Raw genomic sequence first — 54,939 nt, 5'->3', positions numbered from 1 at the left:
CTGTTCCAGAATTCAGGGCGGGACCTTGGTAATTTGAAAAGATGGCAGTTATGACCATGCCAGAAACATCCGTTTACAAGGATAACAGATTTATATTTAGGGAAGACAATATCCGGTTTTCCTGGAAGATTTTTGACATGTAAACGGTATCGAAATCCTCTTTTGAAAAGAGCGCGCCGGATAATCATCTCGGGCTTGGTATCCTTTCCACGGATACCTGACATCATTTTACTACGCTTATCAGGCGAGACTATATCTGGCATGATCGTTAATAAGCTTTTATTCAGCAGCTTTCTGTTTCAAGTTTTTACTAGTGGCGAGTAAGCTCACGATATGTGGCTTCATGTATCGTGCGATATCTTCAATTACGGGAACGACAACCGAGTTTCCAAATTGTTGATAAGCCCGTGTATCCGAAACCGGAATTTTCATTGGCTCTTGGTTGCATTTATCGTAGCCCATCAATCGTGCGCATTCACGTGGTGTTAGCCTTCGTGGTCTATTTCCCTCCTGTGCAATAAGGATTTCACTTCCGTCTTTATGATATCGAGCTGAGAGGGTTCGAGCTTTTTCATTCGGTGTATTCAGGCTATATCCAAACCCGTTACCTTTAGCTTTGTGTTTAGCTCGATATGCTTTTAAATAGCTCCAAAGCTTTTCAGAAAGAGTGTATTTAGCATTTACGTGTGAATTAGCGTTAGCGCCTGAATGAGCAGGGCTTAACGTATATTGCTCTTCGGGATATTCGGATTCATGGTGAAGAATTGATGAAAGAACAGGTCCCTTGTCAGGGGGGGCGAAATCTAGCTTGTCAAAGTCGAAACTGGTATCTTCCTTGAAGCCGACAATGAAGATACGTTCCCTGTGCTGAGGTACGTAACCTTTGCCATCAATTACCCGGTAACTGATTTTGTAACCAAGTTCGTTTTCGAGCGCACCGATGATGGTTGCAAATGTATCACCCTTATTATGGCTTTTAAGGTTTTTGACATTCTCTAGTAAAAATGCAGCAGGACGATGATGTTTCAGAATTCTAAGAACGTCAAAAAAAAGTGTGCCTTGGGCCTTATCCATGAATCCATGTTCTCTTCCAAGAGAGATTTTTTTGGAAACTCCTGCCAGAGAAAAGGGTTGGCAGGGAAAACCAGCAAGAAGTACGTCATGGCTAGGAATATCTGAAGCTTCTATTTGAGTGATATCACCTACAATGTCATGATCATCTGGAAAGTTTGCTTTGTAGGTTTTCTGGGCATATTCGTTCCATTCACTTGTGAAAATACACTTTCCACCAGCAGATTCAAATCCCTTTCTAATACCGCCTATGCCTGCGAATAAATCAATAAAGGTGAATTCGGGTTTATTAATTTTGTTTGTTTCTATTTTCTGGTCAATCAATGCCTGCAGTACAAATAAGTCTGTGGCTCGAGGTGTTGTTTCACCACTTTCCCAACGGCGAACTGTTTTTGTGCAAACTCTGAAAAAGTTGGCGGCTTCTTCTATAGATAAGCCATTTCTTTCTCTCAGTTCCTTAAAATTAAGATCATCCATGTTTTGTTCTCTGGGAATTATTTTGACATTATGTCTCTTATAATTCCCGGAATCGTAAGTGGCAAATGATTTTTGTTCTCAATTTGTTCTTTTGCTGTTAATTCTTTATGGCAGAATTACAGTATGGATGAGTTATCTGACCATTCTCTATTGTGCCCGTCCCACCTTCCCGAACACGCTCTATATGATCATAAGAAAGTGATCTAGTGCTATCGATATAGCCATTACATATAGGGCAAGAAACAGCGTTATCCAGTGATTGTTTTAGGTATATTGCAGATTTTGATTCTTTAGTAAAAGCCTTGGTTGCATTCTGTAGTTCTGCCGCTACAAGCTTCCCCTCTAATTTCAGAATAGAAAGGAGTTTTTCTACATTAATATCTTCTTTATTCGTAAAAGAAGTAATTAATTCTTTGAACATAATTTTCAATCTATTGACTCTTGATGAGCTACCTATTTGAATAATTGATTGATTTATTACTGCTTTATTTCGAACCAAAAATTCCTCAAGCGTGTGTCGGCAATTAGAAAATTTCTTAAAAAAAAGTGTGTCATTGTTTTGTAAGGCCTCAGAAAATAAAGATACAACAGCTAAAAATAAATAGTCACTATGTTTTCCTCGGTGATTGTAAAAATATACTGCAGGGTGTAATCCCATACTACCAGGCTCGTTCCCGGTTACCCGTTTCATAACTCTCATACACTTCTTTAAAGCATCTACAGTTTTTAACCCATCTTCGTCATCAGTATTTATTGCCCATTGTTCTTTTGGCTTGTCTTTTTCACTTGCGGCTATTTCAATAAAATCCATTAATAAATTCAAGGCACCAATCGGCGATGCTTGCCCTCCAAGTGGAAGATCAAGTGTTTTGATTGGTTCTTTTAACTCAGGTTGAAACAAAAAGTTATTAAGCTCAAGCGCAGCTTTTTCAATTTCTAATTTATTAGAATTTTCAAACCTTGACCAATATTTATGCCCAGTACCTGCTCTTACAATTGATCTTGCGGCGATGGCAATTGGTTTTTGTCGTTCTCTTAGAAGCCTTGCTTCGGTTTTATCCAGAGGAGTACCTTGTGTGTTGATTTTGAAAAATGAGGTTTCTGCTTTTCCTGCATCTCCTTCAACCCATTGTAAAGAAAGTGTACGTGTGGCAGAGTTACGCGCTCGGCGTTTTAATGTTTCGTCAGAATATTGATCTGGTTCTAATATTGCGGATCTAAGGCTTGCAAATGTACCAATTTCTTTCGCAATTCTGGTTCTGACTTTTTGAGCTAACTTTCTTTGTACCTCAGGGATTTTTCCAGTATAAAATTGGCACTTCTCCGCTTTGTTGAGTAGATTTAGGATTTCAAATAGAGCATAGATTGATTATCTGGAATGGATGATTGTCTAATTTTGAGTTTGAAGTATTCGGTATCCTTGATGCCTCTGGCTCGCTTACGGATCATTCCTATACTGACATTACCAGCCTCTATCCTGGCGCTTGTGAGCTTGTGTTTGGCGTAGTTGCAGATGCCCACACAATGTTTCCGTAGGGATTTCGCGAACTTTTTTAGATAGAGCATCTGTGACTGATCTGCTATCAGGCACCAACGTTCCAGTTGCTCCGCCATCGCCTCAAATGAAGCGGCACTCCACAGCAGCTGAAGCTGTTCTTTCAAGACGTAAAGTGCATTCAGGTTGCTATTGCTCTCCAGCAACCTTTGCAGCTTGTCACTTTGTTTTTCACTCAACTTATCCGCATTTTTGAGCAACAGATAATGTGTCCCTTTCATCAACTCTTTACCACTTGGATCGGCCTTTCTGAACTCAAGTCGACGCTGATTATGGATAGCTTTGCTGTAGTTTTTCATGACGTGGAAACGGTCAAATACTATGTCGGCCAACGGCAAGGACTCTCTGACAGCCTTTTGGTAGGCAGGCCCCATATCCATCGCTACGGCCTTTATTTTGCAGGCTGTATCTGGTTGCAGTTGTTTCAAAAACCTTGAAAAAACCTCGGCAGTTCGGCCTGCTTCAACCCAGATCAGATGACCGCCAACCATATCGTAGACCACCGTCATGTAGTCATGACCTTTCGCCCGGGCAACTTCATCTACACCAATATATTCCAAGCCAGTTAGCTCTGCAGGATCAAGCGTAGGGAGAGTTTCAATAAGGTATGCCCTGTCGATATTCTTGACCGTTTCCCATCGTATATCCAAATGTCTGGAAACCGCTTGAATAGACATATGCCGACATAATCCACTGATCAGTCGGCAAAATCGGTGAGTGAAACGGCACCCTTTATCAACAAAATCACACCCCTCAATGCGGCGTTCGCCCTTGTTAATATAAACCTGCGCCAGCTCAATCTCGACCACACAAGGATACCCAAAAAGGGGGATGTCGTTTACTTGTCGGCGGACATGCTGGTTGATGCTTCCCTTCTGGCCTGTAGCAGGGTCTATAGCCCTCCTACGCGCGTCTCGGCTGCAGTGAATGACAATCTTAACACCGCCGTCATCCAGTTTAATTTCATTTACACGTTGCCCTTTGAGGCCTAAAATATGCTGCGAGATGTTGATTGTCATATACCTGCTCTATGTAAAGTTATCAGAAACCATACATATCAACAGGTTACTTGGCGGTCGGCATCTTTTTCTACTCAACAAAGCGGAGAAGAGCCATAAAATTTTTGTGAAATAGGGCCGTCACCGTAATCATCTTCAACCCATGCGCGAAGGGCGCTTATTCTATGTCCTCCATCGATTACAAAAACATATGTTGGTGATTGCCATAATATAGCGGAAGGCACTAGTTCATTGTCTAAATAGCTTTTTAGAAAAACTATTAATTGTTCGTGAGCGTGACGTTAACTACAGGTTCTTTTGCCTGATGAAAGGTGTTACGTTGTTTCTGTCGACGTTCCAGGGTAGCAAAGCTTCGAAGTCTTCGACGGTTTGAGCCTTTGGTAACTCAGTAAAAATATGTCGTAGGTAAGAATATGGCTCGATGCCGTTAGCCTTAGCCGTCTCCACTATGCCGTAGAGATTTGCACTGGCCTTTGCCCCGTTCTGGGAGTTTGAAAACAACCAATTTTTTCTTCCTATAACAAATGGTTTGATTACGCGCTCCATTTCATTGTTATCAATTGGTAGACGGCCATCATCAAGGTAGCGAATGAGCCTCGGCCACTGCTTGTCGATATAGTGCAAAGCCTTACCAAGTAACGATGTCGGCGGGGTCGTCGATATAACTTTGGTGATCCACTCTCTCAAGTCTTCAAGGATTGGTTTGGCCTTTTCCTCACGCAATCTCTGACGTTCGTGATTGCTCATGTCTTTGGCCAGTTTCTCTATACGGTATAAGCTCCTGATCGCTTTCATAGCATGGTCGGCGAGACCAGGTTTTCGCTTTTTGGATTTCTCTAGTGCCTTGATGACATCATTGAACTTGCGTCTAACGTGAGCCATGCAGCCAACCCCAACGATTGTGCTGTCGGATGTCACATTCAGATAGACCTGATACCCGTCACTGACAAGATAACCGGTGTAATCTTCCAGCAATCCCTTTGCCACGTGCTCTCCCCTGGATGGATCGTAGTGGAATAGAATGACCGGCTGATCCGGAGGCCCACCTTTTTGTCCCCACATGTAGGATTTGCTTTGAGGCTTTTTCCCTGGTTCTTTCAGCACCTGAACCCCGGTCTCATCCATAGCAATGATATCGTAGTTTAAAAGGTGATCAGTAAACAGATTGATCAGGGGCTGAACCAGATCGCCACATTTGATCACCCACCGGGAGAGTAATGTCCGGTTAAACTCAATCCCGGAGCGGTTCAGAACAGGTACCATACGGTAGAGGGGCAGGCCATCCACATACTTTCCCGTTACGATGTAAGCCAGCAACCCTGGGGATGCGATGCTTTTTGGTATGGGTTGTGGCGGCAGAGGTGCAATTGTTACGCCTTCTTCGCATGATTTACAGGCGTACTTGAAGCGCACATGCTGTAACACCTGTATTTTAGCGGGAATTATATCAAGCTGCTCGGTGACTTCTTCCCCGATCCTGGACATGAGGCCGCACCCGCAGGCGCAAAGCTTTTGTTCTTCTGGGATATCGTGCTCAATCCGGACACGAGGCAAGTCTTCAGACAAAGAACGGCGCCCACCTTTTTTACGAGTGTGAGCTGGAACTGCAATTTCCCCAATGTCGTCTTCTGTCTCGGTGCCATCCTCAGCCGTTTCCTCAGCTTCATCAAACAAATGGCCCTGTTGTTCAGGGACTGACTTCTCACTGGAGGGGGCAAACTGTTGATGCCGCAACAACCTGTTTTGCTCTTCAAGAATATCAATACGCGCATGAAGCCCACGGTTTAATACCCGCAATTCTTCATTACTTTCCAGGAGGTTGGAGTGCGCTTTTGACATAGCCGGAGTATAGCAAATTTATACTCACCAAAATAGTATAAAGTACTATAAATATTTAATATATTGCCGAGTAATTCACAGATTTATGCTCGTTCACATGGCGAAGATCAACACCATCCAGAAGCCAGTTCAGTTGCCTGCCATTGAGCTCAATCAGGGCTCCTTTGCTCAAATGAACAGGCCATGAAAATAGATCCTTTTCAAGGCTCTTCTGCCACATACAAAATCCGTTCTTTTCCCAATACAACATTTTTATCTTGTTGCTTAGGCGATTGCTGAAAACAAAGAGATGACCTGAAAATGGGTCAAGGCTCAGGATATCATCTACAAGAATGGACAAGCCATTTATCCCTTTGCGAAAATCCACAGGCTTCGCGCAAAGATAAATAACAGGCAAAGCATCCGAAGGTCGGCGCATCAGACACCTTCAAGGGCATTAACAATGGATGTCAGATCTGATGTCCGGCCCGACACAGGCCAGTTAACTTCAAGCCCGTTGCGCAAGATAACCAGGCAATGCAGTCGTACTGGGATATCTTCTGAACCAGATAAAACCCGATGCAAATTTTCATCCACACCTGTAACAGCAAAAAGACCTTTCTTAACCAGTTCACCTTTATGGTGGTAAAAATCCTTCAGATCAAGATCGTGGGCCTCGGCATAAGCTTTCATCCCAAGTCCACTCTGATCACAGATACGCGTATGAGACAGCCACTGAATTTCTGTAGGCGATAATTTTTGATCAACTGAGGACATTAAGCTACTCCATTCATAAGGAAAAAATGAAGCATACTTGCTGCGACTTAACTCAAAAAGATGGGGTTAACGTCACGCTCACAATTGTTCAATACTCCAATGATTGGTCTCACGTTGAAAGTCAGGCTTTCTTAAACGATGTACAAGCATAGAATTTTGAGTTAGTTGCTCTACTGATATCGATTGAATTTTCTCAACAGATGAGTCTTCGTTTGATTGTGCAGCAAAGTCTGCTCGCGGGATCATCGCATCAAGATTAATTTTAGCAGGCATAAAAATCTCTTTGTAAATTAGTTTCAAATATTAATAGCTAATATTGTTGGTCTAAGTTAGTAATTTTGAAATTATTTTCAACTAAAAAGAGTTTTGATGGAGCTTTTCTTTTAAAGGTCCAAATGGAAACAATTTTGGTAAATTTAGCTGGAGTTTAAGTGTTGATCAGCAAGCCAGTTTAACTGCAGAGAAATCATTTTAAAATCACGATCCTAGGGGATGGTGTCATCAGGAATAAATGTAATATTCTTGCCCCTTCGGCTGACGTGAGGGACTGAACCGTTCGGCCATCTCCAGCGCCGATAGAGCTTGGTATAGCTATGGCGAGAAAAGTTGCTGGGCTAGTCTTTTTTGTTCGTATGGTTTTGATAGGTCGACCCGCGATTGAGGCCAAATATCGAGATCAATGATCGCGATGTCAGCTGGTTTTAGGCTGAGTTCCTCAAGAGCCACTTCCTAGTTTGAAGCAATATGAGGGTTTCTTGCAGGTCATAGTACTTATTCAAATTATACTCACAATAAAATACCAAGTAATTTTACCTAGGAAATTTATCTCATAATTTTACCTGATAACCCCTTTCGTTTTGCGAGCTTTTACTTAATGCTTAATGATTACCTTTTAGTAGCTTTTGTGTAGGATTACGGGCAATGCTTTAAACGAAATCAAAAAAAGATGAATTTAGGGGGAACAGGGTGTCAGAACAAAATAAGGTTATGGCGACGTTAGAGGAATATTCGGCGGCCTATTGTGCCAAGGATACCGATCGCCTGATGCGGATTTTTGCCGATGATGACAGTATTTCCCTTATTGGCACCGGGGCGGATGAGCTTTGTGCCGGGCCCGCGGCGATAAGAGAGGTTTTCGATCGCAACTTTGCAGAAGCCACAGCGAACCAGTTTGAATGGCATTGGAAGCAGATCACCATTGTTGGTGACAGCGCGGTTGTTGCCATCACCCTGTCCATTCATCTGATCTTTGACGGCCAGGCCATTACGGTTCCGATCCGCTGGACGGTATCTCTCTCGCGGATAGATGGTGTGTGGAAATGGCTGCACCGTCATGCCTCTGCCGCGGCGACATCGCAAGACGAAGGCACGGCCTATCCGACGGATAAGTAAGGTTTTATTCTTTAGGGGGCAATCAGTGGAAAGTGAGTTCGTGCTTTTTAAGGCGGAATTGTTCTTTGCAAATATCCAGAAATAACCTGGCCAAGTGAGAGAGGCTTTGAGGGCCTTGATGTACGGCGGAGAGGGTTATTTCTGGAAAGGTCCAATGCGGGAGGATCCGCACAACCTTTCCCTCTGCCATGGATTGCTGCGCGAGAATAGAGGGCACCTCAGCAATACCGAGACCAAGGCGCGCAGCCTCTAAAACATCCGCATAGTCGTTGATCTCTAACTTTGGGATGAAGCGATGTTCATATAGTTTATCCTTGTCCTTCAAGCACCAAATCAATTCAGGCTGATTATGAAGACCAAAGCCAATTAAAGAATGGCTGGATAGATCTTTTGGGTGTTTAGGCTCACCGTTTGCCGCAAGGTAACCGGGCGCGGCAATCATTGCGTGGTGGTGTTTCAAGAGGGTAACCGCGACATGCTTGGGGTTTTCCGGTGGGGAAACACGGAAGGATAAATCGAGATCGTCTTCGACAAAATCCAACAAACGTTCAGAAATAGAAACTCTGACATTGGCCCCTTTAAAACGGCTTTGAAAGAGTTTGATCATGGGAAGAAAAAGCGGTTCAGCCATATTGGGGGCAATTGAAATGTGGAGCAGGCCGTGTTCTTCCGTGCGGCTTTGTCGGAGGCTTTGATTGGCAAAGTTAAAGGCATCGACCCCTTGCTGGCAGTTCTGGTAATACACCTTTCCCCGTTCGGTGAGTTTCAGAGAACGGGTTGTTCGATCCAACAGTTTAATTCCCAGATCAGCTTCGAGTTCCGATACCTTTCGGCTGACTGTGGATAGGGGCATGCCAAGCTCTTTCGCGGCCCTCGTGAAGCTCTCGGACCTGACCACATGGGTAAAGATAACCATGGAATTATAGTTCATTATATTCTTCCAAATTTGGAATAGTTGTTTTGATAATAGAGCATTATCTCAAAAATAAAACGCGGTTATTTTAGGAGATGACGAGCAATATCTGGTTTGTTGCTTGTTTGGAAAATAATCGGGGAAAGGTAGCAATGCTATGAACGCAAACAATCAAATCAATTATGTCGAGTTTCTGTTGTGGGATAAGGCAAGGACCAAATCGTTTTATCAAAACTGCTTTGGCTGGGAGTTTGAAGACTGGGGCCCCCGTTATATCAGCTTTAGAGGCGCGGGCCTTGAAGGCGGGTTTAACGGAGAAAGTGACCGCCCCTTAACCCAACCGGGCACGTTAATCGTGTTATACAGTGATGATCTCAAGGCTATTCTTTCCAAAGTGAAGAAAGAAGGCGGTACGATCAAACAGGAACCCTATGACTTCCCCGGTGGAAGACGTTTTCACTTTGAAGATCCTAACGGCAATGAACTCGCGATCTGGTCAGCGGTCTGACAGGCGAGCTATCTGGTTAGCTTTTGATCTCTTCCGGGTTAAAAAACTATAGAGAAATCATTTTAAAATCGCGGTTCCAGGGGAAGGTGTCATCGGGAATAAAGGTGATGTTCTGGCTTCTCCGGCTGTCTTCCGGGACCGAACCATCCGGCCGTCTCCGGCGCCGACACGGGCCAGTATATCCTTCTAGGCGGATAAAGGGCCGCGGGTGGGCGATAATGCGGCTGATTTTTTGGTAGAGCCCCGCGGGGGAGAGTGGTTTGGCGAGAAATTCGTTCATACCATGGTCGCGTGCTTGCGTTACATGTTCTTTTTCTGGAAAGGCCGTTATGACAATTATTTGGGTGAAGGGGGCCGGGCTCGTCTCTTCTGTTCGAAGGGCCTTGAGAAGATCGACCCGGGATTGGGGCGATATATCCAGATCGATGATGACGATGTCAGCAGATTTATGGCTGAGTGCTTCAATAGCCTCTTCCTGGTTTGATGCAACCCGAGGATTTCTTGCGTTAAAAGACCGGAGGATTGTCTTTAAAATTTGCTGCATAACCAGATTGTCATCGACGATCAAAAAATCGATGTCCTGCAAGTCATAATACTTATTCAAATCGCACTCATTTCGAATTAACTGATATTTTTTAATTGTTTAATAAAAATACACAGACATAAAAATATTCAGATTTGTACCCACTATAAATCACCCGCTTCTGCATTCTTTCCCGAGATCAATCGGCTATTAAAAGCTGGAAAAAAAACGTCATCTTTTCTGTTATCCTAGCGTCCAATACCAGAGCCAAACTCGATCTTTAATATACATTGGATGTTATGTAGAATATATTTATTATTTCTTAACGTGAAGGATACTTTCCTAGTAATTTTACTTAGGTTTGTTTCCGAGGTATTTCACTTCTACGCTAAGGTTTTATCAAAGCTTAATCTCTCTAGATTTTCTTGCTTTTCCTCAATGCCGTGAGGGTTGATAGCATGGCGGCCTCGGTGTGGTGTTTGACCTGTTTAACGGCCTGTTTCAGGTCGCCCTTTTGGCAGGCTTCGAGGATGTAATAGTGTTCACGCTGGGATTTATCAAAACGCCTGTCGTGGGCCCAACCAATAATGGTCATATGCTGACTGGCGGTTAGTAGTTTCCCAAGGGTTTCCATAAGGTGTTCGCGGTCACAGGGGCGATAAAGGGTGGCATGGAAATCCCAGTTTTTTTCTGAAGATTCCAGGATGTCATTGCGATAATCCATGCTCATAAGGATATCTTCGGCGGCACCAAGGTCCGTCTTGGTCAGGTTGTCAAAGGCAAGCGTGAGGGCCATCGGCTCCAGCACCATGCGCATATCATAGACATCGCGTACATCTTTTTCAGAATAGCTGCGCACCCAGGCTCCGCGATAGGGCTCTATGCGCACCAGACCTTCGCCTTGAAGAGTCTTAAAAGCTTCGCGCACAGGGATCCGGCTTACGTTTAATTCCTGGGCGATATCTTCCTGGTTGAGCTTTTCTCCGGCGGCCTTTTCACCGAGCAGGATATGGTTCCGTAAAGTTGCGACTACAGATGTTGGGATATCGCTATTTCCGGTATTTTCCATGCCCCAATTGCTGGGGAGGGGAGCCCTGTTGGTTAAACCGGAAACCCTAAATTCTTTATTCATGCGTAAACTTGCTTCTAATAAATAGTATACAATTACGAAAATAGTATGTGATTTATATAGCCTCATCCCGGACACGTCGATAAAAAAATACCAGCATAATGACATGGATAAGAAGTGCTTTTAAATGAAGCCGTTAAAGGCATGGGGAGTTGCTTTGGTGTTAAATAATCTCGCTCTGGATCGCGATCCTCTGGGTGAAGAGCTTTGTATCGGGATGGCTCTCCAGAGCTATTGTATGGCTTGAAAATTTAAGTCGGAGGGGACATCTTTATCTCAGTTGATGTCCTTTAAGGAAATGTAATGCCTATGCGGATTGGAATGTTGGAGTGCGGGATTACTCCCTTGGAAATGCAGCACAAACACGGCCATAATCTTGACGATTTCAAGTCTTTGTTTTCTGCTGTTGATCCCAACCTTTCCTATAGTGATTTCAAAGCTTTCGAAGGAGAACTTCCCTCTCGAGCCAATAGCTGTGATGCCTATGTGATTACGGGATCAGCCGATGCCGTTTATGACCGTCCTGACTGGATGAGAGAGCTGCAGGGGTTCTTGCGCAACGCTGCTGATGAAAAGCAAACGTTACTGGGTATCTGTTTTGGCCACCAGCTGCTCGCCGATACTTTTGGTGGTGAGGTGGAAAAGTCGGGCAAGGGTTGGGGCATTGGTGTGCACAACTATGTGGTAAATCAACCGATGGATTGGATGGACAGAGACGCCGAGAACAAAGTTAAAACAGGCTTTAGTATTTTCGCCACTCACCAGGACCAGGTCATCACTCCACCACCCGGAGCGCAAGTCCTGGCTGGAAATGCGTTTTGCCCCAACGCCATGCTGCAAATCAACTACCACATCCTAAGCCTGCAACCCCACCCGGAAATGAGCCACGACTACGGTCGCGATCTCCTCCAACTTCGCCGCGATAAAATCGGCCCCGCAGCAGTTGATCGCGCGATTGGAACTCTGGGTAAGGAGAACGACCGCCACGAAATAGCGGGCTGGTTGGTTAACTTTATGCGGGGGTAGGGGTTATTCCCCAAGATATTTTTTGAAGATCGCGTCGATGGTACCGTCGGCTTTTAGTTCTTTGATGATAGCACTGTATTTTTTGATAAGTTCAGATGCATCGGGATACGTAGAGGCTTTGGGAAAGACATTGTAGTAGGGCTTTGATTTCAAAGCTTTTGCAGATAAGTGATTCTATCAAGATTACCTTTTTTTTTCTCTTCATAGAGAGTACTGATTGTGTTCATAGGCACAGCGTCAAAACGGTTTAACAGCAACTTTCCGATTTGCAGATCATTGCGTGTGGTCATTTCTAGATTGAGCCCTGCCTGATGAAATTCAGGGGTATAGGAAATATCAACTGTGGCACCGATGGGAATGTTTCGGAGATCCTCAAGTGTTTCAAAATTGATTTTGCCTTTGTCTTCCGAGCGAATAAAAAAATTCCAAGTAATATTCACATAAGATTCTTCTGGATAGATCAGATATTCCGCTCGGGATTTTTTCTTTGAAAACAGAAGCAACATATCCGCGTTGCCTTCTCGAGCCTCTTGCTGGATACGTGCATCAGATTTTATGAAAATAATTTTATAGGGAACACCGAGCCTTTTCATCACAATATCAATGACTTCAACATCAATGCCTTTGTTGGTGTTCTCTTCTCTGAATTTATAAGGCTCTTGAGGGTTGGCAATAATAATGAAATCCCTGCTGTAGGCCTGATGATTAAACAGGGTTAATATGACGTTGATGAAAATCCACAAACTAATTGTTTTCATTGTCTTTCTCGATTTCTTTCTTACCAACGTGTAATCTTTTTCCTACTTGGTTTTTTCTATGTCGTTTTGTCAGGGTACCAAGAACGGAAGCTTTTCCTGATTATTTCGGTTATAATTTCTTGAACTGATTAACGTTTATTTCAGAGGAGGGGCTGGGGGAAAAGTCGCCGTGACTGTTGTTCCTTTTTCAAGCTCACTTTCAATTTCCAGTTTGCCACCGTGTAATTCCATCAGGGACCTGGACAAGGCCAGTCCGAGGCCTGCACCTTCGTGGGCCCGCATGTGACCATCACGGATTTGTCCAAAACGCTCTAACGCCCGGGGCATGTCTTTTTTGTCAATTCCGATCCCGGTATCCCGAACGATCAAGGATACTCCGCCATCATCAGTCCCGGCTCCGGATACCTGAATTTTCCCGCCAGAAGGCGTGAACTTGATGGCATTGGTGAGCAGGTTGACCAGAACCTGTTTTACTCTCAAGGGGTCGGCGTAGAGCTTGGGGAGGTTAAGAGCTATTTCAAAGCTTAAAGACAATCCCTCTCTTTGAACCCGGTCGCCGACCATCATTTTGCAAATACTAAATATTTCTTCCAGATTTAACTGCTCTTTGACAATGTCGAATTCCCCAATCTCGATTTTCGATATGTCGAGAATATCAGATATGATATACAGGAGATGCTGGCCGGAAGTATTAATATCCTTTGCATACTCCTGATATCGACTTTCGATCGCCCCGAAAGCCCCGCTTTTAATGATTTCAGAAAAACCAATGATGGCATTGAGGGGAGTGCGTAATTCGTGGCTCATATTTGACAGAAATTCTGTTTTGGTCTGGTTCGCGGCTTCGGCCTCTTGTTTTGCCTTACGCAAAGCGACCTCAGTGTTTTTACGGGTCGTAATATCCTGAACAACGACTTTATATTGTAAAGGGATGCCGCTCTTGGCAAAGATCGGTTTTTCAATTTTCCGTACATACCGGGTTACCCCATCACGAGCGCATATCCTGTATTCAATATCAAAATCTTCGCCTCGTTTCACCGCTTGTTCTTTTTCTTCACAATAACGGGCTTTATCATCTGGATAGATCCATTTTGCCGCTTGCTCTGATGAGTTGGTAATAGCGGCTCTTCTCCGCTTTGTTGAGTAGAAAAAGATGCCGACCGCCAAGTAACCTGTTGATATGTATGGTTTCTGATAACTTTACATAGAGCAGGTATATGACAATCAACATCTCGCAGCATATTTTAGGCCTCAAAGGGCAACGTGTAAATGAAATTAAACTGGATGACGGCGGTGTTAAGATTGTCATTCACTGCAGCCGAGACGCGCGTAGGAGGGCTATAGACCCTGCTACAGGCCAGAAGGGAAGCATCAACCAGCATGTCCGCCGACAAGTAAACGACATCCCCCTTTTTGGGTATCCTTGTGTGGTCGAGATTGAGCTGGCGCAGGTTTATATTAACAAGGGCGAACGCCGCATTGAGGGGTGTGATTTTGTTGATAAAGGGTGCCGTTTCACTCACCGATTTTGCCGACTGATCAGTGGATTATGTCGGCATATGTCTATTCAAGCGGTTTCCAGACATTTGGATATACGATGGGAAACGGTCAAGAATATCGACAGGGCATACCTTATTGAAACTCTCCCTACGCTTGATCCTGCAGAGCTAACTGGCTTGGAATATATTGGTGTAGATGAAGTTGCCCGGGCGAAAGGTCATGACTACATGACGGTGGTCTACGATATGGTTGGCGGTCATCTGATCTGGGTTGAAGCAGGCCGAACTGCCGAGGTTTTTTCAAGGTTTTTGAAACAACTGCAACCAGATACAGCCTGCAAAATAAAGGCCGTAGCGATGGATATGGGGCCTGCCTACCAAAAGGCTGTCAGAGAGTCCTTGCCGTTGGCCGACATAGTATTTGACCGTTTCCACGTCATGAAAAACTACAGCAAAGCTATCCATAATCAGCGTCGACTTGAGTTCAGAAAGGCCGATCCAAGTGGTAAAGAGTTGATGAAAGGGACACATTATCTGTTGCTCAAAAATGCGGATAAGTTGAGTGAAAAACAAAGTGACAAGCTGCAAAGGTTGCTGGAGAGCAATAGCAACCTGAATGCACTTTACGTCTTGAAAGAACAGCTTCAGCTGCTGTGGAGTGCCGCTTCATTTGAGGCGATGGCGGAGCAACTGGAACGTTGGTGCCTGATAGCAGATCAGTCACAGATGCTCTATCTAAAAAAGTTCGCGAAATCCCTACGGAAACATTGTGTGGGCATCTGCAACTACGCCAAACACAAGCTCACAAGCGCCAGGATAGAGGCTGGTAATGTCAGTATAGGAATGATCCGTAAGCGAGCCAGAGGCATCAAGGATACCGAATACTTCAAACTCAAAATTAGACAATCATCCATTCCAGATAATCAATCTATGCTCTATTTGAAATCCTAAATCTACTCAACAAAGCGGAGAAGTGCCCTTTTGGCTCTTCTCCGCTTTGTTGAGTAGAAAAAGATGCCGACCGCCAAGTAACCTGTTGATATGTATGGTTTCTGATAACTTTACATAGAGCAGGTATATGACAATCAACATCTCGCAGCATATTTTAGGCCTCAAAGGGCAACGTGTAAATGAAATTAAACTGGATGACGGCGGTGTTAAGATTGTCATTCACTGCAGCCGAGACGCGCGTAGGAGGGCTATAGACCCTGCTACAGGCCAGAAGGGAAGCATCAACCAGCATGTCCGCCGACAAGTAAACGACATCCCCCTTTTTGGGTATCCTTGTGTGGTCGAGATTGAGCTGGCGCAGGTTTATATTAACAAGGGCGAACGCCGCATTGAGGGGTGTGATTTTGTTGATAAAGGGTGCCGTTTCACTCACCGATTTTGCCGACTGATCAGTGGATTATGTCGGCATATGTCTATTCAAGCGGTTTCCAGACATTTGGATATACGATGGGAAACGGTCAAGAATATCGACAGGGCATACCTTATTGAAACTCTCCCTACGCTTGATCCTGCAGAGCTAACTGGCTTGGAATATATTGGTGTAGATGAAGTTGCCCGGGCGAAAGGTCATGACTACATGACGGTGGTCTACGATATGGTTGGCGGTCATCTGATCTGGGTTGAAGCAGGCCGAACTGCCGAGGTTTTTTCAAGGTTTTTGAAACAACTGCAACCAGATACAGCCTGCAAAATAAAGGCCGTAGCGATGGATATGGGGCCTGCCTACCAAAAGGCTGTCAGAGAGTCCTTGCCGTTGGCCGACATAGTATTTGACCGTTTCCACGTCATGAAAAACTACAGCAAAGCTATCCATAATCAGCGTCGACTTGAGTTCAGAAAGGCCGATCCAAGTGGTAAAGAGTTGATGAAAGGGACACATTATCTGTTGCTCAAAAATGCGGATAAGTTGAGTGAAAAACAAAGTGACAAGCTGCAAAGGTTGCTGGAGAGCAATAGCAACCTGAATGCACTTTACGTCTTGAAAGAACAGCTTCAGCTGCTGTGGAGTGCCGCTTCATTTGAGGCGATGGCGGAGCAACTGGAACGTTGGTGCCTGATAGCAGATCAGTCACAGATGCTCTATCTAAAAAAGTTCGCGAAATCCCTACGGAAACATTGTGTGGGCATCTGCAACTACGCCAAACACAAGCTCACAAGCGCCAGGATAGAGGCTGGTAATGTCAGTATAGGAATGATCCGTAAGCGAGCCAGAGGCATCAAGGATACCGAATACTTCAAACTCAAAATTAGACAATCATCCATTCCAGATAATCAATCTATGCTCTATTTGAAATCCTAAATCTACTCAACAAAGCGGAGAAGTGCCCCGAATGTTTTGTATTACATCAAGAATGCAGGCAATGGCAAAGTGAAGGCCGTGGGTGAGCAAATGCAAGCCCATCAATATGGCATTGGATTTCCAAAAGGCAGCGACTTGGTTGGCCCGGTGAACAAAGCCTTGGCCGCAATGCGTGCAGATGGTCGTTATGATGCGATCTATGAAAAATGGTTCGGTGCTGCGCCTGCTAACTAAGCACCAGACCATCACTTAACAGGCTGCGTTATGCAGCCTGTCCTTTTTCTCTAACATAGTGGTTTGATATGGAAATCGATTGGTCGATAATTGTGGGATTTATCCCAGAGCTTATCAACGGTGCCAAAGTCACGGTGATCATCACTCTTTCGGGCCTTATCGGTGGGATGATCCTCGGAACGATTGCTGGCTTGATGCGGGCCTATGGTAATAAGTTATTAAATTCAATAGCCTTTGCCTATATTGAAGTCATCAGGGGGACCCCCATCGTCGTACAGGTGATGTTCCTTTATTTTGCCCTGCCGGTGCTGATGGACATACGGATTGATCCCTTTGCCGCGGCGGTTCTGGCAATTGTCCTTAACGCTGGTGCCTATATCGCTGAGATTGTCCGCGGGGCCTTCCTGTCCATTAACAGAGGCTTGAGTGAAGCGGGGCTGGCCCTTGGTCTGCCCTATTGGAAAGTGCTGGTCTATATTGTGGGGCCGGTTGCTTTCCGTCGCCTGATCCCGCCTCTCGGTAATCAGTTCATTGTGAGCTTGAAAGATACCTCCCTCTTTATTGTGATCGGGGTCGGAGAACTGACCCGAACAGGTCAGGAAATAATGGCGGCGAACTTTCGCGCCGTTGAGATCTGGACGGCTGTTGCAGTGTTCTATCTCATCATGACGGGGTTAATGACCTTAAGCCTTCGTATGATTGAAAAGCGTATGAGGATCCTATGAGTATTATTGAATTTCAAGCTGTTACCAAAGAATTTGGATCCCTCACTGTTCTGAAAGAGGTTGATCTTAATATCGAGCAGGGGGAAGTGGTTGTCCTTATCGGGCCATCCGGTTCAGGAAAATCGACCTTGTTAAGGTGCATCAATGGTCTGGAAGAAATTTCTGGTGGGGATTTGCGTGTTGATAACTTGAGCGTTACCGAAGGCAAATCCACTTTGATAAATATCCGCAAAGAAGCGGGTATGGTCTTTCAGCAGTTCAATCTTTTTCCGCAGATGACGGCACTTGAAAACGTGGCTTTTGGACCGCGTCGCTCCCGAGGTGTTTCTAAGGCACAGGCAGAAGAAGAAGCGATGGAGCTGCTTAAGAAGGTTGGCCTGGCCGAAAAGGCATATCATACACCCAGTGAGTTATCCGGTGGTCAGCAACAGCGTGTCGCCATTGCCCGCGCACTCGCCGTAAAGCCAAAGGTGATGCTGTTTGATGAGCCAACGTCTGCGTTGGATCCCGAGTTAAAGCAAGAGGTTCTCAACGTGATGAACCAGCTTGCCGAAGAGGGTATGACCATGGTGGTGGTAACCCACGAAATGGGCTTTGCTCAACAGGTCGGTACGCGCTTGATCTATATGGAGCACGGTAAGATTTCCGTTGACGGACCGCCCCGTGATATTATCGCCAATCCACCAAGTGATCGCCTAAAGGATTTTCTGGTTCATGTTAATTGATGTTGTTGAGCTAGGCTGGCTTAAAGTAACGGGTACGCCTTACGAGATCGGCTATGCGCTAGGCCAAAAGGGAAAAGAGGCTGTGCACAGGCATCTCGTAAAGTGTGATTTGTGGAAAGAGGTTGTCTCTCATGAGCATCAGCTTGCTGTTGAGCGCATGGCAACGACAACGCAAAATCTTTTTCCTGAAATTTATGACGAGATCACAGGCTTGGCAGATGGTTTGGATCTGTCGTTTGATCAGGTCTTTGCCTGGAATTGCCGGGGAGATCTTTTATCTGACACGGCTGATGGCTGCACGACAGTTCAAATTCCCCGATCGTCCGATGAAGGTAAAATCATCGTTGCTCATAATGAAGATGGCCTGCCTTTCTTTGATGGTGCCTGTTTTATTGCCGAGGTCATGGGCGAGGATGTCTTTACGTCCTTTTGTTACCCCGGATCCATCCCTGGGCATACCTTTGCCATAACGGGTAGTGGCATGGCGCTAACCGCCAATAACCTCAGGCTGACAGACGTTAAAGCTGAAATACCACGGATGGTGCTTGGACGGGCCATGCTTGGGTGTCAGAAGATAGATAATGTCCGTCAGTTGTTAAAAGAGGCGCCGATAAGTGGCGGTTTCCACTATACCCTTGCACAAAAAGATGATCGTCGCCTTCTTTCCATTGAGTTTGGCGGTGGCAGTTACTGTGAAATGGAAGTTGAGACCCCAGCCCTCCATGCCAATCATGCGGTGTTGGGGGGAGAAGCTCATCAGAAGCAAATCATTACCGCTTCTTCTCGGGATCGACAAAGTCATGGTAATTACTTGATTGCTAAGGGCAATACAAAACCCTTTGAAATCCTACGGGATCGGGCTGAACACTGCCTGCCAATTTGGCGGCGGGATGAGGATGATCCCGATAATGAAAATACCATCGCCTCCGCCGTTTTTGAAATATCGGCATCAAAAATAAGCTGGACATTCCATGCCGGAGCGTCAATAAAATTGTTGTATGAAAGCTAATGAAAACAATGATGTTCGGATGCCAATGCCGCCACAAACGGCAGAGCAGTTACGTGCCCTTCTGGTTGAAATAAAACAGGGTAAGAGCTCTATTAATCTGGGCTTTAAAGCGGCTGGCGCTCTGGGGCAGATACTCGAGCTTGGGGCTGATCAGTCGGTGTTGAAGATCACAACACTGGCTGAACGCCTGAATATCAACCCTTCGACGCTAACCCGTCTGGCCCGCAATCTGGGCTATGGCGGATTTACCGATTTTCGCAACACTCTTCTCAGCGAAAGTCTGTCGCCGGTTCCGGCATTCTACACCCGGCAAGCACAACAGGCCTTACAGGCAGGTGGTTCGGATATATCTGAGCGGGTAAACCAACTTGCTGTCGAAAACAAAAAGAACATTGAGTATTTCGCCAGTACCTTCGATCAGGCTGAATTTGATCAAACTTTAAAGCTTCTTGCGGATGCGCCACGGGTGAGGATCTATGCCATTCGCCAGTTCCTCTCCATGGCAATGTTTTTGAGTTACGGGCTGGGCATGATCCGCTCTGATGTGAACTTGCTCGATGCGCCAGGTCTTGGTACCGCCGAGGGGCTTGCCGGAATGTCCGAAGACGACGTGCTGGTGGTTTTCAGCTGTAGCCCCTATTCCAAACAGGTCATCGACGTCTGTAAGGCGGCGCATGGATCCGGGATGAACACCATCGTCATCACCGACCGCGCGAGCTCCCCCTTGGTAGAGTTTGCCAGCCACACCATTCTGGTTCCCCACCAAACCAGCTTTCTTTCCAACAGTGTCACCACCTTTGCTTTTTGCGTTGAGAGCCTGATAAACGGCGTTGCAACAAGGCTCGGCGATGCTGCCGAAACCGCCCTTCAACGCCGGGATGAAATGATCAACTCTATGAATATCGAAACGCCTTAATCCAATAAAACTACGGTTTAGCGATGGTGTTTTCCATACTTCAAAACGTGGTAGCTGTTTTAATGGTTTCATCCAACTTTTCCAAGGTTTTGATGGCCATTGCTACCCGTTCTTGGTCTGCGGCGCTTAAAGGCAGGATAGGCAGGTGGGGTGAAGCATTTGAGAGCGATAAGATATTAGCCGCAGCATAAACGACCCTCACACTGCCGAACTCTTTGAAGAGGGCCCAGAGCGGTTGGAAGAAGCTGTCTATACGTTGGGCTTCAGCTACATCGCCAGCTTGCGCAGCTTTTGTCAATTTCATGGTTTGAACGGGGAACAAGCCACCGACAACACTGTACCAAGTGTTTGCTCCGGCGAGAAGGCCTGCGGCGCAACCCCAGTCTCCGCTGTAACCAACGGCAAAGTCATTTGGGGTATTGTTACGCAGTTGTGCAAGATTTGCTTCAAAAGCATCATCTCCGGGTAACGGCATCTTCACTGCGGCAATGTTTTCGACCTGCGAAAGGCGTTCCAGCAGGGCAATAGAGAATGTGAAATGGGTCGTGCCTGGATTGTTGTAGATGCTAAGGGGGAGGGTGGTTGCCCCGGCAACAGCAACAAAATTCTGATAGACTTCTTCTTCCGTTAGAGGCGTGTAGGAAACCGGCGCAAGCAACAATCCATCTGCACCAGCCTCTTGTGCATCCCTGGCCAAATGTTGTGCTTCATCCGTTCTGAGCGCCCCGACGCCAACAATCAAAGGTATCCGCCCGTCCAGGAATTCAACCGCGGTTGTCGTCGCGCGCTTGCGCTCTGATCGTGTCAGGTAGGCATAACCGCCCGTGCTTCCAAGTAATCCGATCGAGTTGACCTCGGCCTTCACGAGACGATCCAACAGCTGACAAAGTGTATCAGTATCTACCCGGCCCTGTGTGTCGGTCGGGGTGATCGGGAAGGCGGAGAGGCCGTTAAAGAGCGTCATGATTGTTTCCTAACAAGTGGGGGTGGAGCGCGGGTGATGCTCTGGGTGATCTATCAACAAGTATCTTTGTCTTACTTGCTTTCTTTTTCCAGGGATAGAGCCATTAATTTTCTTGGAATAGAGCCATTTAGCGAATTACGCCAATACGGCTGAGATTCTGTGATGGCAGAAGTTGTATTTTGGTTTCTGGGCGTAATATTGACATGTAATTTTTTTAAGATGTATATAATTTACATGTTATTAATTTACAATTTAATTCTTGATGCATCGAGACCGAAATTCTGGAACTCAAATAAAGGAAGGGCTTTTAGATGCGTATACGCCATACAATGATAATTGCTCTGGGTTTTCTGTGGGCAGGTTTGTCTTTGGGAGGGAACTTGATCGCTGCACCGGCCAAATTTCAAGCGGCGAGCCTTCCTGTGAGTACTCTGCTCCAGATTGGCCAGGCGCAATTTAACTGGTTGGGGGCGTCGCAATGGGTTTTCGTTATTCTGATCTTATTGCTCGTTGTTATATCGGGGCGGGCTTTGTTTTTGATCCTTGGCATTCCTGTGGTGATCTTCATGGTTCAGGAATGGTTATTGATGCCAGCCCTTGATGAACGGACAATTAATATCATTGCGGGACAAATGATACCTGCAAATCGTCTGCTCCATATTAGTTTTGTCGGAGCCGAGATTATCAAATGCCTGTCACTTATAGCTGGCAGTCTAATTCTTTTTCATACAATGGTCGGGAGGTCCGAAAAGCCATGTTGAACACATTCCCAAATAATCTGGTCAGATACAGTGAAACATCTGTTTTTAATGAAGACACGGTGCCTGAAGGTTTACAGAGAAACCACAAAACCAAGCCGGGTGTCTGGGCAAAGGCTGTCGTAACGAGGGGTTCCATAGACTATATTTTGGAAGACACGCCAGAAGATGTCCTTAGGGTTGATGCGGGAAATTTTGCTTTGATCGAGCCAGAGGTTCCCCACCATGTGCGCGTAACCGGAGAAGTCACCTTTCAGTTAGAGTTTTATCGAGCCCAAAATACTTAAAATAGGATACTCGAAATGAACCCTGATCCACTGGTCATTTTTACGCCTTCTGGTAAGCGTGGGTATTTCAAGATGGGGACATCCTTGCTTGCTGCTGCTCAACAACTTGCGGTCGATCTTGATAGTGTGTGTGGCGGTCGGGGAGTTTGTTCTAAGTGTCAGGTAACCCCATCCTATGGTGAGTTCCCCAAGCACGGTATCTTTGTTGGTGATGATGCGCTGTCTGAATGGAATGTCATAGAGCAGCGTTATAAAGATAAACGCGGTATGCTGGATGGACGTCGCTTGGGTTGCCAATCCCTCGTTTCTGGCGACGTGGTCGTTGATGTTCCGCCTGAAAGTCAAACCCACAAGCAGGTCGTACGCAAACGTGCTGAGGCACGTGATATAGAGATAGATCCTGCGACAAAGCTCTTTTATGTTGTTGTCAGCGAACCTGATATGCATGACCCCTCTGGCGACTTGGAGAGGCTTTCTGAGGCCCTGCGGGATCAGTGGCAAATTGAGAACATTCAGTCGGATCTCTTTTTACTCAGAATTTTACAACCCGCCCTGCGTAAAGGGGAATGGAAAGTGACGTGCGCCATTCGACTGGGCACGCACAATCAGCCGCCAAGGCTGGTTCATGTTTGGCCGGGTCTGTACAACAGAGAATTGTTTGGTATCGCGATAGATCTAGGATCCACGACCATTGCTGCGCACCTTTGTAATCTTACTACCGGAGATATTCTAGATTCCTCAGGTATAATGAACCCGCAGATCAGATTTGGCGAAGACTTGATGAGCCGCGTGAGTTATTCAATGATGAACGAGGGCGGTGACCTCGAGATGAGCGAAGCGGCTAAGGAGGGGGTAAATGCTCTTTTGAGCGAAATCTCTGAACAAGCAAAAATAGATCCGCTCGAGGTGATCGAGGTCGTATTTGTATGTAATCCAGTTATGCACCATCTGTATTTAGGGATTGACCCGTTTGAGCTCGGGCAGGCGCCCTTTGCCTTGGCAACGTCCCGGGCGGTTAATCTGTTGGCTAAAGATTTGGATTTGCCAATTCACCCTCAGGCGGGAGCTTACATCCTACCAAGCATTGCGAGCCATGTCGGGGCAGATGCTGCGGCGGTATTGCTCTCAGAAGCGCCTGAGAAGTCTTCGGAACTTACTTTAGTCGTCGATGTCGGGACCAATGCTGAAATCATATTGGGTAACAAGAATAAGATTTTAGCTTGCTCGGCACCTACTGGGCCAGCCTTTGAGGGGGCTCAGGTCTCTTGTGGACAGCGTGCGGCACCGGGGGCAATAGAACGTGTCCGAATTAACCCGATAACTAAAGAACCTAGATTTAGTGTGGTTGGGTCTGATATTTGGTCGGATGAAGCCGGTTTTCAAGAGGTTATTTCCTCAACGGGCATAACCGGTATTTGTGGGTCTGGTATTATTGAAATGGTTGCCGAGATGCGGTTGGCCGGGATCGTTGATAGCGGAGGATTGATTGGTTCACCAGAGGACGTGGGCACAGAGCGTTGTGTGAAAGAAGGGCGTACTTTTACTTACCATGTGTGGGGTGATCTATCCAAGAAGGACGATCGGCGCATTACCATCACCAATCAAGATATTCGAGAAATTCAAATGGCGAAGGCGGCTCTTTTCTCTAGTATACGCCTGCTTATGGATAAATTTCACATAGATAGTGTTGACCGTATTGTTCTTGCGGGGGCCTTTGGTGCTCATATTTCCCCGCAGCACGCTATGCTCCTTGGTATGATCCCAAATTGTAAATTGGACAACATCGTATCGGCCGGTAACGCTGCGGGCACAAGTGCTCGTATTGCGCTTTTAAATGTGAAGTCCCGCACAGAAATAGAAAGTTCTGTTCACACCATACAAAAGGTTGAAACCGCTATTGAGCCAAGGTTTCAAGAGCACTTCGCCAATGCATCCAGTATCCCAAACGCTGTTGAGCGTTTTCCGGTTCTCAATAGGGATTATTCTTTCCCTGACGTGAATTTTAATCAGAGAGATAGGAGTAAGAGAGCGCAGAGAACCTAAAGCCTAGAAGGGGCGAGCTCACTCAGGAAATTAATATGAGGGGCGCTGAATTATATAGCTTTCTTAAAGAGTGACCCTGTTCAAGGACGGCGATCTGTTCTTTAGATATTCGAGTATTTTATCAAGGCCGTTTGGAAATCTCATTATTAAGATTGGTGCTTCACCGAGATAATCATTCTCCATTTTGATCCATTGTCTTTCAAATGAAATATCTCCATTACTTATGGAATTCAGATAGGTGTGAACATCAATGAGCAAAAGTAATAAGTGATGACTTTTATCCGATAATGTTGAGACGGGGTCACCATTTTTGTGTTGGAATATAATGGCCTCTGACATGCAAAGAATAGTCGCAAGTGTTGTATTGTCGATATCTAGATCTTTGGCAATTTTAATGGCTTTATCAAAGTGATTGGTTGGGTGGGAGTATTCGCGTTTTTTCTCGCCATATACGCTCAATCTTTCCTGGGTTAACATCAATCAACCACTTCATTTATAATTGGATAGTTGATCGCGATACGATTTTTTGCGTTCTCGTGCATCTGCCAATAAGCTTCATTAATCCGGTTTGATAATATACCAACGGAGCCCTCTCCAATTGGCATGTCATCAATTTTGGAAACAGGCATGACGCCCCCAGCGGTAGAAGTGATGAAGACCTCATCTGCTTCTTTAAGTTCTTTGGGGGAGATGTCGCGCTCCACACATTTAATATGCATCGCATCACAAAGATCAAATATGGTTTGGCGGGTAATTCCGCGCAGCACGCCAAACTCAGGAGTAGAGACCACGCCGTCTCTTGTCGCAAAAATATTAAACCCTGGACCTTCGGCGATGTTTCCATTGCTATCCAAAAGAAGGGCGGTTTCAGCCCCTTGGTCATACGCTGTGTAAAGTCCCTTTACCAAATCCAGCCAATGATAGTTCTTGATCGTTGGGTCAACTGATGGAGGAGGGATGCGTACCGTGTCTGTGATTGCGATATGTAAGCCACGCTCTTTCTGTTCCTGGTTTGCGACCGAACCAAAGGGAATGGCAAAGGCGATAAAACGATTAATTGCATTGCGTGGGTCCCGGCTGAAATCAGGGGACGTACCGCGTGTGCAGATGAACTCAACATAGGAGTTCTGTAACCTGGACAAAGCCACGCAATTGTGCAGAATTTCAGTTACTTGTTCCTTGTCATAAGGAATAGACATGTGGAGCAGATCCATCCCCCGGAAGAAGCGATTTAGGTGATCCTCGAGCCTAAAGAATGCGCCTTTCCATACATGAACCACGTCGTAGGTGGCATCAGAGTGCAGAAAGCCGTAGTCCAGAACCGATATGCTTGCCTTGTCCATCGTTAAATACTGCCCGTCCATATAGGCCACGCCGGGTGGGTAGGTGTTTGGGTCTATGTATCGCTCGGATAGTTTGGGCAATTTGTGCATCATTCTGTCCATTTGGTTTGTTTTTCGTCTTCAATGGAACTATATCAGGAAAATATGAGCAAATTGCTCGAAATTAAATGGAAAGGTGTGTAAGCTGCCTTAAATTTCGAGGAATGGAAAAACAAATGCCTACCGTGTTAGATGATGTTAATAAAAAGATTTTGAAAGTTCTTCAGCAAAACAACCGTCTTGCAGCGGATGAGTTGGGGGACATGGTTGGTGTTTCGAGATCTTCCGTACAGCGTCGGATGAAGCGGTTTCGGGATGAAGGCATTATTGAAGCCGATATTTCAGTTCTCTCTCCCAGAAATATCGGGCGCTACATGACCTTTATTGTCGAGGTCGAGCTGGAACGAAAACGCAACGATCACGGCACTTCTCCGCTTTGTTGAGTAGATTTAGGATTTCAAATAGAGCATAGATTGATTATCTGGAATGGATGATTGTCTAATTTTGAGTTTGAAGTATTCGGTATCCTTGATGCCTCTGGCTCGCTTACGGATCATTCCTATACTGACATTACCAGCCTCTATCCTGGCGCTTGTGAGCTTGTGTTTGGCGTAGTTGCAGATGCCCACACAATGTTTCCGTAGGGATTTCGCGAACTTTTTTAGATAGAGCATCTGTGACTGATCTGCTATCAGGCACCAACGTTCCAGTTGCTCCGCCATCGCCTCAAATGAAGCGGCACTCCACAGCAGCTGAAGCTGTTCTTTCAAGACGTAAAGTGCATTCAGGTTGCTATTGCTCTCCAGCAACCTTTGCAGCTTGTCACTTTGTTTTTCACTCAACTTATCCGCATTTTTGAGCAACAGATAATGTGTCCCTTTCATCAACTCTTTACCACTTGGATCGGCCTTTCTGAACTCAAGTCGACGCTGATTATGGATAGCTTTGCTGTAGTTTTTCATGACGTGGAAACGGTCAAATACTATGTCGGCCAACGGCAAGGACTCTCTGACAGCCTTTTGGTAGGCAGGCCCCATATCCATCGCTACGGCCTTTATTTTGCAGGCTGTATCTGGTTGCAGTTGTTTCAAAAACCTTGAAAAAACCTCGGCAGTTCGGCCTGCTTCAACCCAGATCAGATGACCGCCAACCATATCGTAGACCACCGTCATGTAGTCATGACCTTTCGCCCGGGCAACTTCATCTACACCAATATATTCCAAGCCAGTTAGCTCTGCAGGATCAAGCGTAGGGAGAGTTTCAATAAGGTATGCCCTGTCGATATTCTTGACCGTTTCCCATCGTATATCCAAATGTCTGGAAACCGCTTGAATAGACATATGCCGACATAATCCACTGATCAGTCGGCAAAATCGGTGAGTGAAACGGCACCCTTTATCAACAAAATCACACCCCTCAATGCGGCGTTCGCCCTTGTTAATATAAACCTGCGCCAGCTCAATCTCGACCACACAAGGATACCCAAAAAGGGGGATGTCGTTTACTTGTCGGCGGACATGCTGGTTGATGCTTCCCTTCTGGCCTGTAGCAGGGTCTATAGCCCTCCTACGCGCGTCTCGGCTGCAGTGAATGACAATCTTAACACCGCCGTCATCCAGTTTAATTTCATTTACACGTTGCCCTTTGAGGCCTAAAATATGCTGCGAGATGTTGATTGTCATATACCTGCTCTATGTAAAGTTATCAGAAACCATACATATCAACAGGTTACTTGGCGGTCGGCATCTTTTTCTACTCAACAAAGCGGAGAAGAGCCACGATCACCTTGACGAATTTCGACGTTCAATGCAGTCCCTCGAAGATGTTCAACAATGTTACTATGTTGCTGGTCATACCGATTTTATCATCATTGTGACATCCACAGATATGGCAGCCTATGAAGAGTTCAGTCGGCAAGTGTTTACCGACAATCCCAATATACGAAGATTTCATTCCAACGTCGTAGTCAACCGAGTTAAATCAGGACTTCAGGTGCCGATTTCTGAGGTGGACTGATCAAATATTATCAAGCCAATGATGATGGGTTTTACGTAGGCCTTATTTGTTTTTCCAGCGCTTAGTGTTCTGCGTTGTTTATCCATATAGCGTGCTAAACGCCGTTTGGAGACTTCAATGCGGTGGTCTTGGGTGATCCTTGGTGAGATCAATTTGGGCGGTTTTCCCATAGATCAAATCGATCAGTTTCAAGAATGCTTTTGTAGTGATTTAAGAGGAAATTGTGGATTTCTGGGTGTTTCGGTAAAATTTCACGGCTATCCAATTTATGGCCGGTAACCCACGGTGTTCCATCCTTTTTTTGGACGATGAAATATTTTGGAGGTGATTTTTTTAGCCGATCCAACAAATCCTTCGTATACCTTTCGTCATAGAAATCGACAGAAAAAGGCCATGTATAAGGGTATCGATATTCAGGAGATGTATTTTGCAAAAAATATAGGGCTGTTTCATATCCCCAGATAAACATGGTTTCATCAGGTTTTCGTATCTTTGACAGCGTATTGCTAAATTTTAAAGTTTCCGGGTAATTAAAGTCACGATCAACGTCGTATTCCTCTAGACGTACTTGTAAGGGCACATTAAAAATTACCTCTTTAATACCTTTAAAGTTTTTCTCAAAGGCGCTTGTCATTAGAACTAAGCTGACCATGAGAATGAGCCAAGTTGTAAATCCATTAATGGCTATTTGGGTACGGAGTTTGATCGATAACAAAATAGCTTCAGTTGCCAAGCCAAAAAGTATAGCGTAGCCGATTAATATGGGTATAAAATGATAAGCAAAACCTTTTCCCTGAACAAAGCCAGACAACCAACCTGCGGCGATCAACATTATTGTGACAACATGTAGTAATGAGGCGCCTTTTTTAACCATTCCGGCTATTAGCATGCCCGTGCCAAACAAGACTAAAGTGGCGTTGAGTTGGGAATACGATAGAACAATAGCAATTGCGACCAATGCCACCCTCAAATTATTTCTTGAATATTCAACGTATCCTTTTATGAACTCCTGGATTTCAAGAAATGGCATCAGCGTATTTGTCGAGGCAAGAAAGGATACAATAATAGCCAGAAATGTCAGTCCACCTAAAACGAACCACATTAAGTCGCGCCAAAAGAATTTGGTACTTTTATCAGAAGTCAGCATGGGGGCGAAAATCAGTATCCCACCTCCGGCAATAGTGTATTTGTAAGTGAACGCTATCCCCATTACAGCACCTGCATAAAAAATTAACAGGAAGCGTTGGTGGTTATCAGGATGCCGCCAGGCTAGAGAAAGTAATAAAAGGCTAATGATTAAACATATTGCAGCCCATTCATCTGTCTGTGCATGCTCCCAATAAGTTAGTGAATAAAACAAAGATGAAAAACCAGCGGCAGCACCTATTGCCAATGCCTTCGATCCTCCTAACCGAAGGATAGCAATTGATAAACAGGCCATGCCGAACATTACAAATAACATGTCCAGGTATCTGATTGAATATACGGAATGCCCAAATACTTCTAAAGCAAGCCAGTGGGTCGCTGTCGTCATGGGGGGCTTGATATTATACACATCCCGGTAAGTAGACAGTCCATCCTGAAGTGCGCTTGCTATTGTGGCATGTATACCTTGATCTCGTGAAAAAGGCTCGAATAGGGTAAAAGCACCTAAAATCAGAGGAATTATGCTGGCTGCTAAACAGATTTTCCAAGACGAGTGGTCAACTATATCAGTCTTCAGAGTCATACTATTGATTACTGTCATTCACTAGAAAATCCCGTAATTAGTGTGGGTTTGGTTTAGGAATTTCCTCATAAAAACTTGATTAAGTCAATGGGATAGGCTAGCAATTCTCTAGTCATTATTTAAGTCCAATCTGCTTATCAAGGACAGGTCTACATGAATTCTTCACCCGAACTGGCTCAGGCCCATCTTGATAGCTTATCGCTGAAGTCTTCCGATCATGACTTGGTATCCGTTATTGTTCCCTTTTTGAACGAGCAAGATACGTTAATCAAACTGAATGATAGAATCTCTGAAGCTTTTTCATCACTCAACAATCCATATGAAGTAATTTTCGTCGATGACGGCAGTGTTGATGAGGGGGTAAAGATTGCTGAAGGTTTAAGTGAAACGGATAATCATGTGAGGGTTATTCGTTTTACAAGAAACTTCGGTAAAGCTGCTGCGATTTCGGCTGGATTTCGAGAGGCACGGGGAAGTATTGTGGTGACAATGGATGCAGATTTACAGGACGATCCCGCAGAAATACCAAATTTTTTACAAAAGCTTTCGGAAGGAAATGACTATGTAAGTGGATGGAAGCAAAATCGTAACGATCCTTTAGGTAAGACCCTTCCATCGAAAATTTTTAACTGGATGACATCGAAGTTATTTAACATTGAAATTCATGACATTAATTGTGGGTTCAAAGCGTATACACGTAGGGCAACAAATCATCTGAACTTGTATGGTGAAATGCATCGGTTTACTCCTGCTATATTGCATTCAGCCGGATATCAGGGGGCAGAAATTCCAGTCAAACACAGCGCACGAGAATTCGGTGTTTCAAAATATGGAAGCAAACGAATGATTAAGGGTTTGCTGGATATGTTTACCGTTAAGATGATGACAACCTATAACGCTCGACCGTTACATTTTTTTGCAATGATCGGACTTCCTCTTTGCTTATTAGGGACGTTGTTTATCGCCTATCTTTCAGCTTTGTGGGTTCTGGATCTGGGACCAATAGGTAATCGCCCACTTCTTCTTATTGGGATTTTGCTATTCGTTACAGGAACGCAAGTACTTAGCGTGGGTTTTGTCGCAGAACTGTTTCAATCGTCCAGAATTCGTGAAAATCAAAAATATGTCATTGATCAAGTTACTGAAAATGGCCGCCGTATAGAAAAGTAGCAAGTAAATTCACTAATATTGAGAGCAATGCTGATGGATGTGTTTCGAAACACTTATGTGAAATGCGTACATGGAATTAGGGAAGTGCTACGCGGCATTAATTTGTTGGCAGTATTAGAGAAGCCTAAAAACCGCCCATCGAAATGGTTCCGCTCCTTATTCGCTATTTATGATCTAGATGATATGGTTCATCTTGGTCTTCCCTGGTGGACATTTGATGCAGTAGAATTCGTTGAATCATTTTTGGAGGAGCGAAAGGACGCGCGTGTGTTTGAGTGGGGAAGTGGAGCGAGCACCATTTGGCTCTCGAAACACAGCTCGGAGGTTGTCTCGGTTGAGCATGATCCTAAATGGTCAGAAAGAGTTGGATGTCTAATCGAAAATTTCTCCAATACAACCCTGAAAGCTGTACCTCCGAAATTAAGCGGTTGTATTCGATCGAATAGAAAAGGTTATGAAGATCAATTTTTTGATGATTATGTTCAGTCTATTCATGAGGAAGAGGGAAAATTTGATCTCATCGTGATTGATGGTCGAGCTCGAGAATCATGTCTAACCGAAGCCGCTAAAAAACTTGCAGAGGGTGGGTATATTCTTTTTGATGACACAAAGCGAATATGCTACCAAACGGCGATCAAAAAATCAGGATTACGGCAAAGGCGGTTGTCGGGGTTGGCAGTATGTCTTCCTCTGCCTGATGCTACCGATTTGCTTTCTCATCCCATGTCTTGTCAGTAGATAAAACTAATCCTTAGACAGTTGACGTTCTCTAGCCTCTACCTTTATTGCAGATTTAAGATTGTAGAGCATTAAGACCAGTGTTGCTGCCATGACAATAAAGATTGAAATCGAACCTGCTCGTAAACCTTCTAACGCCATTAATAAAGATGCGATAGAACGAAGGACAAAGAAGCGAGCTGAAACCGTTGGTTTCCCTGCTAATCGGGTTTCCCAAGCCTGTAACATCCAAGAACCGAAAAAAATCGCCCCTCCAATTAAACCAACTAACTCATTTTGACTTGTCTCGAGGAACCATTCCAACAACGCCATTCGTTTACTCTCCATATTATATGATAGGCCAATGCTTTTTACTAATTTCAATTGGTCAAACCCAATTGGTTGTGGTTTTACACTGAGTTTTTTGGACCTTTTGCGGGGGCAGTACTCTCACCATGAGGGGAAAATTAGTTGTGATTCAATATATCTATAAACTTCATAGCATAACAATACAGATCTACGGTTTCGTTATTCCACGTAATAAAATTGAGGTTCTGTTATCTCTATATCGCTTAACTTTTCTTTCCACTCTTAGTGTTCTTGCGCTGTTTATCCATGTAACGTTCCAAGCGTCGCTTGGAGACTTCAATACGGTGGTCTTCGCGTTCAAGGTCACGGATGGCCTTTTGCACGTAAGCGAGGTGGTCGCAGGCGGCGTCGTGGGCGTCGTCTGGTTTACCAGCCATGATGGCGTCGTAGATGGCGTGGTGTTGGGCGAGCAGGAGGTCGCGCGAGCCCTGATGGGTGTAGAGCTGTTTGCGGCTTAGGAACACGCCTTGTTTGAGGACTTCAACCATGGAGCGGATTACGTGGAGCAAGACCACATTGTGCGCGGCCTCGGCGATGTTCATGTGGAAGTCTGCGTCGATGCTGGCTTCCAACTCCAGATCTCCTTTTTCATGGGCGGCGTCCATGGCCTCTATACAGGTGGTGAGGATTTTACGGTCGGCATCTGTGGCGCGCTCGGCGGCGAAGTAGGCGGCGTTGCCTTCGGAGATGGAGCGAAACTCCATAAAGTCATCGACGGTATCGGGGTGGTTTTGAAAGATCGCGGTGAGGGGAGTGGTAAGAGAAGGGCCGAGGAAGTTTTTGACCAGTGTGCCACCGCCCTGCTGGGTTTCCAGCAGGCCTTGGGCTTCGAGTTTCTGTAAAGCTTCGCGTAAAGACGGCCTGGAAACATCCAGTTGCTGGGCCAGTTCCCGTTCAGCAGGTAGATATTCACCGGGGGGCAGTACGCCTTCGAGAATGTAGGTTTCAAGCTGTTTGGCGACGGTGTCTGACAGTTTTTCGGACTGGATCTTTTTTAACGCCATCTCATAACTTTCATGTGAAATCAAAAATTGGTAATAAATATTTACCACTTTACATTATTGGTAAAATTATTTATCCAATATGTCAATGTTCTTGAGCGAGTAACGACCAGATAATCAAATAGGAAAACCTGACATGGCACAGATACTTGAAATTGCGGACCTGAAAAAGCTCGCTCAGCGCCGGGTGCCAAAGATGTTTTTTGATTATGCTGATTCCGGTTCCTGGACCGAAAGTACCTATAACGCCAACGAAAGTGATTTCCAGAAAGTCAAATTCCGTCAGCGTGTTGCCGTAGATATGACCAATCGCACTTTGGCGACCCAGATGGTTGGACAGGGTGTGTCTATGCCCGTGGCGATTGCGCCAACGGGGTTGACCGGGATGCAGAGGGCGGATGGTGAAATCCTCGCGGCTCAGGCCTGTGAAGAGGCTGGGGTACCCTTTACCCTTTCCACCATGTCGGTCTGTTCCATAGAGGCAGTAGCTGAGAAAACCACCAAGCCGTTCTGGTTCCAACTTTATGTAATGCGTGACAAGGATTTTGCTGGGCGTTTAATCGACCGGGCCAAGGCGGCGGGTTGTTCAGCCCTGGTTCTCACGCTCGATCTTCAGATCCTGGGGCAGCGTCATAAAGACCTGCGCAACGGTCTCTCGACACCGCCTAAATTCACACCACACCACGTTTGGCAGATGATGACCCGTCCGGGTTGGTGCCTGGGTATGCTTGGCACCAAGAACCGGAGTTTTGGTAATATTGTCGGTCACGCCCAAGGGGTTGAAGACCTGAGTTCGTTATCATCATGGACGGCAGAACAGTTTGATCCCAAGCTATCGTGGGATGATGTTGCCTGGATCAAGGAGCGTTGGGGCGGTAAGCTGATCCTCAAAGGAATTCTTGATGCCGAAGATGCCCAGATGTCTCTGAAAACCGGGGCCGATGCTATTATTGTCTCGAACCACGGCGGACGACAGCTTGATGGGGCGATATCTTCCATTGAAGCCTTGCCGGAAATCGTCGAAGCGGTGGGCGATAAGGTCGAAGTCCACATGGATGGGGGCATCCGCTCCGGCCAGGACGTGCTCAAAGCCGTAGCACTTGGGGCCAAGGGGACTTACATCGGCCGTCCTTTCCTCTATGGTCTCGGGGCTATGGGCAAGGCAGGGGTGACCAAGACACTGGATATCCTGCGCACAGAGCTGGATGTCACCATGGCCTTGTGCGGTAAACGCGATATCAACGACGTCGACAATACAATCCTCCGCTAACCTTATGTAATAGAGCCCCGATTGGGGCCTACGGCTGATCGACCAATCCGACAAGGATGTGGTTGCCCTTGTTGTCGAATTTGAAGACGCCGTATTTTGCATTATTGTATTTGTCTGCGTGACCTTCCTGGAAAAAGAAAGAGTCCGGGACAATGCGCACACCGCCATATTCAAGGTGGTAATAGAGCCGTTTCTCATCTTCTGCCAAAGGGGTGTCATCGGCGAAGCGAACGAAGCTTGCTACTTTTTGCGCATTGGTTTTGACGATCATATAGCCGCTTTGGATTTCGGGGACTGTGATATCCTTGCGAAGGTCTCGTTCTATTGCATAGCGCAAACGCATGTAGTCGCCCTGGATCAGGGATCTGGGATCAACTGGTGCGAGTTCAAGCAGCACGGTTTCACCGTTCTCTATGATCTGTTCCTTGTCATAAATGGCGTAATTTAAGGCAATGAGAACCAGAACCGAGAGGGCGACCATGATTTTTATCCGCATGTCGCATCTCCTTGCCCGGTTTCATCACTTAGGTGTAGCGGGTTTTGGTCCCAACCTTTGAGTTTCAAATAGAACTTTCCAGCCAGGAGGATCACACCACTGCTGATCAAAATACCCGATTTTTGGAGAAGGGTGATGTCGAGATTGTAGTAGTAAAGGCACAAAAATACCGGCAACAATAGAGCGCCCAAGAGCGTGTAAAGCCTGTCGTGTCTGGCGTAACCAAAGATCATCAAGCCAATGGCAAGAATAACGCCCGGGACTGAAAGCAGACCAAGAAGAATTGCCCCGGTGATACCCAATAAAATAGGCTCTCTTTTTAGTTTATCCAATCCGCCAACCGCCCAGACCATCAAGGCTATCAGGGCAGTAGCCAATAGGATGTTTACAATCACAGGCGCGATAACAACCCGGTCATCCAGATATCCAAATTCGGCATGGGAGCTTAGGAAAAGAACCGAAATACATAGTGAGACAACAAGTGCTTGGGCCAAAGGAGCCATGCCAGGCCTTGTCCTTGGGTTGATCAGCAAAAAGGCAGCAAGCCCCAGTTGGATAGCAAAGAAGCTGTTATAGAGAATATCTTTGGACAGGCCGAGGTTATCATTCCATAGAATATTTAATAAAACCGATACCAACACCCCTGTGCAGGAGAGAAAGCGTTCTATAGACAGCCGGTACATTGGATAGGTTAGGGCTGTTATCATCAGGGCGGCGAGGTTGATGCCCCAGCCATCCCCGTCTAACAACTCGGCGATGCCAAAAATAAACAACAGTTTTCCTGCGGCGATCAGTGCAAAGGAAGTTTGAAGGAAAAAGCTTTGTTTAAGAGAATGGTTTGTGCCCATCACCCGGTAAATACTCAGTGCCGCACCTATAAATAGTCCGCCCCATACCAGAGCTTCGAACTCATTGTTAAAGCCGATAATATCTGCGACCATCAGAAAGCCTATGAAACAGATAGAAGCGATAAAGGCCCCGATCCCGGCAAGGATTTTGAGATAAAAGGGCAGATCAGGATCTTGTTGCTGTTTGATAATAAAATCAGCAAGGTCTGTATCTGAAGTAATTAGGCCTTTTTTGCCAAGGGCTTTGAGTAATTCGGCCGCTGTAAAATTCTGCCGGCTGTTCTCGTTATAAATTGCTGGTTGATCAGGCATTTTCGACCTCCAACTGCGCGGTAAGTCGGCGGAGGAACAGAGTGAGCCCTGTAACAACCCCGATCGTCATTACCCCCATAAGTAGGAACATGACCGCGTCTTCACTTTGGAAAAGCTCAGCTAATGATCTGATGACCGCAACTTCGATGATGATGCTAATCGCGATGACGACGGCCGCAAGTGACCACATATCTTTTACAATATAGCGATAGAAGTAATAGAACCCACTTTGTCCAACCACTCCAATAAGAGCGCCGAGAAGAAGGGAAGGGTTCGCATCATCCGGTTCGACAATCAGTATGAGAATTGGTGTCAGCATAAGCGTTAAATTGGCAATAAGGAGCACCCAACGTGTCCAGTCCTTCGACAGCCAGACGAAAGCGAGCTTCGGGGCCAGAAATTCTCGAGCAACGAGCACCGTAACATTGAGAGCCATCATCAGTACAAGCACGAATGTTTCGATTTCTCTGGACGGTAGAACGGCTTGATCCCACCAGAGCACGACAAAAGTATTGGTGATAACCAGCCATAAAATCCAGTGGGCCGCGAAGTTGGAGATGATCACCCAACCTAGAATGAGTAGGGACCATACCAGAAAGAGCTGATAAGCGTCGGCACCAGTTTGATAGATCTGTCCAAAGACAGCAAGGAAAACCCCCACAAGGACACTTGCTGATAACAGGGAGAGCTGCCCTGAATACCGGGAAAGAGAGCAAAAGTATGCAGATACAAGGCTTGTGATAATGCCAAATTCAATTAGCCCAAGCTTAAAATGAGACGGTATTCGTGCCCAGTTAAAGGCAAAAAAGAAGACAACACCTGCAAGGGCAAGGCAAATGCCCAGCCCGAGCAACATCCTTGAAACCCATACCCCCCATTGATCATGTGGCGTCAATACCTTAAGGGCTTCATCCCTTGCCATACGGGTGATTTTGCCGTGACTGTAGAGCAGGTCAACCAGGCCCCGGTTCGCTGGTATTTGATCCAGACTAAGGGAAGCTTTACTGTTTGGTTCCAACGCTGTCATGTCTTATACCAGCCTAAAATGGATTTCGTTTTGATACGGTTTATTTGCTGCGGTGATAGAAAAATATATTGAGTATTTATCATTCCCGGTTGTGGAAGTAAGGTCAATTGGCTTTTTTAAAAGAGTTATCGGTTTTGGTTGGGTCGGTGGAGTGACCAGCTTAATACTGGTATTCTTCGCTTATTCTTATAAAACAATGACGAGTTTCTGATGATTTCCCACGTTTATATTGGTGTATCTGACTTTAAAAAGGCTTTTGAGTTTTACGATGATATTTTGTCGGAATTGGGGCTGGTTTTAAAGTTCTCAGAACCGGAGAAACCCTGGGCCGGTTGGATGATGCCGGGTCAGGCACGGCCATTGTTTTTGATCGGAACTCCTGAAAATGGGGAAGATTGTTCAGCCGGAAATGGTCAGATGATGGCACTGCTGGCGCCAAGTCGAGAAGCGGTTGGTCGCGCGTATATTAAAGCTTTGGATAGAGGCGCGCAATGCGCAGGAAAACCCGGTCTTCGGCCACAATACCACCCGGATTATTACGGTGCCTATTTCCACGACCTGGATGGCAACAAGATTTGTCTTGTCTGTCATGAACCGCAATGATCAGGTTGTAAAAGGTTCTATTGTATAGAGTAAATGGATTTTTCTTGGCAGGAAACGATCCCTCCTGTAAGAAAGGTGACAAATATAATTGGGGGCTTATTTATGTTTAAATCTACGACTTCTTCACCTTTGATTTCCTTTGATGAGAAAATCCAGGATGCCTTATTGCCTTCAACCATTTACAGCTGGATCAAGACGAGAAAATTTTCTCGCAAAGGTGAAAAAGAATTGGAGCTGGTCCCTTTTCTTGCGCGATCAGATAAGGCGGCGATTGATATCGGGGCCAACAAAGGGGTTTGGACACATCGGCTGCTTCAAACTTGTCCTGAAGTCTATGCTTTTGAGCCTAATCCGAAAATGTATCGTCGGCTGGAAAAGTGTTTTGGAAAGCGTGCGCGTGTCTCCCCCATCGCGATATCCAATGAAACCGGGTCATCGGTACTGCGTATACCAAAAACGTCAGGCGGGTATTCCAGTCAGTTGTCAACATTAAGCAGTGTTCAGGAATTTGACGATCATTTGCCCGTAGATGTCATTACGTCGAAGTTGGATGACCAAAAAATTGATAATGTGGGCTTCATCAAAATTGATGTTGAGGGTTTTGAATTACAGGTTCTGGAAGGTGCTAAAGAAACCATTGAGCGGGATAAACCCGTTCTGGTAATCGAAATTGAAGAAGCACATACCAAAAAAGATATCTCCTCCTCAATAGCGTTGGTTGAGGCTTTGGGCTACGACACTTTCGTCATTGCTGATGGCGTTTTTCAGCCGCTACAAAATGCACACGCTGGAAAGCAGAAATCACACTCGGGTGAATATCTTTTCAATTTTATTTTTATTCCAAAATCCAACTCCTAAAGAGCTTTCTTTTTAGTAGGCTGTGGATTAATTACGGCTTTCTTTGAACCATAAGTAAGTAGGTTCGGTTTAACCGAGGCCTCAGCTTTGCCTGTTTGTTTTGTCGAGTTTGGAATTTAGAGGAGCAGATCGTGGCAAAAGTATTTTTAATTGTGGGTAATGCCGGGGCAGGAAAAAGCACTTATGCCGGCCAGTTGGCGGCAAGAAAAAACGCGATCGTTTTTTCTGTTGATGAGTGGATGAAGACCCTGTTTTTTATGGATATGCCTGATCCGCCACTCTATTTCTGGGCGTTGGAACGCACTCAGCGTTGTGAGGCTCAACAACTGAGTGAAAGCCTCAAAATACTGGATAAGGGTATCTCAGTAATCCTCGATATCGGTTTCTTTGCCAGAAGTCAGCGCGAACGGGTTCAGGACTTCCTATGCGATCATGGCGTGGTATTTGAAACCCATTATCTCGACGTGGACAAAGAAACCCGCTGGGAGCGTGTTGATTACCGCAATCAAGCCCAAACCGAGACATTTCAATTCGAAGTCTCTCGCGAAATTTTCGAGTTCTGCGAAACTATATTTGAGCCTCTGGACGAAGACGAGCGAGCCAATGCGGTGGTGGTGTCGTAGGTATTAATAAAAACGGGTTATTATCCAATAACAAAATATGCCAATAATGCAGAGGATAAACTGCTTGGTATTATCCTCTCTCTGGACGGTAATCATTTCTAGATTTTTATCCCATGAGGTTCTTTTCCTCATCGTGAGATCTAAATAGCCATAAACTTGGGTGATCAAGTTTATTATAGGAATTCCAAATGCGAGGCCGTTTTTCCAAACGAAAAATTCACGCTTTAGGGCGGACTTAAATTGTATGGAAGACAAATCTTTTTCAAGGGTTTTAATTCCAAAGCACCATCTACCAATTGTGTTTCCTGCTAAGCCAATAAGAGACGCATTCAACAATATGGCAAATGGGATGTATATGACGTAGGTGATAAGAAGGATGACCATTAATTCTAAAGGGGAGAATTGGTTAACCTGTGCAGAGGCCATACCGGAGGTTAAAAAGTTTATTCCCGGAAGATATATAAACTTTAAATAGATAGAGATGTCGAGAAAACGTGCGAAAGAACGTCTCCATGGATGAGGAGAAGCATCTTTCCAATCGTGATCTACTTCAAGAGGGTAATCATAAGGCTTTATCGTATTATCAGCAGACGTAGGCGTTGAATATATTGGTGGTACAGTATTTCCCGTAGGTGTAAATGCAGAATAATTGTCGAAGTCTTGCTGTGAGAAATCGTCTTGGTGTATGCCGAGTTCTTTATAAGAGGTCCACTCATCTGATCCTTCAGGTCTGACGAAGTTATAACCAGCAATCTGTTTTTCTTTGAACAGGGTAAAGAGCTGTAGTTTTGACACGGGGCCAAATTCAGTATTGTTAGACCAATAGTACCAAGATTGCATCGTGAGTCCTGATGTTAATGTTGTAATAAGACACCTTAGATAACAACCATAGCTATAGAATTGATTTTATTTGATCGCAAGTTTTAACAAATATCTGTGATGATAGTGGGTATTTAAAGCCATCTTGACCTAAATCAAATTCATCGTAATCAATAATAGCTATGTTCCTCTTACTGGCCACTTGATAGAGCTTTGCGAAGGCGTGCTCTGTCCTCAAGGGTTGAAATGCCAAGTCCGCGTGGGCTTGGTGTCTGGAACCCGAAGGTTTTTTCCTCCAAGCCCATAAAAGATTTATTTTTTATGGAGAATGAAATGACCATTCAATCCTGGGCCGAGCCTTACAAAATCAAAATGGTAGAACTGATCAAGATGACGTCGCGTCAAGAACGCGCTCAGGCGATCAAGGAAGCCGGCCTCAATACTTTTTTACTTAAATCCGACGATGTCTATATTGATCTATTGACTGATTCAGGCTGTGGCGCCATGAGCGACAAGCAGTGGGCAGGGATGATGGATGGTGATGAAGCTTATGCAGGGTCCCGGAATTTTTATCACCTCGAAGAAACCATTCGATCTTGTTATAATTATAAATACACACTGCCGACCCACCAGGGCCGTGGCGCAGAGCACATCCTTAGCAAAATCATGATTAAGCCCGGTGACTATGTACCCGGCAATATGTATTTTACGACCACCCGATTACACCAGGAACTGGCCGGGGCGACTTTTATCGATGTAATTTAATCCGGTAAACCCCCGGCTATGCCGGGGGACTCTCAATGGTTTGACCGTTCCCACGGTCTTACATTTCTTTGTTTATTGACCAAAATAACAAAGGAATTAGCCGATGAGAGATTACAAAAGCCTTGCACATACGAGATGGGATTGTAAATACCACGTGGTTTTCATCCCTAAACGCAGGCAAAAAGTTATCTATGGCAACCTACGTCAGTATCTTGGTGAAATTTTCCATGAACTGGCCGGGCATCGCGAAAGTAAGATTGAGGAGGGCCATTTGATGCCGGATCACATTCACATGTGTATCAGCATACCGCCCAAACATGCTGTTTCAAAAGTCGTTGGATACCTAAAAGGAAAAAGCGCGATTGCCATAGCTCGAAAATTCAAAAATAAAGCACGGAATTTCAAGGGTGAAAATTTTTGGGCCCGTGGATATTTCGTCTCAACTGTAGGGCTCGATGAACAGATGGTGAGGGAGTATATCAGAACGCAAGAAGAGCGTGATAAGTACTTTGACCAAATGGATATATTCAATCCATAACCGCTTTAGCGGTTCCCAATTTGCCCCTTTAAGGGGCTCACCCGCTTAAGCCCCCGGCTTTGCCGGGGGTCATTTAACTATTGACGAAGCTCATGATCCAAGCTCAGATCATCCGTTCAAGGGAAATATTGATTTAGATAAATTTCAGGCATTGATCGAGCGGGTAGGGGCTGAAAAAATTCCCTACATTTGTGTCGCAACTTGCGTGAATATGGCAGGAGGGCAGCCGCTATCTCTAGCGAACCTTCGCGAGGTTCGGAAACTGTGTGATATCCACGGCATTAAGATCATGCACGACATGACCCGTGTGGCGGAAAATGCCTTTTTTATCCAGCAGCGCGAAGAAGGTTATGGCGATAAAACTGTTGCCATGATTACCCACGAGATCTGTTCTCTCACCGATGGGGCCACCATGTCGGCCAAAAAAGATGCCATGGTCAATATTGGGGGTTTCCTAGCTCTTAATGATGATAGACTTTACGAAAAAGCCTGTGAGTTGGTGGTGATCTATGAAGGTTTACACACCTATGGCGGCATGGCCGGACGGGATATGGAGGCACTGTCCATTGGGATACGTGAAAGCCTTTGCGATAATCACATCCGTGCCCGCATTGGCCAGGTAGAATACCTTGTCAAGAAGCTTATGGATGCGAATGTTCCGATTGTTCGACCCATTGGTGGGCATGCGATCTTCCTGGATGCTAAAGCGATCCTACCCCATATCCCTCAGGAGCAATATCCAGCTCAGGCCCTGGCCGCGGCGCTATATGTGGAAAGCGGTGTGCGGACCATGGAACGTGGTATTGTTTCTGCTGGGCGAAACCAGGAAACTGGAAAGAATCACGGCTCAAAACTGGAGTTGGTGCGCATGACTATTCCTCGACGGGTTTATACCCAATCGCATATGGATGTTGCGGCTGAGGGGGTTATTTCTCTCATGGAAAAAGCGAATCAAATCCGGGGATTAGAGTTCACCTACGAGCCCAATTGTCTGCGCTTTTTTATGGGACGTTTCAAAGCTGTTGAATAAAGCTGTTGAATAAAGACTAGGAAAACTGAGCGGGGGGGTAATTAGGCCCCCCTTTTTTGTGTGCTCAATAAAAGCTCTTTGTGATACAATGCTGAGCTTTCTTCTGGCATTCATGCTTGAATTACAGGGGATATTTGTGGCGATACTTTAACTTATTTTAAACAAGTAATACCTATGGTTGATAGCTACGGTTGTCATGTGAAGTCATGATTTTTGACAATTAGGTGCTGTGTTTTCGTGGGAATAGCCGCCGGAAATCAATTGTACTTTGGATTAATTGATAGAGGTCTCGGTGTTTCGTTGGCCTTATGAAACCCAATGAGAATTGGGACAGCTCTCGAATATAGTAACAAATGAACATGTATTCGTTTTAGTATATGTAGCTGAATTGTTTGTGGCATACGGGAGAGAAATATTTAGATAGCTGAATTATTACAGGAACTTGAAGGGTTTTAATATCCCGATGAGAATAATTCATAAGATATTGATTCCGAGCATTATTTTACTGGTGATGCTCTTTAGTATCATGATTTATGCCGGATACGTATTTTATGCCGAAGGTAAGACCTTGGATGCGTCATTAACGCGTTTAAAACAGACCGAAAATAAACTCACACAATTAACGAAGGCCCAGCACGCTATTGAAGTGGCGGTGTTGTCCTATAAGGGGTATCCCGATCAAGTCTATCTGAACCAGCTATCCCAAGCTGAAGGAGAAATAGAAACAGCGCTGGGCGACCTTCGAAATATTTTGCCCTCGCTCAAGGGGCGAAGGCTCCTAAGTGATTACATTGAACAACGCTATGGCATTAAAGCAATAAGGAATGAATTGCTTGCCATGATAAAGCTCGGAGATCAGGCAAATACGAATGCCTCCTTTATCCGCTGGTCTGATAAACGCGAGCAGATGCATGCGGTTCTTGATAAGATTGTCACGTTTAATATTAATCAGATTGAGCGTACGCTTAAAAATTTCGCGGGATCACGCGAAATTTTTTCCAATGTGGTCGTCGGGTTATTTATCGTCGGGATGTCTTTAATCGGCTTCTCTTTCTATCTCTACCGGCGTCAGGTCATTGAACCTATAAATGCCCTGGAAGGTATGGCGCATAGTTATGCTCTGGGGGAATTTATCATCGATATTCCAGAGTTGTTGCTCGATCAATCCGGAGACTTCTACTCATTATCACAGTCATTTGTAGAAATGGCGCAAGAATTGGATGAAACAACGGTCTCCCGTGATGAAGCCCAAGAGATGGCACGCAAACTCGAAGATGCCCGTCACCGTATTGAGGCAAAGGCACGGCAACATATTTCTGTGTCGGAAGCTTTGGCCGCCGCCCGCGATGAAGCGGAGATGGCCAATAATGCTAAATCTGAGTTTTTGGCATCGATGAGCCACGAAATCAGAACGCCTATGACAGGTGTGATGGGACTGGCGGATATGCTGCTCGAAGAAGATCTGGACGAACAAAGCAGAGACATGGTCTTTAAGATCAAAGATTCCACCCGATCACTGATGCGGATCATCAATGACATTCTGGATATGTCAAAGATGGAAGCCGGAAAGATGGAACTGGAGGCACTTCTCCGCTTTGTTGAGTAGATTTAGGATTTCAAATAGAGCATAGATTGATTATCTGGAATGGATGATTGTCTAATTTTGAGTTTGAAGTATTCGGTATCCTTGATGCCTCTGGCTCGCTTACGGATCATTCCTATACTGACATTACCAGCCTCTATCCTGGCGCTTGTGAGCTTGTGTTTGGCGTAGTTGCAGATGCCCACACAATGTTTCCGTAGGGATTTCGCGAACTTTTTTAGATAGAGCATCTGTGACTGATCTGCTATCAGGCACCAACGTTCCAGTTGCTCCGCCATCGCCTCAAATGAAGCGGCACTCCACAGCAGCTGAAGCTGTTCTTTCAAGACGTAAAGTGCATTCAGGTTGCTATTGCTCTCCAGCAACCTTTGCAGCTTGTCACTTTGTTTTTCACTCAACTTATCCGCATTTTTGAGCAACAGATAATGTGTCCCTTTCATCAACTCTTTACCACTTGGATCGGCCTTTCTGAACTCAAGTCGACGCTGATTATGGATAGCTTTGCTGTAGTTTTTCATGACGTGGAAACGGTCAAATACTATGTCGGCCAACGGCAAGGACTCTCTGACAGCCTTTTGGTAGGCAGGCCCCATATCCATCGCTACGGCCTTTATTTTGCAGGCTGTATCTGGTTGCAGTTGTTTCAAAAACCTTGAAAAAACCTCGGCAGTTCGGCCTGCTTCAACCCAGATCAGATGACCGCCAACCATATCGTAGACCACCGTCATGTAGTCATGACCTTTCGCCCGGGCAACTTCATCTACACCAATATATTCCAAGCCAGTTAGCTCTGCAGGATCAAGCGTAGGGAGAGTTTCAATAAGGTATGCCCTGTCGATATTCTTGACCGTTTCCCATCGTATATCCAAATGTCTGGAAACCGCTTGAATAGACATATGCCGACATAATCCACTGATCAGTCGGCAAAATCGGTGAGTGAAACGGCACCCTTTATCAACAAAATCACACCCCTCAATGCGGCGTTCGCCCTTGTTAATATAAACCTGCGCCAGCTCAATCTCGACCACACAAGGATACCCAAAAAGGGGGATGTCGTTTACTTGTCGGCGGACATGCTGGTTGATGCTTCCCTTCTGGCCTGTAGCAGGGTCTATAGCCCTCCTACGCGCGTCTCGGCTGCAGTGAATGACAATCTTAACACCGCCGTCATCCAGTTTAATTTCATTTACACGTTGCCCTTTGAGGCCTAAAATATGCTGCGAGATGTTGATTGTCATATACCTGCTCTATGTAAAGTTATCAGAAACCATACATATCAACAGGTTACTTGGCGGTCGGCATCTTTTTCTACTCAACAAAGCGGAGAAGAGCCAGTTTGGCTCTTCTCCGCTTTGTTGAGTAGATTTAGGATTTCAAATAGAGCATAGATTGATTATCTGGAATGGATGATTGTCTAATTTTGAGTTTGAAGTATTCGGTATCCTTGATGCCTCTGGCTCGCTTACGGATCATTCCTATACTGACATTACCAGCCTCTATCCTGGCGCTTGTGAGCTTGTGTTTGGCGTAGTTGCAGATGCCCACACAATGTTTCCGTAGGGATTTCGCGAACTTTTTTAGATAGAGCATCTGTGACTGATCTGCTATCAGGCACCAACGTTCCAGTTGCTCCGCCATCGCCTCAAATGAAGCGGCACTCCACAGCAGCTGAAGCTGTTCTTTCAAGACGTAAAGTGCATTCAGGTTGCTATTGCTCTCCAGCAACCTTTGCAGCTTGTCACTTTGTTTTTCACTCAACTTATCCGCATTTTTGAGCAACAGATAATGCGTCCCTTTCATCAACTCTTTACCACTTGGATCGGCCTTTCTGAACTCAAGTCGACGCTGATTATGGATAGCTTTGCTGTAGTTTTTCATGACGTGGAAACGGTCAAATACTATGTCGGCCAACGGCAAGGACTCTCTGACAGCCTTTTGGTAGGCAGGCCCCATATCCATCGCTACGGCCTTTATTTTGCAGGCTGTATCTGGTTGCAGTTGTTTCAAAAACCTTGAAAAAACCTCGGCAGTTCGGCCTGCTTCAACCCAGATCAGATGACCGCCAACCATATCGTAGACCACCGTCATGTAGTCATGACCTTTCGCCCGGGCAACTTCATCTACACCAATATATTCCAAGCCAGTTAGCTCTGCAGGATCAAGCGTAGGGAGAGTTTCAATAAGGTATGCCCTGTCGATATTCTTGACCGTTTCCCATCGTATATCCAAATGTCTGGAAACCGCTTGAATAGACATATGCCGACATAATCCACTGATCAGTCGGCAAAATCGGTGAGTGAAACGGCACCCTTTATCAACAAAATCACACCCCTCAATGCGGCGTTCGCCCTTGTTAATATAAACCTGCGCCAGCTCAATCTCGACCACACAAGGATACCCAAAAAGGGGGATGTCGTTTACTTGTCGGCGGACATGCTGGTTGATGCTTCCCTTCTGGCCTGTAGCAGGGTCTATAGCCCTCCTACGCGCGTCTCGGCTGCAGTGAATGACAATCTTAACACCGCCGTCATCCAGTTTAATTTCATTTACACGTTGCCCTTTGAGGCCTAAAATATGCTGCGAGATGTTGATTGTCATATACCTGCTCTATGTAAAGTTATCAGAAACCATACATATCAACAGGTTACTTGGCGGTCGGCATCTTTTTCTACTCAACAAAGCGGAGAAGAGCCGAAAGTTTAAGTAAAAGTGCATATCCCCCTTGTATCTTTTACTCAACAGTCCTGCATCAAAATGGTCGCTCTTTTTGGTGCAGGACTTCTGTTTAAGGTCTGCAATTATGCTTATGGAGGCTTAAAGTGGGAGTGAGTACGAATAAGGCTTAATGGTTAAGTTACTAATTTCGACTACTCTTTTTCCTTACTGGATTGGTTATCAACATCCGGTTGGGAATGAAATTTGTGCTATAAAATTCCAATTGATTTTCAACCACTTTTTATTGGGTCGAAACCAAGCATCATTATTCAAAAATTGTTTGCTGATACCCCTAAATATAATGGTTTTATTCCGATATTTGGTTGTAGAAAACTCTTATTTCCTTTGAGCACTTTCCTGCTGTTCATCTGTTTTTTGTGCCTGCCAATCAGGGGGATTTCTGCTTCTGAACGTGTGGTGCTTACGACAGGATATAATTACGCGCCCTATACAGGCGAACAACTTCCCCAGGGAGGGATGGTAACTGAAATCATCACTTCACTTCTAAATAGAATAGGTTTGGATCCAGAATATCGCCGGAGGCCCTGGAAACGGGCTTTGCACGAAGCTGAATTGGGGAAGTATCTAGGGACCTTTCCCTGGGAACCCCGATCAGAACTTAACGAGGCTTTTTACTATTCAGATCCTATTATTGTGGTGGATATCAGGACATATTTTGACGCCAACACTCCTGACTTACCGCAAAGTGCCACAGATTTGAAGGGAATGAAGATTTGCTTACCGCTTGGGCACAGGACATATGGATTGATTGGCGAGATGATCAATGATGGCGATCTTCTTATAACAAGCCCAAACAGCATGGAGAAATGCTTCAAACAATTAAAAAGTGGCCGGGTGGACATGGTATCGGTTAGTGGTGTGGTTGCCCGCCAGTACGCTAAACAGGTTTATGGCTATGTTGACGGTGTTCAAGCCTTAGGCATCGCGTCCAGTCGAACAACTTTTCATATGTTGATTTCAAAACGTTACTCCGGTGCACAAGAATTAATGAACCGGCTTAATGCCGAACTGGAGTTCATGAGAGCAGAGAATACGCTTGCCCCAATTATTGAACGTCATCTCTGGGTTCGGTAGCGGAGAAAGGCTTTCGGGTAGAAAGATTGAAAGGCTCTGACATGAAGTTGAAAACATGGGTTATGAGTATGGTGATGATCATCACATCAGCTGCGCTGGGCATTTCACCCGGGAGTGCTGATGAATGGTCCGATATTACAGGCGAAGCGAGTGGGCAAAAAGTTTATTGGTATGCCTGGGGAGGCGCGCAAACCTATAACGATTATATCGAGTGGGTCGGTGAACGGGTTTTCGAAGAACACAATATCGAAATAATCCATGTGAAGTTGGGCGATACAGCTGAAGCCGTACGAAAGGTGTTGGCGGAAAAAACCGCCGGTCGGTTGAGTAACGGTACTGTGGATCTTATCTGGATCAATGGTGAGAACTTTAAAACCATGAAGGAAGAGGATCTTTTGTATGGTCCTTTTGTTGATAAACTACCAAATTTCAAGCTTGTTGATACCGAGCAAAACCCCGGTGCCATTCAAGACTTTACCATTTTGACGGAAGGGTTGGAATCTCCCTGGGGTATGGCAAAGCTGATCTTTATTTATGATCAGGCGACCTTGAAATCTCCGCCAAGATCAATTCAATCCATTCTTGACTATGCCCGTACCCATCCTGGGCGTATTAGCTATCCCGCACCCCCTGATTTCAGCGCCACGACCTTTTTGAAACAGGCTTTATTGGAATTGACTGCGGCTCCTGAAGAGTTACAAAAACCAGCAAGAGATAATTTTGATCGGGTTACCGAACCCTTATGGCTATATCTCGATGCTCTTGTGCCTCACCTCTGGAAACAGGGGGAAGAATATCCGGAAAATAGCGATAAATTGATTGAAATGTTGGGCGCGGGGGATGTTGATCTAGCCTATTCCTTCCAGATTGGCGGGGTTAGTAATGCGATTGAAGAAGGAATACTTCCTGATAGCGCGCGAAGCTTTGTCCTGGACCAGGGCACGATAGGCAATACGCACTTTGTCGCCATACCCTTTAACTCTGCCCACAAAGAAGCGGCCATGGTGGTCGCCAATTTTCTGATGTCCCCAGAGGCTCAGGCACGCAAACAAAATCCATTGTATTGGGGAGAACAATCCGTCTTGGCGAGCCATCTTTTATCAGATGCGGATAAAAAGTACTTTGATGATATTCCCCGAGGGATTGCGACATTGAGCCATGAAGAATTGGGCAGAACTTTACCAGAGCCTCATCCCAGCTGGATCACCCAAATTGAAGAGGTCTGGCTCCGTCGATATAGTAATTAACTTGGTTGTTTTATCGTTTTTTCTATCGTTGAGAGCTCATCAAGTAGCCCTTTTGCGAGTTCGATGTTTCTGGCTGAACCAGATATCGCAGCCTCTGTATTACCTTTAATTTCCCGAATGTCATCAGTGAAACCGTTGAACTGTTTCAGTTCGCTGTTGAAGTGGGAAAGTTGTTCTCGGGTTTGATTTACCAGCGATGACATCTGCCCACTGGTCGCTTGAGATTTTTGTGCGTCCTTTTGGGTCTCTTGCTCGGTTTTAGTCATGGTTGTCTCAAGAGACTTGATCCCCTGGGTGAGATCCTTGAGGCCTTCGTTCAGGGTTTCGACCAAGGCGTTAACCTGCGAGACCGATTTCGAAACGTTGGTCGCGAGATCCTTTACCTCGTTAGCCACCACCGCAAAGCCTTTACCGGCCTCGCCAGCACGTGCGGCTTCAATTGTTGCATTGAGGGCGAGCAGATTTGTCTGTCTCGCGACCACCGCGATATCATCGGCAATGGCATTAATTTCATTGAAGCTTGTATTGAAAGTTGCAATGTTGTCGGCAAGTTGAGAGCTGTTTTTACGACCTTCGGACATTTCCTGATGAATACTGGTGAATGTGGAGCTCAAGGCGGCAATTGTCGTGCCCATGTTGTCGAGATCACTTTCGCTGTTTTGCATCTGGGAGATCAGACCATCAATGTTGCCTGCAAAGTTTTCGGCCTTGCCAATGAGATCCCCGATAAATTCGGTACGTTCGATAGAGGTAACATTTACCTTTTCAGCATTACCCTTGATATCAGTCCCTTTTGCGATTGCAGAGGTTAAGGGCCGTGCCAAATCTGATCCTAGATCATAGCCATTTGTTGAAAGGGGCGTCTCCTTGATGGCTTCCAATTGTTCATCAAGACCAGAACCAATGGTTTCCATTGATTGCCCGATCTCAACGGCTTGGGCTTGTAGCTCATCCAGGGTGGCCTGGTGATGTTTGGTGTGGGTGATGGTCGCGATCAGGCTGGACACGCTAGATACCATATAGGGTACGCAATAGGTGAGAATAACCTTTGGGATATCTAGAAGATCTTCACCAAATACGGCCTCCCACTGATTGATCACGGTCAGGATTGTCCCTGCAGTCAAAGCCACAATGACAGCGCGGTGCACCAGATCTCTTTTACAGAGAATACGAAGGTCTGAGAGTTGCATGTATCCCCCAAAATTATAAAACAGCCTGCGAAGCAAAGTTAATTTTCGATCATAAATAAAACTTGATAAGGAACCCTTTTATAATGCTTTTTGACACAGAGCTTTCAAACAAACACCAGAGATCTTTACTACTCTATATATGGCGTAAGGGTGAGATCTTGCGAATAAAAAGGTTGTGAAGGGAGGGTTACTATGCCAACCGGGGCTGGTGGTTTAGCTTTACTCACTCTTACGGCGATCCACCTGATCCCAGTCTGAGAGGGCGCTTGGGATCATGCGATCCATAAGCTGGAAGGAGTTTTGGCAGGCACGTTGCAGGTTGGCTGTGAAGTCTTCACTGGCGGAATCAGAGGATGTGTCGGAGAGGGCGCGGATCACCACAAAGGGCAGGCCGTAGAGGCTGCAGGTATGACCAAAGGCAGCGCCCTCCATTTCTGTGGCCAAAGCCGCGAACTCGCGCTGTAACCAACGTAGTTTTTCTTTGTCCTGTACGAAGGTATCACCCGATGCAATGGTGCCGAGCATCAGGTTGGGGGCACCCTCAACCCCATCAAAAGCTTCATCAAAGGCTGAGGTGGCTTTTCCGACCAAATCTGGCTCGCACTCGATTAATCGTTCCCGACCAGGGGTTTCGCCATGGCGACGGCCAAAGGCGGTGAGATCCATATCATATTCCGCAACATGGCTGGCAATAATAATGTCTCCAGCCTGCATATTCGGTAGCAAGCCACCGGCAACACCGCTGAACACCAACTTTTCGGGTTTAAAGAGATCAATCATCATTTGAGTGCAGATGGTGGCGTTGACCTTACCGATACCGGATTGGGCGAGAGCTATATTTGTGCCCTTATAATCTCCCTCTATAACGGAAATTCCAGCATGGACACTTTCTTTTGCGTTGCTCAATTCACCTCGCAATAGCTGAACTTCTTCGCTCATCGCACCTATAACGCCCAGCATAGTGATCTCCTTAAAAGGATGGTTCATGAGATTATAAAGTAGGCAGCTAAAGGAATAGTAAAGCGTGGGGGGATATAGAGCCAATAAGGCGACAAGTGTTTTAGCTAATGCGACTTGTCTGTGGATTAGTCTTGAACTTCTATTTCTTTGTCCATTACTTTGATGGTTCGAAAAGCGTTATGCCCCTCTACTTCATAGTGGGCGATTAAGATAAAGTGTAGTTTATGGTTTCCGGCTTTCTTCGAGTGGATTTCCCATTTCCAATCAGTTTGTTTGTATCTGGAGATTGTCTGTTTAGCTGGACCTCGAGAATAGATTTTAAAATTATCACTGGAAAGCCGAACCTCTAATGCGTCTTTAAATTTTACCGTGGCTCCTGCTCGCAAGGCTTCGTTGACAACTGCGAGTTTCAACATCTCAATGGAGCTATTTAATTGCAGCGAGATTTTTACCAGAGCGCGATCATCGGTACGCATTTTAGGGGGAGCACTGATGATCTTTTTGTCAAATAACATTGTATCGAGTTGGGTTTCAATACGGTTGATATATGCCGGCTTTTTCTCTTCGCCAAGAGTGATTTCTACTTCTAAACTGGTTTGAGGATCAGCCTCACGTTCTCCGACTTTAAAAGAAAATAATACTAGTACGGTAAAGATCAGGAGGACAAAGACTATCCCCATCACACTGATGAAGATCTTCGACTTTCCTTTCATGGTTTGCTCCAAAGTGAACGTGTTGGAATAAAGTCCATACCGGTATCCTAAATAATTACGTTATAAAACAGTATATTACAAAAACTACCGGCCCCCTAGTGACTTTATATCCAGCTCTGTGGAAGCTAAATTAAAAGATGACGGCTCAAATTCGAAATCGATATTTCTGGAATGGGATTAAAAGCACATACAAACCGTAAAATAGGGTTATACCTCGTCGTTTTTTATCATAATTCTCACCAATATAGCTTATACTATAGGATGTGTATCAGAGAGATGATCCCGTCAAACCGCCCATCAAGGGACTAAGCCAATGACAAAAACACAACAAGAAAAATATGAGATCTTTAAATCGCTTCATGAAAGAGCGGGGTCATTTCTTATCCCAAACGCCTGGAATGCTGGAACGGCGATGATGTTAACATCTCTCGGATTTGATGCGGTTGCGACAACATCAGCGGGGCTGGCTTTTGCACTTGGCCGCTGTGACGGTGTCGCCGCGTTGTCTCGTGGAGAGACCTTGGTGAATTGTCGGGAAATTGTCGAAGCGACGGATCTTCCTGTATCCGCTGATCTGGAAGAAGGCTTTGGGGCCACACCTGAAAGCTGCGCAGAAACAATTCGTCTGGCTGTTGGCGTCGGCCTGGTCGGAGGGTCTATCGAAGATGCGACAGGAAATCCACTGGATCCTATCTTTGAGTTTGAACAGGCGGTGGACCGGGTTCGTGCCGCGAGTGAAATCAGTCGAGATCTCCCGTTTTTATTAACCGCGCGGGCTGAGAATTATCTCCATGGCAAGGATGATCTCGATGATACCGTGCGACGTTTGCAAGCCTTTGAAGAAGCTGGTGCTGATGTGCTCTATGCTCCGGGCTTGCCAAATCTGGATGCTATCAGAACTGTATGTGAAGCGGTGTCAAAACCTGTGAACGTCGTTATGGGGCGCGGCGGTGCTACCTACACGGTAGAAGATTTGCAGGATGTGGGTGTGAAACGTATATCTGTCGGAGGGTCATTTGCCCGGGCAGCTCTTGGTGCTTTTATGGCCGCGGCAAAGGAAGTGAAAGAAAACGGCACCTTTCATTATGCCCAAGAGGCGCTGTCACATAAAGAAACCAGTGATTTTATGATCCAGCCAAAGACATCATAAGTACATCCACTTAAATGTTACTCAGAGGGCGTCTGAGGATAAGTTTCAGTTGTTCCAACGGGTCGAATTTTGAGCTCTAAAATATCTTTATTCTAGCCAGATAATCACTTGATGGTAAGTTACCTTACGTGTGCGGTATTCCTGTGTTTAAAATCCAGTTTATTTTAAGCCAATGAAAATTATTGAGAAAACAAATATGAATAAACAGGCCAGTGTGCCCATACCCTCTAATCCAGAGGTGGTTATTGTTGGCGCTGGTATTGCCGGCATTGCTGCCGCGCGTAGATTAATGACTGAGGGGGTGTCTGTTGTCGTTCTAGAGGCACGTGATCGTATTGGCGGGCGGGCTTATACTGAAAGTGAAACCTTTGGCGTCCCCTATGATCACGGTTGTGCCTGGTTACATTCGGCAGATGTTAATCCGTTGTCGCTGTTGGTCAAAGAAACCCCCGGGTTTGATATTCTCGATCATGGTGCGGTAGCGTCCAAGTTTTATTGCTCGGGGCGTGAGGCTACACCTGAACAATATGCAAGTGCGGAACAAGCTGAAGATGCGCTTTATGACGATCTCTGGGCTTATGATGCCGTGGCTGGCGGTGATATATCTATTCACAAATTGCGGCCCCCGAAAAGTGCTTGGGATACCCTGGCTCATTTGCGTAAAGGTGAATTTGAAGCCGGGCAAAAGACAAGGGATCTTTCGGTTATCGATTACCAAACCCAGTATGAAACCGGTACGGAATGGTTGGTTCCTCAAGGTCTGGCCGCTGGAATTTTTAAAGCTTTGGGAGAGGTTCCTGTCAAGCTCAACACTCAGGTTAAAAAGGTTAACTGGTGTGGTCCGTCAGTCCTTGTTGAAACCAATTACGGGAGCATTGCTTGCAAAGCGGTGATGGTAACGGTCCCGACTGAAATCATTACGGATGAAACTCTTCAGTTTGAGCCGTTGCTACCCGTGGAGAAGATGGAAGCTTTTTCTCAATTACCCATGGGGGTATTGGACAAAATTACCTTACAGTTTGATGATGCTTTCAATTCCCTTTTATCAGATTTAAATACCACGACGGCTTATCTTCAGGGAGGGGAGGAGGCAGGAGAATGCACCTGGACAGATCATCTGTTGCGCCCCTTTGGACAAGCCATGGATACCATGTTCGTTGGTGGTCAATTGGCCCGGGATCTTGCTGCTGAAAAAGATGCGGATATCCTGGCTTTTGATCTTGCCTTGAATTTCCTGTCAGAAGTGTTTGGATCGGATGTTAAAAAATTGTTCCTCAAAGGACACTTTACCAAATGGCATGCGGATCCATGGGCACGTGGTGGTTATGCCTATTCCAATGTTGGACATAACCATAAACGTGAAATCGCCCGCTTACCTGTCGAGGATCGTTTGTTCTTTGCCGGGGAGGCTTTGCATGGTAAGTGGGCCTCTATGGCGCCAGGGGCCTATGAAACCGGACGTCAGGCCGCTGATGAAATTCTCAAAGCCCTCAGTGTTTCGTAGGGGTATTTGATACGCCAAAAGAGTGTAGGTCGGTGGAAAGACGTGGACTTACCTTAGCGGGCACTCTAAGACATAAGATACCCTGATAAGATATTGAAAGTTTTGTATACATGTCCTGGTTCGAGGAATGCATTCACCCTGAAATTCGCCAGTCTATACGTGTGGACAAGCCAATATTTGAGGGAGAAACGGACTTTCAGACAGTATCCCTTTTTGACAATAACCTGCTAGGTCGGGTTCTGGTCCTGGATGATGCGGTACAAATCACCCAGTTTGACGAACATATCTACAGCGAGATTATGGTGCACATCCCCATGGTCTCTCACCCCGATGCTAAAAATGTTCTGATTATCGGTGCAGGTGACGGCACTGTCCTGCGTGAAGTACTTAAACACGAAACCTTGTTACAGGTCACAATGGTTGAGATTGATGGTGCCTTGGTAAAGCTATGTCGTGAACATCTGAGTGATATTTTGCAGGGGGCTTTTGATGATCCAAGGCTCGACCTGGTCATCGATGACGGGGCTAAATATCTGCAAGAGAGTCACCGGGAGTTTGATGTGATCATCATTGATTCCACGGATCCTGATGATAATTCAACCGCCCTGTTTACGGATGAGTTTTATATCAAATGTAAAGCGCGTCTGGCCAAGGGGGGCATTATGGTTGCCCAGGCAGGGTGTCCGGCATATCAACCTTCAATCCGAACTCATATGAGTGAGCGGATGCAGGCACATTTCCGTTACGGTGGT

General features: G+C 45.6%; 64 protein-coding genes (2 of these 64 only partly in view). 33 read left to right on the top strand and 31 right to left on the bottom strand.

From position 1 onward, the window contains the following. The 4 genes from ACOGW3_RS21715 to ACOGW3_RS21700 all read right to left on the bottom strand — a co-directional run. A protein-coding gene (locus ACOGW3_RS21715) for a very short patch repair endonuclease (RefSeq protein WP_419904854.1) crosses the window boundary here: on the bottom strand, positions 1-263 show its 5' portion. 193 nt of this gene lie to the left of the window's left edge; only the first 263 of its 456 coding nucleotides appear in the window; it begins with the start codon at positions 261-263; the stop codon falls past the left edge of the window. A 16-nt stretch (positions 264-279) separates the two neighbouring features. After that, positions 280-1,548, bottom strand: coding sequence for a DNA (cytosine-5-)-methyltransferase (gene dcm, locus ACOGW3_RS21710; RefSeq protein WP_419904853.1), 1,269 nt, complete (start codon positions 1,546-1,548; stop codon positions 280-282). Positions 1,549-1,645: 97 nt separating this feature from the next. Beyond that, positions 1,646-2,449 (bottom strand): HNH endonuclease, encoded by an 804-nt coding sequence (locus tag ACOGW3_RS21705; RefSeq protein WP_419904852.1) that lies wholly within the window; start codon positions 2,447-2,449, stop codon positions 1,646-1,648. Between the two features lie 440 nt (positions 2,450-2,889). Next, complete coding sequence (locus ACOGW3_RS21700; protein ID WP_419901077.1) at positions 2,890-4,122, bottom strand: ISL3 family transposase; 1,233 nt, start codon at positions 4,120-4,122, stop codon at positions 2,890-2,892. On the opposite strand from ACOGW3_RS21700, the gene ACOGW3_RS21695 reads away from it, so the two are divergent. Next, positions 4,109-4,237: a hypothetical protein gene (locus tag ACOGW3_RS21695; RefSeq protein WP_419904851.1), complete on the top strand. Its 129-nt coding sequence runs from the start codon at positions 4,109-4,111 to the stop codon at positions 4,235-4,237. The two genes, ACOGW3_RS21700 and ACOGW3_RS21695, sit on opposite strands and share 14 nt — an antisense overlap. Before the next feature lie 170 nt (positions 4,238-4,407). On the opposite strand, the gene tnpC is transcribed toward ACOGW3_RS21695, so the two are convergent. From tnpC to ACOGW3_RS21675, 4 genes are all read right to left on the bottom strand, one after another. Then, complete coding sequence (gene tnpC, locus ACOGW3_RS21690; protein WP_419902249.1) at positions 4,408-5,961, bottom strand: IS66 family transposase; 1,554 nt, start codon at positions 5,959-5,961, stop codon at positions 4,408-4,410. Positions 5,962-6,016: 55 nt separating this feature from the next. Next, positions 6,017-6,379: an IS66 family insertion sequence element accessory protein TnpB gene (tnpB, locus tag ACOGW3_RS21685; protein WP_419901186.1), complete on the bottom strand. Its 363-nt coding sequence runs from the start codon at positions 6,377-6,379 to the stop codon at positions 6,017-6,019. Next, positions 6,379-6,717, bottom strand: coding sequence for a hypothetical protein (locus ACOGW3_RS21680; protein WP_419902248.1), 339 nt, complete (start codon positions 6,715-6,717; stop codon positions 6,379-6,381). Before ACOGW3_RS21680 ends, tnpB begins: the two co-directional genes overlap by 1 nt. Before the next feature lie 78 nt (positions 6,718-6,795). After that, positions 6,796-6,990 (bottom strand): hypothetical protein, encoded by a 195-nt coding sequence (locus ACOGW3_RS21675; protein ID WP_419904850.1) that lies wholly within the window; start codon positions 6,988-6,990, stop codon positions 6,796-6,798. 693 nt (positions 6,991-7,683) lie between these two features. Here ACOGW3_RS21675 and ACOGW3_RS21670 point away from each other — a divergent pair. Next, positions 7,684-8,109, top strand: coding sequence for a nuclear transport factor 2 family protein (locus ACOGW3_RS21670; protein WP_419904849.1), 426 nt, complete (start codon positions 7,684-7,686; stop codon positions 8,107-8,109). A 22-nt stretch (positions 8,110-8,131) separates the two neighbouring features. Here the strand turns inward: ACOGW3_RS21670 and ACOGW3_RS21665 are convergent, their stop codons facing one another. Then, complete coding sequence (locus tag ACOGW3_RS21665; protein ID WP_419904848.1) at positions 8,132-9,040, bottom strand: LysR family transcriptional regulator; 909 nt, start codon at positions 9,038-9,040, stop codon at positions 8,132-8,134. A 139-nt stretch (positions 9,041-9,179) separates the two neighbouring features. Between ACOGW3_RS21665 and ACOGW3_RS21660 the strand changes: the two genes are divergently transcribed. Continuing rightward, positions 9,180-9,530 carry a VOC family protein gene (locus ACOGW3_RS21660; RefSeq protein ID WP_419904847.1) on the top strand — a complete coding sequence of 117 codons (351 nt, stop codon included), beginning with the start codon at positions 9,180-9,182 and terminating at the stop codon, positions 9,528-9,530. Between the two features lie 46 nt (positions 9,531-9,576). Here ACOGW3_RS21660 and ACOGW3_RS21655 read toward each other — a convergent pair whose 3' ends face one another. Further along, entirely contained in the window at positions 9,577-10,134 is a 558-nt protein-coding gene (locus tag ACOGW3_RS21655; RefSeq protein ID WP_419904846.1) for a response regulator, read from the bottom strand. 334 nt (positions 10,135-10,468) lie between these two features. Next, entirely contained in the window at positions 10,469-11,185 is a 717-nt protein-coding gene (locus ACOGW3_RS21650) for a GntR family transcriptional regulator (RefSeq protein WP_419904845.1), read from the bottom strand. A gap of 300 nt (positions 11,186-11,485) precedes the next feature. On the opposite strand from ACOGW3_RS21650, the gene ACOGW3_RS21645 reads away from it, so the two are divergent. Then, positions 11,486-12,208 carry a glutamine amidotransferase-related protein gene (locus ACOGW3_RS21645; protein ID WP_419904844.1) on the top strand — a complete coding sequence of 241 codons (723 nt, stop codon included), beginning with the start codon at positions 11,486-11,488 and terminating at the stop codon, positions 12,206-12,208. A 149-nt stretch (positions 12,209-12,357) separates the two neighbouring features. On the opposite strand, the gene ACOGW3_RS21640 is transcribed toward ACOGW3_RS21645, so the two are convergent. The 3 genes from ACOGW3_RS21640 to ACOGW3_RS21630 form a co-directional block, all read right to left on the bottom strand. Continuing rightward, positions 12,358-12,966, bottom strand: coding sequence for a substrate-binding periplasmic protein (locus ACOGW3_RS21640; RefSeq protein WP_419904843.1), 609 nt, complete (start codon positions 12,964-12,966; stop codon positions 12,358-12,360). Positions 12,967-13,101: 135 nt separating this feature from the next. Beyond that, positions 13,102-14,052 carry an ATP-binding protein gene (locus tag ACOGW3_RS21635; protein WP_419905972.1) on the bottom strand — a complete coding sequence of 317 codons (951 nt, stop codon included), beginning with the start codon at positions 14,050-14,052 and terminating at the stop codon, positions 13,102-13,104. Next, on the bottom strand, positions 14,039-14,197 hold the full coding sequence (locus tag ACOGW3_RS21630) for a hypothetical protein (protein WP_419904842.1): 159 nt from the start codon (positions 14,195-14,197) through the stop codon (positions 14,039-14,041). Before ACOGW3_RS21630 ends, ACOGW3_RS21635 begins: the two co-directional genes overlap by 14 nt. On the opposite strand from ACOGW3_RS21630, the gene ACOGW3_RS21625 reads away from it, so the two are divergent. Further along, complete coding sequence (locus ACOGW3_RS21625) at positions 14,184-15,416, top strand: ISL3 family transposase (protein ID WP_419901077.1); 1,233 nt, start codon at positions 14,184-14,186, stop codon at positions 15,414-15,416. The two genes, ACOGW3_RS21630 and ACOGW3_RS21625, sit on opposite strands and share 14 nt — an antisense overlap. Before the next feature lie 6 nt (positions 15,417-15,422). On the opposite strand, the gene ACOGW3_RS21620 is transcribed toward ACOGW3_RS21625, so the two are convergent. Beyond that, positions 15,423-15,557 (bottom strand): hypothetical protein, encoded by a 135-nt coding sequence (locus ACOGW3_RS21620; protein ID WP_419904111.1) that lies wholly within the window; start codon positions 15,555-15,557, stop codon positions 15,423-15,425. Between ACOGW3_RS21620 and ACOGW3_RS21615 the strand changes: the two genes are divergently transcribed. From ACOGW3_RS21615 to ACOGW3_RS21590, 6 genes are all read left to right on the top strand, one after another. After that, the gene (locus ACOGW3_RS21615) at positions 15,544-16,776 is read left to right on the top strand and encodes an ISL3 family transposase (protein ID WP_419901077.1); all 1,233 of its coding nucleotides are present in this window, start codon (positions 15,544-15,546) and stop codon (positions 16,774-16,776) included. The genes ACOGW3_RS21620 and ACOGW3_RS21615 overlap by 14 nt on opposite strands. 36 nt (positions 16,777-16,812) lie before the next feature. Continuing rightward, complete coding sequence (locus tag ACOGW3_RS21610) at positions 16,813-17,010, top strand: transporter substrate-binding domain-containing protein (protein WP_419904841.1); 198 nt, start codon at positions 16,813-16,815, stop codon at positions 17,008-17,010. A gap of 68 nt (positions 17,011-17,078) precedes the next feature. Then, complete coding sequence (gene glnP / locus ACOGW3_RS21605) at positions 17,079-17,735, top strand: glutamine ABC transporter permease GlnP (RefSeq protein WP_419904840.1); 657 nt, start codon at positions 17,079-17,081, stop codon at positions 17,733-17,735. A 2-nt stretch (positions 17,736-17,737) separates the two neighbouring features. Beyond that, positions 17,738-18,460 carry a glutamine ABC transporter ATP-binding protein GlnQ gene (glnQ, locus tag ACOGW3_RS21600; protein ID WP_419905971.1) on the top strand — a complete coding sequence of 241 codons (723 nt, stop codon included), beginning with the start codon at positions 17,738-17,740 and terminating at the stop codon, positions 18,458-18,460. Continuing rightward, positions 18,450-19,469 carry a C45 family autoproteolytic acyltransferase/hydolase gene (locus tag ACOGW3_RS21595; RefSeq protein WP_419904839.1) on the top strand — a complete coding sequence of 340 codons (1,020 nt, stop codon included), beginning with the start codon at positions 18,450-18,452 and terminating at the stop codon, positions 19,467-19,469. The genes glnQ and ACOGW3_RS21595 overlap by 11 nt, the downstream gene beginning before the upstream one ends. Continuing rightward, positions 19,459-20,385 carry a MurR/RpiR family transcriptional regulator gene (locus ACOGW3_RS21590; protein ID WP_419904838.1) on the top strand — a complete coding sequence of 309 codons (927 nt, stop codon included), beginning with the start codon at positions 19,459-19,461 and terminating at the stop codon, positions 20,383-20,385. The genes ACOGW3_RS21595 and ACOGW3_RS21590 overlap by 11 nt, the downstream gene beginning before the upstream one ends. Before the next feature lie 40 nt (positions 20,386-20,425). Here the strand turns inward: ACOGW3_RS21590 and ACOGW3_RS21585 are convergent, their stop codons facing one another. Next, a complete protein-coding gene (locus tag ACOGW3_RS21585) occupies positions 20,426-21,349 on the bottom strand; it encodes a dihydrodipicolinate synthase family protein (RefSeq protein ID WP_419904837.1) in 924 nt (307 codons plus the stop codon). Positions 21,350-21,729: 380 nt separating this feature from the next. Here ACOGW3_RS21585 and ACOGW3_RS21580 point away from each other — a divergent pair, with 380 nt between their 5' ends. Genes ACOGW3_RS21580 through ACOGW3_RS21570 form a run of 3 tightly spaced genes read left to right on the top strand, consistent with a single transcriptional unit; the run spans position 21,730 to position 24,437 of the window. After that, a complete protein-coding gene (locus tag ACOGW3_RS21580; protein ID WP_419904836.1) occupies positions 21,730-22,110 on the top strand; it encodes a hypothetical protein in 381 nt (126 codons plus the stop codon). After that, positions 22,104-22,394 (top strand): DUF1971 domain-containing protein, encoded by a 291-nt coding sequence (locus ACOGW3_RS21575; protein WP_419904835.1) that lies wholly within the window; start codon positions 22,104-22,106, stop codon positions 22,392-22,394. The genes ACOGW3_RS21580 and ACOGW3_RS21575 overlap by 7 nt, the downstream gene beginning before the upstream one ends. Before the next feature lie 15 nt (positions 22,395-22,409). Next, a complete protein-coding gene (locus ACOGW3_RS21570; RefSeq protein WP_419904834.1) occupies positions 22,410-24,437 on the top strand; it encodes an ASKHA domain-containing protein in 2,028 nt (675 codons plus the stop codon). A 63-nt stretch (positions 24,438-24,500) separates the two neighbouring features. Here ACOGW3_RS21570 and ACOGW3_RS21565 read toward each other — a convergent pair whose 3' ends face one another. Continuing rightward, complete coding sequence (locus tag ACOGW3_RS21565) at positions 24,501-24,914, bottom strand: hypothetical protein (protein ID WP_419904833.1); 414 nt, start codon at positions 24,912-24,914, stop codon at positions 24,501-24,503. Beyond that, positions 24,914-25,870: an aminotransferase class IV gene (locus ACOGW3_RS21560; RefSeq protein ID WP_419904832.1), complete on the bottom strand. Its 957-nt coding sequence runs from the start codon at positions 25,868-25,870 to the stop codon at positions 24,914-24,916. Before ACOGW3_RS21560 ends, ACOGW3_RS21565 begins: the two co-directional genes overlap by 1 nt. Positions 25,871-25,995: 125 nt before the next feature. Between ACOGW3_RS21560 and ACOGW3_RS21555 the strand changes: the two genes are divergently transcribed. Beyond that, positions 25,996-26,262: an Lrp/AsnC family transcriptional regulator gene (locus tag ACOGW3_RS21555; RefSeq protein ID WP_419904831.1), complete on the top strand. Its 267-nt coding sequence runs from the start codon at positions 25,996-25,998 to the stop codon at positions 26,260-26,262. Positions 26,263-26,268: 6 nt separating this feature from the next. On the opposite strand, the gene ACOGW3_RS21550 is transcribed toward ACOGW3_RS21555, so the two are convergent. After that, positions 26,269-27,501 (bottom strand): ISL3 family transposase, encoded by a 1,233-nt coding sequence (locus tag ACOGW3_RS21550; protein WP_419901077.1) that lies wholly within the window; start codon positions 27,499-27,501, stop codon positions 26,269-26,271. On the opposite strand from ACOGW3_RS21550, the gene ACOGW3_RS21545 reads away from it, so the two are divergent. Continuing rightward, positions 27,488-27,835 carry an Lrp/AsnC ligand binding domain-containing protein gene (locus ACOGW3_RS21545; RefSeq protein WP_419904830.1) on the top strand — a complete coding sequence of 116 codons (348 nt, stop codon included), beginning with the start codon at positions 27,488-27,490 and terminating at the stop codon, positions 27,833-27,835. The two genes, ACOGW3_RS21550 and ACOGW3_RS21545, sit on opposite strands and share 14 nt — an antisense overlap. Before the next feature lie 148 nt (positions 27,836-27,983). Here ACOGW3_RS21545 and ACOGW3_RS21540 read toward each other — a convergent pair whose 3' ends face one another. Further along, complete coding sequence (locus ACOGW3_RS21540) at positions 27,984-29,582, bottom strand: glycosyltransferase family 39 protein (RefSeq protein WP_419904829.1); 1,599 nt, start codon at positions 29,580-29,582, stop codon at positions 27,984-27,986. 135 nt (positions 29,583-29,717) lie between these two features. Here ACOGW3_RS21540 and ACOGW3_RS21535 point away from each other — a divergent pair, with 135 nt between their 5' ends. Continuing rightward, the gene (locus ACOGW3_RS21535) at positions 29,718-30,734 is read left to right on the top strand and encodes a glycosyltransferase family 2 protein (RefSeq protein ID WP_419904828.1); all 1,017 of its coding nucleotides are present in this window, start codon (positions 29,718-29,720) and stop codon (positions 30,732-30,734) included. A gap of 84 nt (positions 30,735-30,818) precedes the next feature. Continuing rightward, a complete protein-coding gene (locus ACOGW3_RS21530) occupies positions 30,819-31,472 on the top strand; it encodes a class I SAM-dependent methyltransferase (RefSeq protein WP_419904827.1) in 654 nt (217 codons plus the stop codon). A 6-nt stretch (positions 31,473-31,478) separates the two neighbouring features. Here the strand turns inward: ACOGW3_RS21530 and ACOGW3_RS21525 are convergent, their stop codons facing one another. Beyond that, positions 31,479-31,784: a hypothetical protein gene (locus ACOGW3_RS21525; protein WP_419904826.1), complete on the bottom strand. Its 306-nt coding sequence runs from the start codon at positions 31,782-31,784 to the stop codon at positions 31,479-31,481. Positions 31,785-32,023: 239 nt separating this feature from the next. Further along, positions 32,024-32,824, bottom strand: coding sequence for a GntR family transcriptional regulator (locus ACOGW3_RS21520; protein ID WP_419904825.1), 801 nt, complete (start codon positions 32,822-32,824; stop codon positions 32,024-32,026). Between the two features lie 133 nt (positions 32,825-32,957). Between ACOGW3_RS21520 and ACOGW3_RS21515 the strand changes: the two genes are divergently transcribed. After that, entirely contained in the window at positions 32,958-34,091 is a 1,134-nt protein-coding gene (locus tag ACOGW3_RS21515) for an alpha-hydroxy acid oxidase (RefSeq protein ID WP_419904824.1), read from the top strand. Positions 34,092-34,119: 28 nt separating this feature from the next. On the opposite strand, the gene ACOGW3_RS21510 is transcribed toward ACOGW3_RS21515, so the two are convergent. The 3 genes from ACOGW3_RS21510 to ACOGW3_RS21500 are packed head-to-tail and all read right to left on the bottom strand — an operon-like array spanning position 34,120 to position 36,774. Then, on the bottom strand, positions 34,120-34,587 hold the full coding sequence (locus ACOGW3_RS21510; protein ID WP_419904823.1) for a GDYXXLXY domain-containing protein: 468 nt from the start codon (positions 34,585-34,587) through the stop codon (positions 34,120-34,122). Beyond that, positions 34,578-35,747, bottom strand: a complete 1,170-nt coding sequence (locus ACOGW3_RS21505; protein WP_419904822.1) for a DUF4401 domain-containing protein — start codon at positions 35,745-35,747, stop codon at positions 34,578-34,580. The genes ACOGW3_RS21510 and ACOGW3_RS21505 overlap by 10 nt, the downstream gene beginning before the upstream one ends. Next, positions 35,740-36,774 carry a DUF2157 domain-containing protein gene (locus tag ACOGW3_RS21500; RefSeq protein WP_419904821.1) on the bottom strand — a complete coding sequence of 345 codons (1,035 nt, stop codon included), beginning with the start codon at positions 36,772-36,774 and terminating at the stop codon, positions 35,740-35,742. Before ACOGW3_RS21500 ends, ACOGW3_RS21505 begins: the two co-directional genes overlap by 8 nt. A 210-nt stretch (positions 36,775-36,984) precedes the next feature. Between ACOGW3_RS21500 and ACOGW3_RS21495 the strand changes: the two genes are divergently transcribed. The 3 genes from ACOGW3_RS21495 to ACOGW3_RS21485 all read left to right on the top strand — a co-directional run bounded on the left by ACOGW3_RS21495 (position 36,985) and on the right by ACOGW3_RS21485 (position 38,858). Continuing rightward, positions 36,985-37,377: a VOC family protein gene (locus ACOGW3_RS21495; RefSeq protein WP_419904820.1), complete on the top strand. Its 393-nt coding sequence runs from the start codon at positions 36,985-36,987 to the stop codon at positions 37,375-37,377. Positions 37,378-37,479: 102 nt separating this feature from the next. Further along, positions 37,480-38,235, top strand: coding sequence for an FkbM family methyltransferase (locus ACOGW3_RS21490; RefSeq protein WP_419904819.1), 756 nt, complete (start codon positions 37,480-37,482; stop codon positions 38,233-38,235). Between the two features lie 131 nt (positions 38,236-38,366). Further along, entirely contained in the window at positions 38,367-38,858 is a 492-nt protein-coding gene (locus tag ACOGW3_RS21485) for an AAA family ATPase (RefSeq protein WP_419904818.1), read from the top strand. A 3-nt stretch (positions 38,859-38,861) separates the two neighbouring features. Here ACOGW3_RS21485 and ACOGW3_RS21480 read toward each other — a convergent pair whose 3' ends face one another. Continuing rightward, complete coding sequence (locus tag ACOGW3_RS21480; protein WP_419904817.1) at positions 38,862-39,698, bottom strand: RDD family protein; 837 nt, start codon at positions 39,696-39,698, stop codon at positions 38,862-38,864. A gap of 225 nt (positions 39,699-39,923) precedes the next feature. On the opposite strand from ACOGW3_RS21480, the gene ACOGW3_RS21475 reads away from it, so the two are divergent. The 4 genes from ACOGW3_RS21475 (at position 39,924) to ACOGW3_RS21460 (ending at position 43,616) form a co-directional block, all read left to right on the top strand. Then, complete coding sequence (locus ACOGW3_RS21475) at positions 39,924-40,442, top strand: beta-eliminating lyase-related protein (RefSeq protein ID WP_419904816.1); 519 nt, start codon at positions 39,924-39,926, stop codon at positions 40,440-40,442. Positions 40,443-40,545: 103 nt separating this feature from the next. Next, positions 40,546-40,980 carry an IS200/IS605 family transposase gene (tnpA, locus tag ACOGW3_RS21470; RefSeq protein ID WP_419901154.1) on the top strand — a complete coding sequence of 145 codons (435 nt, stop codon included), beginning with the start codon at positions 40,546-40,548 and terminating at the stop codon, positions 40,978-40,980. Positions 40,981-41,059: 79 nt separating this feature from the next. Next, a complete protein-coding gene (locus tag ACOGW3_RS21465) occupies positions 41,060-42,010 on the top strand; it encodes a tryptophanase (RefSeq protein WP_419905970.1) in 951 nt (316 codons plus the stop codon). A 463-nt stretch (positions 42,011-42,473) separates the two neighbouring features. Beyond that, positions 42,474-43,616: a histidine kinase dimerization/phospho-acceptor domain-containing protein gene (locus tag ACOGW3_RS21460; protein WP_419904815.1), complete on the top strand. Its 1,143-nt coding sequence runs from the start codon at positions 42,474-42,476 to the stop codon at positions 43,614-43,616. Between the two features lie 2 nt (positions 43,617-43,618). Here ACOGW3_RS21460 and ACOGW3_RS21455 read toward each other — a convergent pair whose 3' ends face one another. Continuing rightward, positions 43,619-44,851 carry an ISL3 family transposase gene (locus ACOGW3_RS21455; RefSeq protein ID WP_419901077.1) on the bottom strand — a complete coding sequence of 411 codons (1,233 nt, stop codon included), beginning with the start codon at positions 44,849-44,851 and terminating at the stop codon, positions 43,619-43,621. On the opposite strand from ACOGW3_RS21455, the gene ACOGW3_RS21450 reads away from it, so the two are divergent. Beyond that, entirely contained in the window at positions 44,838-44,972 is a 135-nt protein-coding gene (locus tag ACOGW3_RS21450) for a hypothetical protein (RefSeq protein ID WP_419904814.1), read from the top strand. The genes ACOGW3_RS21455 and ACOGW3_RS21450 overlap by 14 nt on opposite strands. Before the next feature lie 6 nt (positions 44,973-44,978). On the opposite strand, the gene ACOGW3_RS21445 is transcribed toward ACOGW3_RS21450, so the two are convergent. After that, the gene (locus ACOGW3_RS21445) at positions 44,979-46,211 is read right to left on the bottom strand and encodes an ISL3 family transposase (protein ID WP_419901077.1); all 1,233 of its coding nucleotides are present in this window, start codon (positions 46,209-46,211) and stop codon (positions 44,979-44,981) included. On the opposite strand from ACOGW3_RS21445, the gene ACOGW3_RS21440 reads away from it, so the two are divergent. From ACOGW3_RS21440 to ACOGW3_RS21430, 3 genes are all read left to right on the top strand, one after another. After that, positions 46,198-46,320 carry a hypothetical protein gene (locus ACOGW3_RS21440; protein ID WP_419904813.1) on the top strand — a complete coding sequence of 41 codons (123 nt, stop codon included), beginning with the start codon at positions 46,198-46,200 and terminating at the stop codon, positions 46,318-46,320. The two genes, ACOGW3_RS21445 and ACOGW3_RS21440, sit on opposite strands and share 14 nt — an antisense overlap. 212 nt (positions 46,321-46,532) lie before the next feature. Then, entirely contained in the window at positions 46,533-47,423 is an 891-nt protein-coding gene (locus tag ACOGW3_RS21435) for a substrate-binding periplasmic protein (protein ID WP_419904812.1), read from the top strand. A gap of 68 nt (positions 47,424-47,491) precedes the next feature. Then, positions 47,492-48,670, top strand: a complete 1,179-nt coding sequence (locus ACOGW3_RS21430; protein ID WP_419904811.1) for an ABC transporter substrate-binding protein — start codon at positions 47,492-47,494, stop codon at positions 48,668-48,670. Here ACOGW3_RS21430 and ACOGW3_RS21425 read toward each other — a convergent pair. The 3 genes from ACOGW3_RS21425 to ACOGW3_RS21415 all read right to left on the bottom strand — a co-directional run bounded on the left by ACOGW3_RS21425 (position 48,667) and on the right by ACOGW3_RS21415 (position 51,533). Beyond that, positions 48,667-49,860 (bottom strand): methyl-accepting chemotaxis protein, encoded by a 1,194-nt coding sequence (locus ACOGW3_RS21425; protein ID WP_419904810.1) that lies wholly within the window; start codon positions 49,858-49,860, stop codon positions 48,667-48,669. The two genes, ACOGW3_RS21430 and ACOGW3_RS21425, sit on opposite strands and share 4 nt — an antisense overlap. 219 nt (positions 49,861-50,079) lie before the next feature. Further along, positions 50,080-50,820 carry a 5'-methylthioadenosine/adenosylhomocysteine nucleosidase gene (locus ACOGW3_RS21420; protein WP_419904809.1) on the bottom strand — a complete coding sequence of 247 codons (741 nt, stop codon included), beginning with the start codon at positions 50,818-50,820 and terminating at the stop codon, positions 50,080-50,082. A gap of 125 nt (positions 50,821-50,945) precedes the next feature. Continuing rightward, the gene (locus tag ACOGW3_RS21415; RefSeq protein WP_419904808.1) at positions 50,946-51,533 is read right to left on the bottom strand and encodes a hypothetical protein; all 588 of its coding nucleotides are present in this window, start codon (positions 51,531-51,533) and stop codon (positions 50,946-50,948) included. Between the two features lie 313 nt (positions 51,534-51,846). Between ACOGW3_RS21415 and ACOGW3_RS21410 the strand changes: the two genes are divergently transcribed. The 3 genes from ACOGW3_RS21410 to speE all read left to right on the top strand — a co-directional run. Further along, positions 51,847-52,683, top strand: a complete 837-nt coding sequence (locus tag ACOGW3_RS21410; RefSeq protein WP_419904807.1) for an isocitrate lyase/PEP mutase family protein — start codon at positions 51,847-51,849, stop codon at positions 52,681-52,683. A 196-nt stretch (positions 52,684-52,879) separates the two neighbouring features. Then, positions 52,880-54,187 (top strand): flavin monoamine oxidase family protein, encoded by a 1,308-nt coding sequence (locus ACOGW3_RS21405; RefSeq protein ID WP_419904806.1) that lies wholly within the window; start codon positions 52,880-52,882, stop codon positions 54,185-54,187. Between the two features lie 110 nt (positions 54,188-54,297). Next, on the top strand, positions 54,298-54,939 hold the 5' portion of the coding sequence (speE, locus tag ACOGW3_RS21400) for a polyamine aminopropyltransferase (protein ID WP_419904805.1). It continues 186 nt past the right edge of the window; the window shows 642 of its 828 coding nt (coding positions 1-642); its start codon is at positions 54,298-54,300; the stop codon falls past the right edge of the window.

The sequence above is a fragment of the Kiloniella sp. genome, assembly GCF_965205715.1.
Classification (GTDB): Bacteria; Pseudomonadota; Alphaproteobacteria; order Kiloniellales; family Kiloniellaceae; genus Kiloniella.
The sequence above is the reverse complement of the archived record's forward strand: the minus strand, read 5'-3'. Positions and strand labels throughout refer to the sequence as shown.

Coding starts and splice junctions, on each gene's coding strand:
- dcm (WP_419904853.1), bottom strand. CDS start 1,548: ATGGATGATCTTAATTTTAAGGAACTGAGAGAAAGAAATGGCTTATCT.
- ACOGW3_RS21695 (WP_419904851.1), top strand. CDS start 4,109: ATGTTGATTGTCATATACCTGCTCTATGTAAAGTTATCAGAAACCATA.
- ACOGW3_RS21700 (WP_419901077.1), bottom strand. CDS start 4,122: ATGACAATCAACATCTCGCAGCATATTTTAGGCCTCAAAGGGCAACGT.
- tnpC (WP_419902249.1), bottom strand. CDS start 5,961: ATGTCAAAAGCGCACTCCAACCTCCTGGAAAGTAATGAAGAATTGCGG.
- tnpB (WP_419901186.1), bottom strand. CDS start 6,379: ATGCGCCGACCTTCGGATGCTTTGCCTGTTATTTATCTTTGCGCGAAG.
- ACOGW3_RS21680 (WP_419902248.1), bottom strand. CDS start 6,717: ATGTCCTCAGTTGATCAAAAATTATCGCCTACAGAAATTCAGTGGCTG.
- ACOGW3_RS21675 (WP_419904850.1), bottom strand. CDS start 6,990: ATGCCTGCTAAAATTAATCTTGATGCGATGATCCCGCGAGCAGACTTT.
- ACOGW3_RS21665 (WP_419904848.1), bottom strand. CDS start 9,040: ATGAACTATAATTCCATGGTTATCTTTACCCATGTGGTCAGGTCCGAG.
- ACOGW3_RS21660 (WP_419904847.1), top strand. CDS start 9,180: ATGAACGCAAACAATCAAATCAATTATGTCGAGTTTCTGTTGTGGGAT.
- ACOGW3_RS21650 (WP_419904845.1), bottom strand. CDS start 11,185: ATGAATAAAGAATTTAGGGTTTCCGGTTTAACCAACAGGGCTCCCCTC.
- ACOGW3_RS21645 (WP_419904844.1), top strand. CDS start 11,486: ATGCCTATGCGGATTGGAATGTTGGAGTGCGGGATTACTCCCTTGGAA.
- ACOGW3_RS21640 (WP_419904843.1), bottom strand. CDS start 12,966: ATGAAAACAATTAGTTTGTGGATTTTCATCAACGTCATATTAACCCTG.
- ACOGW3_RS21625 (WP_419901077.1), top strand. CDS start 14,184: ATGACAATCAACATCTCGCAGCATATTTTAGGCCTCAAAGGGCAACGT.
- ACOGW3_RS21630 (WP_419904842.1), bottom strand. CDS start 14,197: ATGTTGATTGTCATATACCTGCTCTATGTAAAGTTATCAGAAACCATA.
- ACOGW3_RS21615 (WP_419901077.1), top strand. CDS start 15,544: ATGACAATCAACATCTCGCAGCATATTTTAGGCCTCAAAGGGCAACGT.
- ACOGW3_RS21620 (WP_419904111.1), bottom strand. CDS start 15,557: ATGTTGATTGTCATATACCTGCTCTATGTAAAGTTATCAGAAACCATA.
- glnP (WP_419904840.1), top strand. CDS start 17,079: ATGGAAATCGATTGGTCGATAATTGTGGGATTTATCCCAGAGCTTATC.
- ACOGW3_RS21595 (WP_419904839.1), top strand. CDS start 18,450: ATGTTAATTGATGTTGTTGAGCTAGGCTGGCTTAAAGTAACGGGTACG.
- ACOGW3_RS21590 (WP_419904838.1), top strand. CDS start 19,459: ATGAAAGCTAATGAAAACAATGATGTTCGGATGCCAATGCCGCCACAA.
- ACOGW3_RS21585 (WP_419904837.1), bottom strand. CDS start 21,349: ATGACGCTCTTTAACGGCCTCTCCGCCTTCCCGATCACCCCGACCGAC.
- ACOGW3_RS21575 (WP_419904835.1), top strand. CDS start 22,104: ATGTTGAACACATTCCCAAATAATCTGGTCAGATACAGTGAAACATCT.
- ACOGW3_RS21570 (WP_419904834.1), top strand. CDS start 22,410: ATGAACCCTGATCCACTGGTCATTTTTACGCCTTCTGGTAAGCGTGGG.
- ACOGW3_RS21565 (WP_419904833.1), bottom strand. CDS start 24,914: ATGTTAACCCAGGAAAGATTGAGCGTATATGGCGAGAAAAAACGCGAA.
- ACOGW3_RS21560 (WP_419904832.1), bottom strand. CDS start 25,870: ATGCACAAATTGCCCAAACTATCCGAGCGATACATAGACCCAAACACC.
- ACOGW3_RS21555 (WP_419904831.1), top strand. CDS start 25,996: ATGCCTACCGTGTTAGATGATGTTAATAAAAAGATTTTGAAAGTTCTT.
- ACOGW3_RS21545 (WP_419904830.1), top strand. CDS start 27,488: ATGTTGATTGTCATATACCTGCTCTATGTAAAGTTATCAGAAACCATA.
- ACOGW3_RS21550 (WP_419901077.1), bottom strand. CDS start 27,501: ATGACAATCAACATCTCGCAGCATATTTTAGGCCTCAAAGGGCAACGT.
- ACOGW3_RS21540 (WP_419904829.1), bottom strand. CDS start 29,582: ATGACAGTAATCAATAGTATGACTCTGAAGACTGATATAGTTGACCAC.
- ACOGW3_RS21535 (WP_419904828.1), top strand. CDS start 29,718: ATGAATTCTTCACCCGAACTGGCTCAGGCCCATCTTGATAGCTTATCG.
- ACOGW3_RS21525 (WP_419904826.1), bottom strand. CDS start 31,784: ATGGCGTTGTTGGAATGGTTCCTCGAGACAAGTCAAAATGAGTTAGTT.
- ACOGW3_RS21520 (WP_419904825.1), bottom strand. CDS start 32,824: ATGGCGTTAAAAAAGATCCAGTCCGAAAAACTGTCAGACACCGTCGCC.
- ACOGW3_RS21515 (WP_419904824.1), top strand. CDS start 32,958: ATGGCACAGATACTTGAAATTGCGGACCTGAAAAAGCTCGCTCAGCGC.
- ACOGW3_RS21510 (WP_419904823.1), bottom strand. CDS start 34,587: ATGCGGATAAAAATCATGGTCGCCCTCTCGGTTCTGGTTCTCATTGCC.
- ACOGW3_RS21505 (WP_419904822.1), bottom strand. CDS start 35,747: ATGCCTGATCAACCAGCAATTTATAACGAGAACAGCCGGCAGAATTTT.
- ACOGW3_RS21500 (WP_419904821.1), bottom strand. CDS start 36,774: ATGACAGCGTTGGAACCAAACAGTAAAGCTTCCCTTAGTCTGGATCAA.
- ACOGW3_RS21495 (WP_419904820.1), top strand. CDS start 36,985: ATGATTTCCCACGTTTATATTGGTGTATCTGACTTTAAAAAGGCTTTT.
- ACOGW3_RS21490 (WP_419904819.1), top strand. CDS start 37,480: ATGTTTAAATCTACGACTTCTTCACCTTTGATTTCCTTTGATGAGAAA.
- ACOGW3_RS21480 (WP_419904817.1), bottom strand. CDS start 39,698: ATGCAATCTTGGTACTATTGGTCTAACAATACTGAATTTGGCCCCGTG.
- ACOGW3_RS21475 (WP_419904816.1), top strand. CDS start 39,924: ATGCCAAGTCCGCGTGGGCTTGGTGTCTGGAACCCGAAGGTTTTTTCC.
- tnpA (WP_419901154.1), top strand. CDS start 40,546: ATGAGAGATTACAAAAGCCTTGCACATACGAGATGGGATTGTAAATAC.
- ACOGW3_RS21460 (WP_419904815.1), top strand. CDS start 42,474: ATGAGAATAATTCATAAGATATTGATTCCGAGCATTATTTTACTGGTG.
- ACOGW3_RS21450 (WP_419904814.1), top strand. CDS start 44,838: ATGTTGATTGTCATATACCTGCTCTATGTAAAGTTATCAGAAACCATA.
- ACOGW3_RS21455 (WP_419901077.1), bottom strand. CDS start 44,851: ATGACAATCAACATCTCGCAGCATATTTTAGGCCTCAAAGGGCAACGT.
- ACOGW3_RS21440 (WP_419904813.1), top strand. CDS start 46,198: ATGTTGATTGTCATATACCTGCTCTATGTAAAGTTATCAGAAACCATA.
- ACOGW3_RS21445 (WP_419901077.1), bottom strand. CDS start 46,211: ATGACAATCAACATCTCGCAGCATATTTTAGGCCTCAAAGGGCAACGT.
- ACOGW3_RS21430 (WP_419904811.1), top strand. CDS start 47,492: ATGGTGATGATCATCACATCAGCTGCGCTGGGCATTTCACCCGGGAGT.
- ACOGW3_RS21425 (WP_419904810.1), bottom strand. CDS start 49,860: ATGCAACTCTCAGACCTTCGTATTCTCTGTAAAAGAGATCTGGTGCAC.
- ACOGW3_RS21420 (WP_419904809.1), bottom strand. CDS start 50,820: ATGCTGGGCGTTATAGGTGCGATGAGCGAAGAAGTTCAGCTATTGCGA.
- ACOGW3_RS21415 (WP_419904808.1), bottom strand. CDS start 51,533: ATGAAAGGAAAGTCGAAGATCTTCATCAGTGTGATGGGGATAGTCTTT.
- ACOGW3_RS21410 (WP_419904807.1), top strand. CDS start 51,847: ATGACAAAAACACAACAAGAAAAATATGAGATCTTTAAATCGCTTCAT.
- ACOGW3_RS21405 (WP_419904806.1), top strand. CDS start 52,880: ATGAATAAACAGGCCAGTGTGCCCATACCCTCTAATCCAGAGGTGGTT.